Source organism: Streptomyces sp. NPDC048523 (assembly GCF_043199815.1).
GTDB lineage: Bacteria > Actinomycetota > Actinomycetes > Streptomycetales > Streptomycetaceae > Streptomyces.
In genome coordinates this window covers 1924141-1980542 of record NZ_JBICWQ010000001.1, presented here as the reverse complement: position 1 = coordinate 1980542, position 56402 = coordinate 1924141, and the positions used below count along the sequence as shown (strand labels likewise).

Genomic DNA, 56402 nt, shown 5'->3' with positions numbered 1-56402 from the left:
CCGGCTCGGGCGGGCCTACGCTCGGGACCATGGCTCCGCGACTCCTCGTCCACACCCGCACCACCGCCTACCGTCACGACTCCATCCCGGCCGCCGTCGACGCCCTCCGTGCCCTGGGAGGCTTCGAGGTGGACGCGAGTGAGGACCCGGCGGCCCTGGAGCGGCCTCTGGACCGGTACGCCGCCGTCGTCTTCCTCTCCACCAGCGGTGAGATCCTCACCCCGGCGGGGCGTGAGCGGCTGGCCGCTCACGTGGAGTCGGGCGGCGGATTCGTCGGGGTGCACGCGGCCGCCTGCACCGAGTACACCTGGCCCTACTACGGCGAGCTGCTGGGCGCCCGGTTCGACAGGCACCCCGCGTTCCAGCCCGGCAGGGTCCGCGTCGAGGACCGCCCGCTGGCCTGGTGCCGGGAACAGGGCGCCGGCCGGGTCTTCTACACCGCGCTCGGGCATGCCGCCGAGGCGTACGCGGACCCGGACTTCCGGGCCCATCTGCTCGGCGGGATCACCTGGGCGGCACGCCTGGGGCGAACCGGGGCCTGAGCCCGTCCCGTCCCGTCCCCGCAAGTCCCCGTACGGCCCGCGCTCCCGGACCGCACCGCCGTACCCGGCACGGACCGTCCCCGGCCGGTCCGGGGACGCCGGCAGCCCTCGCCGTGCGCACCCGGCCCTGTGAGGCTGTGCCGTGTTCGAGCGGAGCGAACCGCCCCAGGGGGAACCACGGGGGGAACCGCGGCGGTTCGGAAAGGGAGACTTCCATGAGCATGCGCAAGCGGGCCGTCGCGACGGTGACGGCCGCGTTGCTGGGCGCCGGGACACTCGGCCTCGCCGTGGCGCCGGCGGCCGAAGCGGACTCGTACCACGGCATCGACGGCAACGGCGTGGTCAGCGACGACTGGCAGGACGAGGAGAACCTGAGCGTCGACGACCACACCAACAGCAACGCCACGGCCCTGTGGCAGTCCGTCCTGTACGCGGACGGCGCCAAGTGGCAGGACGAGGACGGGGACTGGCACAACTACTCCAGGAACCAGATCGACGGGGCCTTCGGCGCGCGGACCGAGTCGGCCACCCAGTGGTGGCAGGAGCGCTACGGCCTCACGGAGAACGACGGCGTGGTCACCGACCAGAGCTGGGAGTTCGCCCAGCAGTGGCTCCACGGCCCCTTCTCGGGCGGCCAGGTCCGCTACCACGGCGACAAGCGGGACGTCGACTTCAAGCGGGTCAGCGGCAAGTACCGGGTGAAGCTCAAGGGCACCGGCCCCTGGCGGAACGCGTACTACGACCAGGTCGACTGACCCCGGCCGGCGGGGGAGCGGGCGGCCGCACGGTCACCCGCGCCCCGACGGCCACGCCCACAGCACCCCCGCCACCAGCAGCACGATGACGGCGAACGCGACCAGCGCCGCCGTACGCCACCGCCGGTACTCGAGACCGGCCGGAACCGCCACCATCACCTCCGGCACGACCGCGGTCACCAGCGTGCCGTACGGCCAGACCGGGTCGGCCAGTTCCCACAGCGCCAGCAGCCGCGCCTGGTCCGCGCCCGCCACCCGGCACAGCGCCTGCACCGCACCCCGCGGCGGCTGCTTGGCCCCGCTGAGATACCGCTGCCAGGACGACTTGCTGTAAGCGGTGCGCCGGGCCAGCTCGGCGAGGCTCAGATCCGTACGGTCCTTGAGGTGCCGCAGTTGCTCGACGAGATGCCGCGCCTCCCTCGGAAGCGAGTCCGGCAGCGGCCGCCAGCGCGTCATGGTCGTCCCCCAAGTGCTCGCCGCCGCCCCGGCAGGGGCAGCGGCCCCCCTCCCCGCCGCATCGTTCGACGCCCGTTCGCCCCGGCCAGTTCCCCTCGCCCGCGGATGACCGAAGCTGAACGAATCCGGCGGTGGGTGGCCCCTGCAGCCGGTCGACGTTCAGTCGCGCGGCGGGGCCGTGCTGGCCCGCTCCACCAGCCGCGTCGACAGCTCGGTCCGGGTGCTCTCCGGCCGGTCGCCCTCCACCATGCGCACCAGCAGCCGCAGGGCCGTCGCCGCCATCTCCGACAGGGGCTGACGGACCGTGGTGAGGGCCGGCGTGGTCCAGCGGGCCTCGGGGAGGTCGTCGAAACCCACGACGCTGATGTCGTCGGGGACACGCAGGCCGCGTCCGGCCAGGGCCTCGTACACGCCGAGGGCCATGTGGTCGGAGCAGACGAAGACCGCGGTGGGCGGTTCGGGCAGATCGAGGAGTTCCAGCGTGCGGCGGTGGGCCGCGCTCTGGTCGAACCCGGCGTGGCGGACGTACTCGGGACGCTGCCGTATCCCCGCCGCGGCGAGCGCGGAACGGTAGCCCGCCACCCGCGCGCTGCTGCACATCCTGCGCTGGTGACCGGCGACGACCGCGATGCGCTCATGGCCGAGCGCGAGCAGGTGCTCGGTCGCGGTCACCCCGCCCTGCCAGTTCGCCGCGCCCACCGAGACCACGCCCGGCGGCGGCTCCAGATCCGGGTCGATCAGGACGTAGGGGATGCGCTGCTGGTCCAGCCAGCCGTACTGCGACGACGTCAGCTCGGCCAGGTTGAACAGCACCCCCGAGGAGCCGCGGGCGGTGAGCTTGTCCATCCAGCCGCGATCCGGGCGCCCCGCCCGGTTCCGGGGCAGCCCGGCCGAGACCACCACCTCCAGGCCCGCGTCGTGGGCGGCCGCCTCCACCCCGTGCAGCACCGCCCCCGACCAGGAGGTCTCCAGGGAGTGCACGACGAGGTCGACGAGGCCCGACGACTTCGCCGCGTCGAACCTCGGTCTGCGGACGTACCCGAGCCGGTCCAGTGCCTCGGTGACCCGTCGGCGCGTCTCGGGAGCCACGTCCTCGCGGCCGTTGACCACCTTGGAGGCGGTCGGCACCGAGACGCCCGCCTCCCGGGCCACGACCGCCAGCGTGGGTCCGGCCGCCACGCTCGCACTCCCCGTGCGGACCATCGGGAACCACCTCTCCGGCCCGCCCGAGGGCCATGAAAGTTTCGACCAGCGCGGAAATAGTAAGCGCTTCCTACCCTAGGTTCGCCCGATGAAGTCGGGAAGAGGTCCGGCTTGGCGGGTCTTCAGGACCTCCTGACTTTCGAAACGTCGAACGCTCACCCACAGACCTGGCGGGTGTCTCAGTCGCGGACGCAGCGATCGATCATGTACGCCAAGTAGCGGCTGGCCCACGCTCTGCACCGGAATACGGAGCGGAAATGTGGTGCTCTGTTGTTCATGGTGCAGTAGTGCGGTGAGGAGGCTGGGGATGACAGGAGTCCAGTCGGCACCCGTGGTCAGCACGCCGTACGGGCACGTGCGCGGCCGGTACGAGGACGGCGTCGCGGTTTTCCGGGGCATCCCGTACGCGGCCCCGCCCTTCGGTCCCCGCCGCTTCCGGCCGCCGCAGCCGCCCGAACCCTGGGACGGTGTCCGCGACACGGTCGACTTCGGGCCGACGGCGCCGAAACCGCCGTACTCCGACGCCTTCGCGCAGTACCTCTCCGACCCGTCCGTGCCCGGCGACGACTGCCTCAACCTCAACGTGTGGACCCCCGAGCCCGGCCCCGGAGCCCGCCTCCCGGTCCTGGTGTGGCTGCACGGCGGCGCGTTGACCAGGGGATCCTCCGCGGTGCCGGTGTACGACGGGCATTCCTTCGCCCGGAACGGCGTCGTGTTCGTCTCGGTCAACTACCGGCTCGGCGTCGAGGGCTACGGCCTCTTCCCGGACACCCCTGCCAACCCCGGCCTGCGCGACCAGCTCGCCGCGCTCACCTGGGTCCACGCGGCGATCGAGGCCTTCGGCGGCGACCCCGGGCGGGTGACGCTGGCCGGGCAGTCGGCCGGCGCGATCAGTACCGGCGCCCTGCTGGCCGCTCCGCAGGCCCAGGGACTGGTCCGGCGGGCGGTTCTCCAGAGCGGGCCGCCCGAGGTGGGCGACCGCGACAAGGTACGGCGGATGGTGCGCCGGATGGCCACCCGGCTGAAAATCCCCGCGACCGCGGCGGCCTTCGCCGACGTCGACCGTGACCTGCTGCTGCGAACCCAGGCCGAGGTGGGCCGGCTCAGCAGCCCGGTCCTCGGCGGTCCCGCGTTCGGGATCGTGGTCGACGGCGACCTCGTGCCGCGTGATCCGCTGGAGGCGCTCACCGACCCGGGTGCCGGCGTCGCGAAGGACGTCGAGCTGATGCTGGGCTGGACCAGCGACGAGTACCGCCTGTGGCTCGTCCCCGGGGGGCTCCTGGAGCGCGTCGAACGGCTCGGCCCTGTCGCCCTCGCCGGTGCCATGGCCCGCTGCCACTGCGGCTCCGAGGTGGTCCGCGGCTACCGCGCCCTGCACCCCGACGCCGGCACCGCCGAGACCGTCGGCCAGATGGTCACCGACCACCTGCTCCGCATCCCGCTGCACCGCCTCGCCGAGGCCCGCCCGGGCACGTCGTACGTCTACGAGTTCGCCTGGCCCTCCCACCTGCCGTACCTCGGCGCCTGCCACGGCCTGGAACTGGGCTTCGTCTTCGACACCGGCGACACCCCCGAGTCCGCCAAGCTCGCGGGCGAGGGCGCCCCGGCCGAGCTCGCCGACGCCATGCACGGGGCATGGGTGCGCTTCGCCGCCGACGGCGACCCCGGCTGGCAGGCCTGGGACGGCACCCACCCCGTGCAGATCTTCGGCAAGGGCGACCCCTACGTCGTATCCGGCCCTCGGAACGACGATTTCGCGGTATGGACGGCGGACCCGACGACCGAGGAGACGGCGCCCGTGTCGGAACCGGCGGAGGGCTGGCCGGCGCGCACGGCGGAACTGCGGTCGGTCGTACGACGGCTGCGGCGCTCGGGGCTCGCGCGGCGGCACTGAGGGTGACCGAGTCCCGGACCACCACGTGGGTGCCCAGCAGCAGGTGCCGTACGGCGGGGTCCTCCGCCGTACGGCCCAGCGCGGTGCGTACGGCGAGGCGGCCCAGCCGGCGTGGCTCGGGGCCGCCACTCACAGGTTGTCAGCCGGACGCGATGCTTTCGGGGTCGTCCGCCGGGGTGCCGACGCGGAGCCACCGATAGCCGTACGGGGGCAGGTCGACGTGGAACATGCCGTCCTCGCCTGCCTTGAGACCGCTGTGTCCCTCGTCGAGCAGGTCCGTCAGCCGCCCGCCGGATCCGGCCTCGGCCAGTTCCAGCCGTACGGTGTGAGGCCGGTCCGCGAAGTTGTGGACGGCCAGCACGGTGCCGTCGCCGGCGCGGCAGACGTGCGCCAGCACGGCGTCCTCCCCTGTCGTGAGCAAGCGGTAGTCCCCCCAGGCCAGTTCGGGGGCCTCCCGGTAGCGTTCGATGAACAGACGCATGCGGCTCAGCAGGGAAGCAGGATCGCGGCTCTGCTCGTACACGTTGACCTTCTGGGGGCCGAACGCTCCGTCCACCAGCGGGTTGGGGAAGGCGTCCGGCTCGGCGGTGGAGAACCCGGCGCCCTTCTCCGGGGTCCACTGCATCGGGGTGCGTACGGCCTGGCGTCCCTCCGCGGCCAGGTTCTCGCCCATGCCGAGTTCCTCGCCGTAGAAGAGCACAGGGGTGCCCGGGAGGGTGAACAGCAGGCTGTAGGCCAGTTCGACGCGGCGTCGGTCGCCGTCGACCATGGGCGGGAGCCTGCGCCGCAGCCCGCGGTCGTACAACTGCATGTCCTTCTCCGGGCCGAAGGACGCGAACACCTCGGCCCGTTCGGCGTCGCTGAGTTTGTCGAGGGTGAGTTCGTCGTGGTTGCGCACGAACATCGCCCAGTGGGCGTCGCGCGGCGCCGCGGGGCGGTCGCGCAGTGCGGCGGCCAGCGGCCTGGCGTCGTGGCGTGCCATCGACAGGTACATCTGCTGCATCGCGACGAAGTCGAAGCACATGGTGAGCTCGTCGCCGCGGTCCGAGGACGGGTCGCCGAAGAAGCGCGTGGTGCCGTCGTAGGGCAGGTTGACCTCGCCGAGCAGGACCGACTCGCCGTTGCGGCGGCCGAGGAAGGCACGCAGGTCGGCGAGGTACTCGTGCGGGTCGGGCAGTTCCCCCGCGTCGCTCTGTCCGTCGGTCTCCAGCAGGAAGGGCACGGCGTCGACCCGGAAGCCGGACAGGCCGAGCTGGGTCCAGAAGCCCATGATGCGGGCTATCTCGTCACGGACCTCGGGGTGGGCGACGTTGAGGTCGGGCTGCTGCTTATAGAAGCGGTGCAGGTAGTACTGGCCGCTGCCCTCGTCGTACTCCCACAGGCTGTCCTCCGCGTCGGGGAAGACCACGCCCTGGGGACCGTCCTCCGGTGGCTCGTCCTTCCAGACGTACCAGTCGCGGTGGGCGGAGTCCCGGCCGGAGCGGGCGTCCTGGAACCAGGGGTGCTCCTCGGAGGTGTGGTTGACGACGAGATCGGCGATCACGCGGATGCCGCGGTCGCGCGCGGTGCGGACGAACTCGGCGAAGTCGCCGAGGGTGCCCAGGCGCGGGTCCACGCCGTAGAAGTCCGTGATGTCGTAGCCGTCGTCGCGCTCCCGCGTGGGGTAGAAGGGCATCAGCCACACGCAGGTCACGCCAAGGCGCACCAGGTGGTCGATGCGCTGGGTGAGCCCCGCGAAGTCTCCGATGCCGTCGCCGTTGCCGTCCTGGTACGTCTCGACGTCCAGGCAGTACACCACCGCGTTCTTCCACCACAGGTCGGACGTGCGGGTCAGACGCATCGGTACTCCTTCGCCGTGGCGGGAATCGGGCGGGTCACGTCGAGTCGCGGCAGCACCTCGGCGCCGAACGCGTCGATGAACGCGGCCTGTTCCCGGCCCACATGGTGCAGCATCACCGCGTCGAACCCCAGGTCGGCGTACTCCTGGAGCCGGGCGGCGTGCCGGCCGAGGTCGGAGGAGACGTCGACCGTGCGCGCCACCTCCTCGGGGGTGACGTGCTCGCTGACGACATCGAACAGTTCCGCGGAGTCGAGGTCCCAACTGACCGGCGGGGCGTGCACGTTGGTCCGCCACTGGTCGTGCGCGAGGGCGAGTGCCTCGGCCTCGTCGGGCGCCCAGCTCAGGTGCACCTGGAGGTGGAGAGGGCCACGCCCGCCCGCGTCACGGTACGCGCCGATGATCTCGCGCAGGCGTTCGCGCGGGGCGTTGACCGTGATCAGTCCGTCCGCCCACTCGGCGCACCAGGCCGCGGTGGCAGTGCTGCACGCGGCTCCTATCAGCGGCGGTTCCTCGGGCGGCAGCGTCCACAGCCGGGCCCGGTCCACGGTCACCAGCCCGTCGTGGCTGACCTCCTCGCCCCGCAGCAGCGCCCGGATGACGTCGACGCACTCCCGCAGGCGCGCGGAACGGATGTCCTTGCGGGGCCAGCGCGCGCCGGTGATGTGTTCATTGGAGGCCTCTCCGGTGCCGAGCGCTGTCCAGAACCGGCCCGGGTTCATGGACGCGAGCGTGGCGATCGCCTGGGCGACGACGGCGGGATGGTAGCGCTGGCCGGGCGCGTTCACCACACCGAACGGCACCTGATCGGTGGCCTGGAGAGCGGCTCCGAGCCAGGACCAGGCGAAGCCGGACTCCCCCTGACGCACGCTCCACGGCGAGAAGTGGTCCGAGCACATGGCGGCGGTGAAGCCCGCCTGCTCCGCGCGTACCACGGCGTCGAGCAGATCCGCTGGCGGAATCTGCTCGTGCGAGGCATGTAATCCGTAGACAGTCATGGCAAGCGACTACCCCCCGGACGGTCCCTCAGCGGGCGCCGACCGCCGAGTGTCGGCGCCAACGGAACTCCTGCGCCGCGCGATGCGTGTGATGGGGTGGAGGTGGCCCCGGGAGGCGTCCCTGAGAGAACGTCCACGGGTGGCGGCCCTCGACGCCGACGGCTTCGTGTCCGGCCGAGCGCCGCCGCGGGTCCGCGGGCCCCGGGCCCGCAGGTCCGTGGGTCAGGCGCTCGCGTGGCGACGCACGGCCGGCCTCCCTGGAGCGGCGTGGTGGGCTGGCCGGTCGGCGGTCTCGGACCGGTGCTGCCGCAGCCACAGGGTCGTCGCGGACAGCAGGCCGGCGAAGACGACCAAGAGGAGTACGGGCACCCACATCTGCCGACTGCCGAAGTTCTGCAAGCCTCCCCAAGCGGCGGTCGCCGCCCAGAGAAGAGCGCCCAGCGCGTAGAAGGCTCGGATGCGGCGCATCTGCCGTACCGCCCGCAGGAGCTTGGAGTGATCGTTCTTCGGTGCCATGCGGGCCGTGTACCCCCGATCTCTCCTCTCGATCAGCCCAAGAGGACTTGTCGTGCCCCGGAGCCGGCCACACGTCTTCGGCCCCCGGCTGTGCGCCGGGGGCCGAAGGTCGGTCATGCGCGTCAGCGCTCCGTCGTACCGCTGTCCCGGTAGGTGCGACGGGCCGCGTCGGCGGCCTTGTCGGTCTGGGCGTCGTACTTGTTCCCGGTCCGCTCGTCGACCATGCGCTCAGCGCGCGTCACGCCCTTGTCGGCCTGGTCCGGGTGGCCCTTCGCCATTGCCTTGGCCTTGTTCGCCATGTCGCCCAGCTTGCCCATGAGGTACCTCCCGCGATAGCGCGTGCGTCGTACCTGGCGGCGAGTACCCGGTGGGCCCGGGGCAAATCATCCCGAACGGACCGGCGGGCACACCACGCGGACGGACATGCTGCTCGTGGACGAGCAGCGGCCCGAGCAGCCCATCCGCAACGAGGTGTTCCCGGCCGGCCCGGTAGCGGCGAATGCAACAGCCGCCTGACAAAGCCCCCGGGGCGAAAAGGCGCACCGTTCCCGCTAACGCACCGTTCCCGCTAACGCACCGCTCCCGCTAACGCACCGCTCCCGCAATCCCCGAGATCGCCTCAGGACCAACCCGGCAGCATCCCCCGATCAGCCGTGCGCCCGACTCCCTCCACCCCATGACCTCGTCCGACGTGAACGAGGACCGTCCCTCCCAGCGGCGCGCCCCCGCGTTCCAGGACTCCCCGCTGTTGGGGTAGACGACGACCGGCTTGCCGGTGACCCGCGCGGCCGTCTCGATCGCGTGGTCCACGTCCTCCGGCACACAGCAGTTGACGCCGACCGCGATGATCTCGTCCACGTCGGCGGCCAGGGCGAACGCCTCCTCCAGGGGCTGGCCCGCCCGGGTGCGGTCGCCGGCGACGGAGTAGGAGAGCCAGGCCGGGACACCGAGGCCACGGATCGCGCCGAGCAGCGCCCGCGCCTCGTCGCTGTCGGGGATCGTCTCCAGGGCCAGGACGTCGGGCCCGGCCGCCGCGAGCACCTCGAGGCGGGGCCGGTGGAAGGCCTCCAGCTCGGCCACGCTCAGGCCGTAGCGCCCCCGGTACTCCGAGCCGTCCGCGAGCATCGCGCCGTACGGCCCGACCGAGGCCGCCACGTACAGCGGCCGCCGGACCCCCTTCGCCCGGGCCTGCCGCGTCGCCTCGCGCGCCAACTCGACGCTCAGGGCCAGCAGTTCCGCCGCTCGCTCGCGCTCGATCCCGCGCTCGGCGAACCCCTCGAAGGTGGCCTGGTAGCTGGACGTGATCGCCACGTCCGCGCCCGCCTCGTAGTACGCGAGATGCGCCTCGGTGATCGCCTCGGGCCGCTCCGCGAGCAGCCGCGCCGACCACAGTCCGTCGCTCAGGTCGTGCCCGGCGGACTCCAGCTGGTTGGACATGCCGCCGTCGAGCACGACCGGGCCGGCGGCGAGGGCCTCGGCGAAGGGGCGGGCGAGGGCGTCGGGGACTTCCGGGGTGTCGCTGGTCATGCCTCGACGCTAACCGAAGGGCCGCAAGACGGCCGCGGCTGTCCGGTCCGCGAACACCGGGACCAGTATGCGGGACCACGCTCACCCGCAGGCACGACCCGGACACCGGCCTCGTGGCGGCCAAAGCGGCGGAGATCCCCGGCTCCGCCCCCGCCCCCGAGACGGGCCGGGTTCCCGCGTGGAGCGGACGGCGGCGCTCAAGGGCCTCACCCGGACCCAGGACATCACCGGACCGTGGGCGGCTGCCCGGGGACGCCCGGGACGGGAAGCACGGTCGAGGAAGGCAGGGCGGCCGAGCACAGATCGATCGACGGGCACGTACGGCAGGCCGGCCCTCCAGGGGCGGCCCGCTCTTCCCGCCCCGCCCCGGCACCGATCACTGCGCCGCATGGCGTCCGCCCCGCTGCTGCCTGCCCTGCCTTCTCACCGTCGGCGGGATCACCAGGCCGACCAGCAGTCCCACCGCCAGGAGGTACGGCCACCAGCCCAGCCCCTCGGCCACCTCAGCCGTGGCGTGGGGTGCCACGGCCGCTGCCCTCGGCGTCGTGGCGGAGCGGACGCTCGGGGACGCGGTTGCCGAGACGGCGGTCAGTACGACGTCGTTGCCGTCGCCGCCCCGATAGGTGATCCGGTACGTCGTGTCGGCGAGCTCGAGCCGCGTGCCCTCCTTCAGGCCCTTGAAGGCACCCTTGGTCTTCGACGTGCCCTTGTTGTCCAGCACGGTGATCCTGCGCGCCGGGTCGGTCCCGGCTGCCGAGAAGTCGAGCTCACCGGCAAGCCGTACCGGGCCGGTCACCTTCAACGGACCTTCTCGTAGGACCAGTTCACCCTTCGCGCTCTGCGTGTAACCGCCGTTGACCGTGAGGCCGCCCGCCACCACACCCTTGTTGATGACCGCGCCCTTCACCGTGCCCTTGCCGGACAGCGAGGAGACCACGCGAAGACCGGCCGAGCCTGCGTCCAGCCGTGCGGCCGTCGAAGTCAGCCGGATTCCCTTGCTGTGAGCGAGAGTTGCTCCGGACCGCAGGGCGAGCGTGCCCTTCTCGACCGTCGTCGTCCCCGTGTACGTCACCGCGCTTCCGGTCAGTGTCGTCGTCGCCCTGCCCGCCTGGGTGAGGGAGCCGCTGCCGCTGATCCGGGGCAGGGTGAGGGACTTGGCCGCGTTGTCGAGCACGAGCGAGCCGTCGTTCACGACCTTGTAGTGGGCGCCCCCGGTGTAGAGGCCGCCGTCGCCGCCGGACCTGCCGTTCCCGAGCCGGAGCACGGCACCCTTCTCGACGGTCGTGGAACCGTCGTAGTACTGGACGGCCGCGAAGGTGACGTCATTGCCCTTCGTCCCCTTGATGACGATGTCCCCCGCGCCGGGCGCGGACAGGGTGTCGTGGAAGCGGCCGCCGCCGATGGGGGCGCCCAGGGTGACCGGCCCGTTGTAGTCGAAGGTCAGGAGTGAACGGGAGCGCGCGGCCAGCAGGTTGATGTAGACCGTCTGTGCTGTGCCCGGCATGAAGATCCGGTGGGTCGTCCCGTCGCCCCACTGGACGTTCGCGCCCTTGATGTTGGTGCCGCGCTTGTTGACGTTCTTGGTGGCCGGCGTCCAGTTCAGGGCGGGATCGCTGAGCGAGGGATCGGTGTCACCGCCCTGGTTCGACCAGCTGTACTGGCCCGTGAGGATCACCTTGCCGCCCGGCCGGGACTGGACGTTGATGTCGCTGCCGTACTCGCGCTGGTAGAAGTCCATCCGCTGGGTGACGGTCTGCCCCAGCGGGGTGTCCACGGTCCAGGTGCCCTGGTTGAGCACCTTGCGCACGCCAGGCAGCGCGGTCGCGTACTCGGGCCGCCCGGCGTTGGCCTGTGTGCCGTTGTCGATGACCCCCGCGAACGGGCCGGACGTCAGGTCCCAGGTGCCCCAGAGGAAGCGCGGCTGGGTGATCAGACCGGAGCCGCTGACGCTGCCCAGGTTGTAGGCGCTCTTCAGGGACAGCCGCAGGGTGCCGTCGACCCGGATGTTGTCCTGGTTCAGCCGGAACGCCGGTGTGCTGTACGGGAAGTGGCCGATCAGGCCGGTCGTCCCGCCGTTGCCGTACTGGAGGGTCGCCCCGCGCTCGACCGTGACCGCGGGCGGGTCCGGGCGGGTCGTGGTGACGTACGGGTGGTTGCCGCCGAGCGTCCGCACGGACTGACGCTGCCGGGACCCGGGCAGCGTGAAGTCACTGTCCTTGGTGAGGATCAGCGTCCCGTTGCCGCGCACGGTGAGCGTGCCCCGGCCGCGGAAGACCCCGTCGTACGTCGTCGTCCCCGGCGGCACGGTGACGACCGTGTCGCCGGTCAGGGTGACGTCCCGGTCCGCGAGGACGTCGGCGGTGGCGTCCCGGGGACCGGCGGCCAGAGCCGGGGGAGCCCAGGCCAGGAGGGTGACGAGGACGCCCACGGCCGCTGCTGTCTGGTGGATTTGGCTGCGCACATGATCGGAGACGCACGGAGGTCTGACCGATAACAGAAATCTGGAAGGCAGAAAGCGCCTTCTTCTGATCGCGTCCGACCCGTTGACCTCCTGGTTCCCCAGCCGTACCTTTCGGCTGTTCGCAATAACAACAGATGTTCTCAATATCGAACATCACTCTCAGGACACCCCCCATCCGAGAGGCAGTCCGTATGAGCCGCGCCCCCGAAGTCCCCCATCGACGACTGCTGCTGAAGGGTGCCCTGGCCGCGGGCGCCCTGGCCGTGACCCCCACAGCCGCCGAAGCCGCCCCGCGCCCGAAGAAGGCCGCGCCCTTCGTGAACCCCCTCGTCCGCAACCGCGCGGACCCGTACATCCACCGTCACACCGACGGCTACTACTACTTCACCGCCACCGTCCCCGAGTACGACCGCATCATCCTGCGCCGCTCGCGGACCATCAACGGCCTCACGGGTGCCGACGAGTCCGTCATCTGGACCAAGCACCCGACCGGTGTCATGGGCGCCCACATCTGGGCGCCCGAGATCCACCGCGTGGGCGGCAAGTGGTACATCTACTTCGCCTCCGCGCCCGCCGAGAGCGTCTGGGACATCCGCATCTGGGTCCTGGAGAACTCCAACCCCAATCCCTTCCAGGGGACTTGGGTGGAGAAGGGCCAGGTCAAAACCGCCTGGGAGACCTTCTCCCTGGACGCCACCACCTTCTCCCACCGGGGCAGCCGCTACCTCGCCTGGGCCCAGCACGAGCCCGGCCTGGACAACAACACCGGCATCTTTCTGTCGAGGATGGCGAACCCCTGGACCCTGACGGGCCCTCAGATCCGGCTCTCCACCCCGGAGTACGACTGGGAGTGCATCGGCTACAAGGTCAACGAAGGGCCCTCGGTCATCGCCCGCCACGGCCGGCTCTTCCTGTCCTACTCGGCCAGCGCCACCGACTACCACTACTGCATGGGCCTGCTCACCGTGGACGCTGACGCCGACCTCATGAACCCGGCGAGCTGGTCCAAGTCGCCGACCCCCGTCTTCACCAGCAACGACACCACCAGGCAGTACGGCCCCGGCCACAACTGCTTCACCGTCGCCGAGGACGGCCGCAGCGACGTCCTCGTCTACCACGCCCGCCAGTACAAGGAGATCGTCGGCGACCCGCTGAACGACCCCAACCGCCACACCCGCGTCCAGAAGCTCGGCTGGCACGCGGACGGCACCCCGAACTTCGGCACACCGGTGGCGGACACCGCCACGAACACGGAGGTCGCGTCATGAGACGTGCATACGCCGTACTGCTCGCCCTGTGTCTGGCCCTGGCCGGCGCCCTCGCGACCGCCGGACCGGCCCAGGCCGCCCCGCTGACCGTCCCCAACGGCGTCCAGTTCACGGACACCTCGGGCAACGCCCTGCACGCCCACGGCGGCGGGGTCATCAAGGTCGGCTCCTACTACTACTGGTTCGGCGAGGACCGCAACGCCGACAACACCTTCCGGTACGTGGACGCCTACCGCTCCACCGACCTGAAGAACTGGGAGTTCAGGAACCACGTCCTGACCCAGTCCAGCGCCGCCGAGCTGGGGACCGCCTACATCGAGCGGCCCAAGGTCGTCTACAACGCGTCCACCGGCAAGTTCGTGATGTGGATGCACAAGGAGAACGGCACCGACTACAGCGAGGCCCGCGCGGCCGTCGCCGTCTCCTCCACGGTCGACGGGAGCTACACCTACCAGGGCAGCTTCCGCCCGCTGGGCGACAACATGTCCCGCGACATCACGACGTTCGTCGACACCGACGGCACCGGTTACATGGTCTCGGCGGCCAACGAGAACTACGACCTGCACATCTACAAGCTCACCGCCGACTACACCGGCATCGCGAGCCTGGTCGCCAACCCGTGGGTCGGCGGACACCGCGAGGCGCCGGCGCTGTTCAAGCGGGGCAGCGTCTACTTCATGCTCACGTCGGGCGCCACCGGCTGGAATGCCAACCAGCAGCAGTACGCCACCGCCACCTCCCTCGCCGGTCCGTGGACCTCGATGACGAACGTCGGTGACTCCACGGCCTACAACTCGCAGACCGCGTACGTCCTTCCGGTGCAGGGCACGTCGGGCACCTCGTACCTCTACATGGGCGACCGCTGGGGCAACTCCTTCGGCGGGACCGTCAACGACTCGCGGTACGTGTGGCTGCCGTTGACCTTCCCGAGCTCCACCACGATGTCCATGTCCTGGTACCCCGAGGTCACCGTCGACACGGCGGCCGGGACGGTCGGCGGCACCAGCGCCACGTACAACACGCTGATCGCCCGGCACTCCTCCAAGTGCGCCGACGTGACCAGCCAGTCGCTGTGGCAGGGCGCCCAGATCAAGCAGTACGACTGCAACGGCGGAGGCAACCAGAAGTACTGGTTCAAGTCCGTCGGCAGCGGCTACTACCAGCTGGTGGTCAGGAACAGCTCCCTGTGCGTGCAGGAGAACGCGAGCACGATCAGCCAGGAGAACTGCAGCGCGTCCGCCACGAGCCAGCAGTGGTCGCTGACCACCACCGGCTCGTACGTGAACATCAAGTCCCGCGCGAGTGGTAAGTGCCTGGACGTGAACGGCGCGTCCACCGCCAACGGCGCCGCCATCATCACGTACGCCTGCGGAACTGGCACCAACCAGCAGTGGACCAGAGGTAGTTAGACGTCGATTCCCGCTCGCGCCAGAGATTAAAGAGTTGGGCAACGGGCCCTCACTTCTGGCGCGATCGGGAAAAGGCCAGGTCGTTACGAGAGAGCCATGATCACGTCATGCGGGAGCTGAAGGGGCCGGACATTCTCTTTTTCGGTCATCGACTTCCTCCCACAGGAACGAGCAGGACAATGGCGACAACGACTTCAGGGCGCTCACGTGCAGCAACGATCGCGGCTCGCGTCGGCACGGTGACAACCGGCGTGACCCTCGTGCTCGGTATCACCGCCGGTACGGCACTGGCGGGCGATGCGGTGCAGTGGAGCGGCGACTTCAGCTGGGCCTCGACGGCGATGAAGAGACTGGCGAACTGCTCCTCGACCCATTACTACAACGGCACGCAGCAGGCCGCGGGCTCGACGGGCGACGACTCGACCGGGTCCAAGCTCACCGCCTGCAACGGCGCCGCGTCCGACTCCTATTGGGACAGCGCACATCTCCTCGCCGCCGACACCCAGAACATCAACGCCCGACGCGTCGGCTACCGCTCGGACCAGAGCTGCCCGCCCAAGCGCGGCTCCCAGTACATCAAGTGCTACTACGTCAATGCCAAGTCCAAGGGCAACCCGGTCATGACCGTCTCCATCATCGATTCCGGCAACGGCGGCGAGGACGTGGCCGTGGACTGGTACTACCTGTAACCCCGGCCCGCGGGAACGGTGGCCCGGCGCGTCGAGCGTCGGGCCACCGTGCCGACCAGGACGTCAGGACAGGAGGTCGATCGCGTCGATCGAGGTGCCCGCACTGAGGAAGGACGTCGACCCCGAACCGCTCGCCACGTAGATCTTCAGCGTGTTGTAGGCGCTGGTGTCCGTCAGCCAGGCGGACGCCGGCACGTTGTAGGTGAACGTGTAGTTGTTGCCCCGGTACGAGCCCACGGTCAGCGACCGGGTGCTCGGCTGGGTGGGCGGGGAGGGGACGGCGGAGGTCCAGGTGTCGTTGACGACGACCTGCGGGCGGCCGTTGGCGTAGGCCGTCGTCACGCCGATGCGCAGGGTGTGTGCGGCGGCGGCCTGGGCGGCCGTCAGCTTGAAGTAGACGATGATCCCGCTGTTGACGTCCTTCCAGAGATAGCAGGGGAAGGACGAGGTCTCGGTGCCGCTGCCGACGATGACGTTCCCGGTCCAGGACGAGGCGCGGCTGTCGGACGGATGGGCGTACGTCATCAGGTCGGCGTTCTTGAAGCCGCTGGGCGTGCCGTTCCAGTCGTTGATGCGCCAGATCGCGCTCGCGTTGCTCGGATCGTTCGAGGACGGGATCGCGAGGGAGTTGAGGGTGGTCGTGCCGCCCGCGCTGACACTCACCGAGCTGGTGTAGACGGCGAGTTCACCCTTGAAGACGGTCAGCGTGTACGTTCCCGGCAGCACGCCCCCGATGGAGAAGTAGCCGTCCGACGACCGTGCCGAACCCCAGTACTGGGCGGCCGAGTTGGCGAGTCCGACCGTGTAGGGGTACGCCGTGTTCCGGCCGGTGATGCCGACGCCCGCGACCTTGCCCCGGCCGCCGGCGGGGACGTAGCCGGAGATGCCGAGCGAGTCCGCCCACGAGGTGGTGAGGGTCCCCGGGTGCAGCGCGGAGGAGGGGGCGCCGCCGTCGGTGAAGGCGATGACGTAGGGGCCCTGGAGGCCGAAGCGCTGGGCCTCCGTCTGGTTCTCGCCGTAGTAGAGGATCTCGTACAGGCCACCGCCGTCCGCGCTCTGGTGGCGCAGCAGGGAGCGGTAGAACGGGCCGCCGGAGGCCTTCTCGTGGTTGGAGCGCACGATGTACAGGCCGACGCTGCCGGTGGTCCAGCCGACGTAGTTGTAGTCGATGACCCGCGCCTTGGCGTAGTGCTTGGAGCGGGTCTGGCCGTCGGACTTCGCGAAGACGTCCTGGGCCTCGATGGTGGTGGGCGCGTAGGTGTACGAGTCGGGCTCGTCGTTGAGGAACTTGCCCGCGTTGACGCGCAGGATGTAGCGGGTCGCCGAGACCGAGTCGTCGGCCTTGTTGGTCCACAGGTAGACGTTGTTCTCACCGCTGCGGGCCGCGTAGTAGTGCTTCAGCGTTCCGTAGGCGACCGAGATCAGGATCGTCGTGCCGGACTGCTTGATGCTCACGGTGGAGGTGCCGAGGCCGGACTCGATGTGCGAGTTCTTGCCGCCGTAGCCCTGGTACTGCGTGCCCTTGTAGACCAGCGAGGTCAGGTCGCCGTTGGTCTTGCTGACCTTGAAGACGAGGTTCGCGCCGGTGTCGACGACGTAGTTGGAGCCGTCGTCGCTCCAGCCGAAGGTGGCGGCGGACGCGCTCTGGGCGAGCGGCCCGGCGAGCGCGGCGGTCCCTGCGGCGGCCGCGGTACCGAGAACGAAGGTGCGGCGTCCGACCGGTCGATGCACGGGGGATTCGGACATGGGGGTGCCTCCTTCGAGACATGTGGGGGTGGTGCGGGTGCTTTGGAGAGTGACAGTTGAATCGATTTCGCGAAAGGGCTTTCGCCTCCTGGAGGTTGGCGATTTTGTGAAATCGGTTCGAGGTCTAGAAAGCGCTTGCAGATGGCGGTACGGTCCGGCGCCAGGTGTTGTCCCCCTGACGGAGGAACCGCGAATGAGACGTTTCAACCTGGCCCTGCTGGCGGCGGTGGCGCTGGCCTCGGGCCTGACGGCCGTACCGGCGCAGGCGCACACCGGACGTGCACTGGGCCTGGAGAACTGCACCGCGACCGGCTGCCACTTCGACGTCCCGCCGGGCACGTACGACGTGAAGGTCCTCCTGGGCGGCGATGCGGAGTCGCACACCGCGATCAGCGGCGAGACCCGGCGTTCGCTCCTCCCGGAGACGGCGGCCGCGGCCGGTGAGCGGGTCTCGCGCAGCTTCACCGTGAACGTGCGCACCCCGGAGGGCGAGCCGACCGGACCCGACGGCACACCGGGCCTGGACCTCGTGCTGGGCGGCTCGGCCCCCGCACTCGCCGGCATCAAGGTCACCCCCGCCCGGCACGCCCGCCAGATCTTCCTGGTCGGCGACTCCACGGTCTGCGACCAGCCCGGCGACCCCTACTCCGGCTGGGGGCAGCAACTGCCCCAGTACCTGCGCAAGGGCGTGTCCGTGGCCAACTACGCCGACTCCGGCGAGAGTACGGTGACGTACCTGTCCGAGCCGCGCCTGTGGGCCACGGTCCAGCCGCTGATCCGCCACGGCGACCTCGTCCTCATCCAGCTCGCCCACAACGACAAGACGACCGACGAGGCGACGTACCGGGCGAACCTGGAGACTCTGGTCGCGGGTGTGAGGGAGAAAGGCGGGAACCCTGTCCTCGTGACGCCCATCGTGCGACGCTGGTTCAACTCGGACGGCACGCTGAACAACGGGACGGCCCTGCTGGTCAACGGCCTCGGGGTGGACCATCCCGCGGTGATCCGCTCGGTGGCCGCAGCAGAGGACGTCCCGCTGATCGACCTGACGGCGAAGACGAAGACGCTGGTGGAGTCCTTGGGAGTGGAGGGCTCGAAGGCGATCTACCTCTACAACGAGAAAAGGGACAACACCCACACCTCGGTACACGGAGCCACCGTGTACGCGGGCCTGGTCCGCGACGAACTGCTCGCACAGGGACTGGTGCCCAAGGGGGCTGTGAGGGTGGGATAGACGCCTGGGGCGTCCCGACCGGAACCGGGGCGCCCCAGGTCTGTGATGCGAGCCGCGAGCCTGTGAGTGGAAGAAAGAGAACTGATGCAGTTGCCGCCCGAGGACCGCACCCTCAGTCCGCACACCGGCTACACGCGCGCCCATTGGGAGGCCGCGGCCGATGCCCTGCTCGCCTCGGTGGAGCCGTACGCCACCGAGGACCGCGCCCTCTACCACCTCCCCGGTGACCGGCAGAGCTGGTCCGGCCGCCTCTCCGACGGACTGGAGGGCTACGCCCGTACGCTCCTGCTGGCGGCCTTCCGCCAGGACGGGCCCGCACTCGAGCGGTACGCGGACGGGCTCGCCGCCGGAGTCTCGGGAGTCTGGCCCCGGATCGAGGACCGCAGCCAGCCGTTGGTGGAGGCGGCGTCGATCGCGTTCGCGCTGCGGATCACGAAGCCGCTGCTCTGGGACCGACTGGACGAGGCCGTACGGCAGCGGGCCGCGGCCTGGCTCGGCGACGCGCTCACCGCCGAGGCCTGGCCCTGCAACTGGGAGCTGTTCCCGGTCACGGTCGCCGGCTTCCTGGCATCGGTGGGCCACGAGCCGGAGGCCTCCCGCAAGGCGATCGACCGCGGCCTGGAGCGCATCGAGCAGTGGTACGTCGGCGAGGGCTGGTACACGGACGGCGACGGCCGCAAGTTCGACTACTACAACGGCTGGGCCATGCACCTCTACCCGGTGCTGCACGCGTGGCTGGCCCAGGACGACGGGTTGATGGACCTGTACGGCGGCCGCCTCTCCCGCCATCTGGGCGACTACGCCCGCCTGTTCGGCGCAGACGGCGCCCCGATGCACCAGGGCCGCTCCCTGACGTACCGCTTCGCGACCACCGTCCCGCTGTGGCTGGGCGCGCTGACGGGCCACACCCCGCTGTCCCCGGGCGAGACCCGGCGACTGGCCTCCGGGGCCCTCAAGTACTTCCTGGACCGAGGCGCGGTGGACTCCCGCGGCCTGCTCACCCTCGGCTGGCACGGCCCCAACGCCGGGGTTCTGCAAGGCTATTCGGGTCCGGCATCGCCGTACTGGGCGAGCAAGGGCTTCCTCGGCCTGCTCCTCCCGGCGGACCACGAGGTGTGGACGGCGGTGGAGGAACCGGGTCCGGCGGAGCGCTCCGACGCGCTCACCCCGATTGCCGCCCCCAACTGGCTCCTGCAGTCCACGAGTTCCGACGGCGTGGTCCGCCTCCACAACCACGGCAGCGAGGACGTCCGCTACGACCCGTACTACACCCGCCTCGCCTACTCCACGGTGACGGAGCCCTCGGCGACGTACGACAACAGCCTGATCCTGGGCGGCGATCCGAGCCGTACGGAGATCGAGCCGCTGGGGGTGGGGGAGGGGTGGGCGGCCTCGCGGCACCAGGCGGCCGGAGGTACGCAGGTCTCCAGCGTCGTGCTCGCCCAGGGAGCGGTGGAGGTACGCGCCTTCCTCGTGGCCGGGGCCGAGCCCGGGACGCCGGTGCGGGTGACGGGGTGGGCCCCGCGGGACGGTGTCCGCGCCGAACTGCTGCCCGCCGTGGGCCTCGACGAGGAGTTGGGCGCGGTGACGGGGGAGGGCGACACGCTGTTCGTCGCCCTGGCCCGACTCACCGGCGACGCGGACGCGGTGCCGTTGGAGGAGACGGTGACTGTACGGGCCGTAGGGGCCGGTGAGTTGACGGTGGTGTGGAGCGGCGGCCCAGAGGTGCGGGTTCGTCTGAACGGCTCCGGAGTGGAGATCACCGCCGGGGGGGGGCTGAGCCGTCACGGGCGGTATGAGGATCATGAGTGACGGAGCCGAACTGGTCGACCGGGTGACATCACTGACGAGATGATCCAGGCCATGGACACGGCCAAGCGCCAGGGACTGCAGAAGGACTTGCGTGCCCTGGCCGCCGACATCCGTCCGATGCCGAAGGCCGGTATGACGGTGCGGAGCCCGGGTGACGGGCCGGCGTCGAGTGGACACTGCTGTGGATCGAGAACACGGCCAGCCGGCTGATCGAAGGCCGGCCGTAGGTCACGGCGTCCAGCGGGCTGAAGGTCAGGGTGTGTCGCCGGAGTAGTGGAAGCGGGTTCAGCCGCCCTCCGGTGCAATCCTCTCCGCGGCCACGGTGGGCCGGGTCAGGCGCGGCGTAGGCCAGGCCGGTTCCCACGACCAGGCCGCCCACCGCTCCGCGTGCGCGAAGACACCGGCACGGTCGGCGAGCATCGCCAGCACCTGGGCGCGGGCGTCGTCGACGGCCTGGTGCTCGGTGTCGGAGACGATGCCGAGGCGGCGCACGTGCGCGTACTCGTCTTCGTCCTTCCACTCCCAGCCGGTGAGGTCGGGGTGGATGAGCAGGTCCACGGTGAGATCGAAGGTGTCGAACCCGGCCTCGGTACGGCGGGTGGGGTGCTCGAAGTTGACGTACCAGTTCCGCAGTCGCCGCCCGGCGCCGTCGGGGACGAAGAAGGCGTTGATGCTGAACCAGGTCGCCGGAGGCTTCCACAGCAGCAGGTCGGTCTCCTGCCACACCGCGTCCGCGAGTTCCCACCGGCCGGTCGCCATCGCCTCGAACGCCTCCGTGCGCACCGAGCGGTCCCCGTCGTCGCGGGCCTTCGCGTACAGGGCGGGCCAGCGGGCCTCCGCCCCGGGCGCACAGGCGGTCACCAGCGCCTCGTCGATGTCCGCGAGAACCCGCAGCGCCTGCTCGCTCCACACCCGGCCCGAGCGGTGCACGTCGCGCCGTACGACCGTCTCGCCCGTCTCGAAACTTCGCACCACGTCACCTCCACCGGCCACGGTCGGGATGTCCGGCCGGGCTTGCCCACTTCAGCGCGCCCCGGCCGGAGTGGGCAAGCCACCGTCCGGGGCAGCTTGCCCAGGGGTCCCCTCGGGCGTTCCCACTGTGCTGAGGTCAAGCGCGGGGGTGATCATCGCGAAAGCCTGGTCGACCAGCTCGTCCATGGCCTTGGCGCCGTCGCTGTCCACCCAGCGGCGCAGCGCGGTCTGGAACGCGGTGAGGGCGACGCCGACGGCGAGGGCGGGGCGCAGGTCGGCGTCGGGATCCGCTCCGGTGCGTCGGGCGAGGATGTCGGCCATCTCGGCCTGGCACTGCGACTGCCGCTCCAGGAAGCGGGCCAGCAGGGCCGGCGTGTTCAGGATCAGCCTGCTCACGTGCAGCGGTTTGTCCGGATCGGCGTCGCACAGGGAGGTGAACACGGACAGTGCGTGGCGCAGCGCCGGCGCGGGTGGCTCGTCGTCAGGGCGGGCGCGCAGTTCCGCGCACATCTGCGCGCCGGCTCCCGCGAGCATGTGTACGACGACGTCTTCCTTGGACTGGAAGTAGCGGGAGAAGGGTTTCGGAACCTCCGCCCGCACCTCAAGTGCCCGGCCCGTGCACCGAATCCCTCAACGCCCGGACCAGGTAGGCCGCTTGGCTCCAAGAACCGCCGCCCCACGACTCTCTGTGACGTCGGGAAAACGACCAGGCGACCCGAGAGCATCATCGAGCGCGACGGCCTCGGAGGTTACAAGACAAGCTCAGTGTGGTCAGCAGAGCATCGCGGCGATGAGACGGATGGGAGTGGTCGGGTCATGGCGCGTGCGATCCGGACCGGTCCGTTCTCATCACGGCTCCTCCCCTCCCGGGCCCACTCCTCTGGATCACGCGCCGGCACGACCGGGTTTGGGAGAAGACGTTTGTTCGGGCGCGATCGGTGCACACGATGATCTGACACAACCTTTATACGACGAAGCGGAGAGGCACCATGGGCATCATCGCGTGGATCTTCATCGGCCTGCTCGCCGGCGCCATCGCCAAGGCGCTGATGCCGGGCAAGGACCCCGGCGGCATCATCATCACCATGCTCATCGGGATCGTCGGCGGTCTGCTCGGCGGCTGGCTCGGCAAGGTCATTTTCGGCGTCGACTCCATCGACGGGTTCTTCGAACTCTCCACCTGGATCGCCGCGATCGCCGGCTCCGTCATCCTGCTCGCCCTCTACCGCCTCGTCACCGGCAACCGGCATTCGCACCGCCACGCATGACCCGCTGAAGGCATAACGCCTCGGGACACACCTGGACGGCTCCCTTCCCTGTTCGCGGGACGGGAGCCGTCAGCATGTGCGGCCAGGCCTCTCAGTGCCCCCGGCCGCCGGCCCGTCGGCCGGGGTCGATCGCATTGGCCCAGGCCCAAGCCCTGTTTGAGCTCGCGGTAGTCGTGCTCGATGCGCCACCGCATCTTCGCCCAGCGCACCAGATCGGCGATGGGGGTGGTGGCGGGCAGGTTGCGAGGGGTGTCGCGAGCCGCGCCGTGAACGGGGCCTCGGGGGTTGTCGGCGTCGCGCGATGTGTGTCTTGCGGAAGTCATACCCTCAGGTCGCCGCAGAGGGTGCGAACGTTGCCGCCGATCTTGCGGTGCTTGGCCCGCTGCCGTGCCGTCAGGACCTGTCGCCGTCCCCGAGCAGCGTCCGCGTGAGCCGTTCGGCGAAGTCCACCGGGTGCTGGAGGATGCCGAGGTGACCGCCGGGAAACTCGACGAAGTCGGCCTGTTGCGCCTTCGCGAGGAACTCAGCGGTTCGGTAAAGGAGTTGACCACGAGAGTCGGTGCCCGCGGCGACGGTGAGGCGGGTCTGCGAGGGGCCCGCGTCGGGGACGTACGACGTGAAGGGCCGAAGGACATGGGCGAGTTGGAGTGCCATCGGGCTCGACAACTCCTCCTCACGGCTGAGGGGTTGGCCCTCAGGGAGCTCCCCCGCCGCCCGATCCTCCAGAACGGCGGTCATCAGGGCGCCCGCCGCCGCGAGCCCCTTGGCCCGGTAGACGTCACAGACCTCCCCGAACGCGGCCTGCTGCCGTGCTCCGTCCGGCAACACCCCGACGCACGGCGGTTCGTGTGCGACGACGTGCCGCAGCCGCTCCGAGTGCCGGGCGGCCAGATCGAGCGCGGCGATGGCCCCGGCGCTGGTGCCGAGGACGTACGCCGACTCGCTCTCCGGAAGCGTCTCGTCCAGCACGCGCCGCGCCCCGTCGCTCCAGTCCTGGACCCGCTGGTCCTGGACGGGTTCGCCGAGGCGGCCGTGGGCGAGGCCGAGGTGGTCGTAGGTGACGACGGTGAAGTGCCCGGAGAGCGACTCCGTCATCGGGCCGAGGCCCATCGGGTGTCCGGCGCCGCCGGGAAGCAGGAGCAGTAAGGGGCCGTGGCCGGTGATGTCGTAGTGCGGGTCAGTCATCGGTGTTCTCCTCTTGGGGCCAGTTCTCGAGTGTCACGTGCAGGGCGTCGACCGCCCTGTCCCAGGACTTCTGTACGTCGCGGGGCGCGCCGAATCCGCCCGTCGACTCCAGGGCGCAGTAACCATGGAAGGTGGCGCGCAACAGGCGTACCGCGTCGGTGAGATCGGGTTCGGCGAGGCCGTAGGCACGGAGCATGCCGTAGGTGATCTCGGCGGTGCGCCGGAGCGCGGGGGTGCCGGCGATGAGCGACTGGTCGATCCGGATCTGGGTGGCCGCGTACCGTCCCGGCCGCTCCAGCGCGTACGCCCGGTAGGCGCCGGCGAAGGCGGTCAGCGCGTCCTTGCCGGCCCGCCCCGCGACCGCGACGGCGATCCGGTCGATCAACTCACCACCGGCGAGCAGGGCCACCCGGGTGCGCAGGTCCTGAAGGTTCCTGACATGCGCGTACAGGCTCGCGTCCTTCACGCCGAAGCGCTTGGCGAGGGCGGCCAGGGTGACGTTCTCGAAGCCGACCTCGTCGGCGAGGTCGGCGGCGGCCTCGGTGAGGCGGTCGGCGGTGAGGCCTACTCGGGGGCTCATGGCAGCAGATTACCTAGGACCCCTAGGTAATTGCCAAGGGTTTTCCGAAAGCCTGGTGAGGATCGAGCGTCAAGCGCCAAATGCCCTGCCAGGACAGTAGGTTCACGTCATGAGTGATGACGAGGAGTACCTGGACAAGAGCCCGGCCGCCGCGCGGATGGGGAAGGCCGCCGAGTACCTGGTCGCGGCTTCCTCGATTCTCGCCACGGGCGGGGAGCTGAACGTCTCCACCTCGCTCGTGGACGACGAGGGCGTGGACCTCGTCTTCCACCGGCGCGGCGGCACCGTGACCCTGGCCGTGCAGGTGAAGGCCAGGATGTCCACAGGAGTCCAGGTCCGGCAGGGCAGGCTGATGGCCTTCGTCCGCTCGCAGACGTTCCAGCCGCGTTCCGACCTCGACATGCTCTTCGTCGCCGTGGACGTGGAACGGGGGGCGATCATGACCGCATGGCTGGTACCCAGCCTCGAGTTCGCCGAGATGGTGCCCGAGCCGAACAGCAAGGGACGCTTCCGGTTCTCCGCGTCCATGAAGCCGGCTTCCATGGACCGCTGGACCCCGTTCCGGCTGGAGGCGGCCGAACTGCCCCGCCGCATCCTCGCTCGACTCGCCGAGTTGGAGGAAGCACCCGCCCCCAGCCTGTAACGGCTGCCGAGGTCAGCTCCGCGAGGCGAAGGCGACGAACTCCGACCAGGTGACGGGGGAGAGGGCGAGTTGGGGACCGGTGGTGTTCTTGGAGTCGCGGACGTGGACGGTGGTGGGGGCGGCGGCCACTTCGATGCAGTCGCCGGAGTCGTCGCCGCTGTAGCTGCTCTTGAACCAGGCCAGTTCAGTCGTGGTCATCATGCTCCTCGCATCCGCTCCAACAGGCTCCGGGAGTCCTCAGGAGTCAGAGCCTGTGAGCGAAGTTTCGCATAGCGCATGTGGAGCATGCTGATCGCTTGCGGCTTGACGATGAACTGGCTGTTCTCCTGGCCTTCGCAGTAGGCGAACCACTCGTTCTCCGGTGTCTCCAGTAGCCGGATGGGCCCGTTCAGACCGGGGTGATAGCCGCGTGACAGTGGCATCACCTGGAACTCGACGTTGCGCGGCTCGGTGGCTTCCAGCAGGTGCTCGATCTGCTCGCGCTTGGCCTCCTCCCCGCCGGTCGGTCGCCGTAGGACATGCTCCTCGACGATGAAACTGAACGACGTGTTGGGCCGCTCCCCGAGTAGCGACTGGCGTGCCAGCCGAGCCGTGAGCTGGGCCTCGATCTCCGAGTCGGTGAGCACGGGCACCCGCTCGCTGAACAACGTCCGCGCGTACCGCTCCGTCTGCAACAGCCCCGGAACCAACCGGTTCTCGAAGGTGTACAGACTGATCGCCACCTCCTCCAACTCGGCCCATTGCCGGAACCACGAGGCCAGCCCCTTCTCCCGCGTCGCGTGCCTGTACACCCCCTTGAGCACGCCGAACGCGTCCAGGATCTCCTCCGCCCGGTCGACGAACCGGCGTTGGGGGAAACGGCGGCCCTGTTCGATCGACGCGACCGTGGACGGCTGATAGCCCACCAGCGGGGCGTACTCCTCCTGTGTGTGTCCGGCCCTCCTGCGGAAGGCCTTGTGCGCCTCGCCGAACGCCTTCAGGCTGTCGGACGGTTCGGGTTCGTTCGCGCTCTTCTCGACACCGATGGTCTCGATGGTGCTGTCGGTCATACGGGTAACTCCCGGGTGCTCTGGTGCCTACCCCGCCAGATCACCCATGGTCACGGACCGTCACGGCCACTGTCCACTCCGTGACTCGTACAACCCGTAGCGTACGAGTTTCGTGCCTGGCCGACACCCTTCCCGCCCGGGACGGTTGGGGCATGCACGCAGAGACCGATCTCCAACCTCCCGTCGTCATCGGCACGTTCACCCAGCTCTTCGCCTGCACCCCGCCCGGTGCCCGGCGGGCCCGGCGGCTCGTCGCCAACCGGATGGACGTCTGGGGGTACGCCCACGGCGGCGAACCGAACGAGGACGTCACGCTCGTCGTCGCCGAGCTGGCCGCGAACGCCGTACGGCACGGCCGGGTGAGGGGGCGAGGGTTCCGCGTACGGCTGCTGCTGCGCGAGGAGTCGCTGCGGGTGGAGGTGAGCGACGCGAGGGTGGACCGGCTGCCGGTGCCGGAGCGGGAGGCGGACGAGGGAGGGCGGGGACTGCTCCTCGTCGAGGCGCTGGCGGAGAAGTGGGGTGTCGAACTCCGGCCGGGCGGGGCGTACAAGACCGTTTGGGCGGAGGTCCGAGTGGGAGCGTGCGGCGGCTGACTCCTCCTGTCGCGCGGCTTGCCGACAGCCGGTTCCCGTGGACTGGTCGTGCAGGTAGCGGGTCCGTTGTGGAGGGGTGAGGTCGGTGTCGACGGCCGCGCAGATGTCGCGGATCGCGCGGGCCGGGTCGGGCAGGTCGACGCTCCACAGGCCGACGGAGCCGTCCGCGCTGACGGCCAGAGTGCGGCCGTCGGGGCTGAACGCCACCACTTCGGGTGAGCGCGTCGGCAGGGTGAGTCTGTTCTGGCTGGTGGCGAGGTCCCACAACTGGACGCCTCTCGCCACGCTAGCGGCCAGGGTGCGCGCATCGGGGCTGAAGGCCAGCGACGTCACTGCACCGCCGACAGAGAAGCTGTTCCGGAGCCGGCCGGTGCGCGTGTCCCACATCATCACTGATCCGCGACTGCCGCTCACGGTGGCCAGGGTGCGCCCGTCCGGGCTGAACGTGAAGGCCCACAGGAACTGGGTGCTCAGCTTGATGGTGCGCCGGGTGCGTCCCGTCGCGGCGTCGAACAGCCTGACCTGGTCGCCGTCGGCCTCGGTGCCCACTGCCGCGAGTGAGCGGCCGTCCGGGGTGAACGCCATCCTCCGGCTGCCGGGCTGCGCCGCGGTGTGCCGTACGCCGGTGGAGAGGTTCAAGAGGTGTACCGCCCCCTGCCGGCCGACGACGGCGAGCCGTGTCCCGTCGGGACTGAAGACCGCCGTGCCGCCGGCTCCCAGGGCCCGGCTCAGGCGAAGTCGGCCCGTGGCGACATCCCGGACCTCGATCACCCCCTTCCTGACGGACCTGGCAGCCAGGACACGGCCGGTCGGATCGAAGCCCACGGCACCGAGGCGACTGACGGAGAAGGACGGCTGCTTTCGTCTAAAAGCCGGGCCCGTGTCGAGCGTCAGGGAGGCTTCGCGATCGCCTGTCCCGGCGTCCCAGAGTTGTACCTCCCCACGGCCGACCGGCCCTTGGCGGACCGTGGCCACCGCGTGTCCGTCCGGGCTGAAGACCATGTCGTCGACGGAGGTGTCGGCGGAGCCGGGCAGAGTGGTCTGCGAGAGATCGGCGGGCAGGCGGTGGACACGGATCTCGGGGTCCCCGTTGTTGCTGGTGACCAGGGTTCGGCCGTCCGCACCGAGGGCCACTTGCATGGTTCCACGTCCTTGGTGCCCGGCGGTCGCGGTGGCCCGCGCCACCCCGGAGGCGGTGTCCCACAGTCGCACCGTGTCGTCGAGGCGCGGGACGGCGATCGTCCGCCCGTCGGGGGCGAAGGCCAGCTCGCTCATCCCGACGGGAACGTCCTTCAAGGTGTGCTGGACGATCCCGGTGGCCACCTCCCGCAGTTGCACCGCACCGTCGACGCGGATCGCGTACGTCCGTCCGTCAGGGCTGAAAGCCACGGCCCTGCCGTCGACTTGGCCGCCGAGGACGGTGCGGGTACGGCCGGTGGTCACGTCCCACACCCGCACGAGTCCGTCGAGGCCCACTGCTGCGACGGTCCGTCCGTCAGAGCCGAAGGCGACCGCCTCCGGGTAGGGGTGCCCGGTGAATCCGCGCCGCTTGCGGCCGGTGGCCATGTCCCACACCCGTACGGTCGTCGAGGAGGCGGCGGCCACGGTACGACTGTCAGGGCTGAAGGCGATCCCGCGTATCGCACCGCCGGGGATGGTGAGGGTTCCGAGCTGCTTGCCGGTGACCGGATCCCACCTGCGGATGACGCCACCGGTGGCTATGGCGAGGGTGCGTCCGTCGGGGCTGAACGCCGAGACTTCGCCGCTTTCGGCGGGGCCGGTGAACGTGTGTCGGAGCCGGCCTCCTGGCAGATCCCAGATCCGTACTGTGCCGTCCCTGGTCTGGTCGGCGACGGTGCGCCCGTCCGGGCTGAGGGCGAGGGAATCCACCGGTTCGGTGCCGCCGACCAGGCGCTTGCGCAGCGGTAGTGCCGCGGCGGCGTACAGGGCAGCGGTGGCCTCGCGAGTCGGGCTGGTCCGGTAGGCGTGGACGGCAAGCAGGGCCGCGAGGTCGGGGTCGGAGTCCAGCAACGCACCGGATTGGGCGGCAAGTTGCCGGGACTGGGCCAGCTGCTGGGCCGATACTGCACTCTGCCACTGCCCCACTGCGAGGCCGGCGGCCACGAGGGCGAGGCACAGGGCCGCGGTGACGGCGGTGAGCACCAGCCGGGACCGGCGACGGCCTTTCTGCTCGTGGTCGCGGCCGGCGTCGAGGTAGGCGCGCTCCAGGTCGGTCAGGTCCTCGCGCGGTGCGCCGCCGAAGTGTTCCTGGGCGGCGGCCAGCCGGCTTCCCCGGTACAACGCGCCCACCTCACGGCCGAGTTCCTGCCAGGCGTGGGCCGCTTCGGTCAGGTTCCGGTGCGCCCGTAGGCGTTCGCGGTCCTCCTCGATCCACCCGCGCAGCCGGGGCCAGGCCGTGAGCAGTGCCTCGTGGGCGATCTCGACCGTGTCGCCGTCCAGGGTGAGCAGCCGCGCTCCGGCGAGGGCCTCCACCACCCGGCCGGTGTCGCCGAGTTCCGCGCGCTCGACGGGACGACGCGTGTCGGGCGTGCCGTCACCGGGGGCGACCATGCGCAACAGCACCCGGCGGGCCGCGGTCGCCTGGTCCTCGGTGAACCGGCCGTAGACCTCCTCGGCGGTCTTGGCGATCGCGCCGTCCAGGCATCCCGCCGCCTCGTACCCCGCCATGGTCAGGGTCTTGCCGCGGCGGCGGCGCCAGGTCTCCAGCAGCGCGTGGGACAGCAGGGGCAGGCCGCCCGGCGCGTCGGCGATCTCTTCGACGAGCCGGGCGGTGAGGGCGCGTTCCACGGTCAGTCCTGCGGCCGTGGCCGGCTTGACCACGGCGTCGCGCAGTTCCGTCCGGCTCATCGCTCCGGTCAGGAGGTTGGCGTCGCGCAGCGCGTCGGCCAGCTCACGGTGCTCGGCGCAGCGGCCGTAGAAGTCGCCGCGCACCGCCAGCAGCACCCGCAGACGGCTCTCGGGCCGGCGGGCCGTCAGCAGCAGATCGATGAAGCGGGCGCGCTCGGCCGTGTCGTGGCAGAGGGTGAAGACCTCCTCGAACTGGTCGACGATCACGAACGTGTCCGCCCCGGCGTCGCCGTCGCGGGGAATCGCGGGTGTGAGGAGCGGTGCGTGGCTGCGGGCGGGGTGTTCGCCCGGTGTCAGAATCCGGATCGCGGCCGGGCGCGGGCCCGGCTCCTGAGCGCGCCGGAGGACGGGTATCAGGCCGGCCCGCAGCAGGGAGGACTTGCCGCTTCCGGAAGGGCCGAAGACCGCGGCGAACCGTCGGCGGCCCAGCAAATCGACGAGGTCCGCCGTGAGCTGTTCCCGGCCGAAGAACAGGTCGCTGTCCCCGGTCTCGAACCGTGCGAGACCCCGGTACGGCGCGAGTGCTCCGGCGTCGCCGCGAGAACCGTGACCGGCGCACTCCTCCACCGCCGCCTTCCAGCGGGCCTCCCATTCCGCCGGGTCCGCACCGCAGGCCCCTGCATAGGCCAGCACCACCGGAAGCGTCGGCAACTGCTCGCCGGCCGCGGCCTGCGACAGCGTGGTCACCGAATAGCCCGCCCGCTGCGCGAGCGACCGGTAGGTGATCCCGTCCGCCCCCAGCCTCAGCTTGCGCAACTCGAACGCGAACCGCTGCACCGGACCCGCCGCCGGATCCAACGGCACCTCACGACGCCCCGCCACACCTTCACCCCGTTCAATGTTCGGCCGCCAGAACGGTACTGCCGAACAATGCACCGGCCGGTGAACTCGGTGATCAGAGCACCCCGACCGGGGCCTGCCTGCCTGATCGAAGAGGACTCCGCGCACGCATGAATCCCCAACCCCTCGTCCCCGCTCCGGCGAAGCTGGCATGGCTGGACGCGTTGCGCGGTATCGCCGCACTCGTCGTCGTCCTCGACCACTCCTCGTACACCTTCATGGCGGACTTCCGGCGGGAGTTGATGCCGCAGTTCAGCACCAGCCGCTACGGCATCATGGTGTTCTTCCTCGTGAGCGGCTACATCATCCCCGCGTCACTGGAACGCCGGGGCTGCGTCCGGACGTTCTGGATCGGGCGGATCTTCCGTGTCTACCCGCTGTGGGCTGTGGTCGTCACCGTGCTCCTCGCCGCCAACCTGCTGGGGGTTGCGGAGCTGCGTGACTTCGGCCGGCAGAGCACCGTCATCGTGGTGATCGCCCACGCCACGATGCTGCAGGAGTTACTGGGAACGCCCAATGTCCTGCTGGTCCTGTGGACGCTCTCCTACGAGATGTCCTTCTACTTGCTGGTCGTCGCCCTGTTCACGGTGCGGCTCCACCGGCAGTCCGCGGCGATCGCGGTCACCCTGGCAGTGCTCTCCGCGGCGAGCGTGACGGCTGGTGTGGTGCTGCCCGCCTCCGCCTTGTCAGGCCAGGTCGGCACGGCCCCTCTGATCGTGTGCGCTTCGATCACCATGGTGCTCGCCATCTGCTGCGCGAGCGCCAGGTCGCCCGTGTTCCGGGGGTTAGGGGGTGTGCTGGGCGGCGTCCTGGCGCTCGTCCTGGTCCCCTTCAACGGCACGGTCCCGCTGTGGGAAGGTCTGGTGATCCTCGCCGTGATGTTCCTCGGCACCGCCGTCCACCGTGCCGAGAACGGTCAGAGCACGTGGGGACGTACGGCCGGCGCCGCTGTCCTGGTGGTCGTCTGTGCCGTGGGGAGCGCGTATTGGTCCGGCACCGACGACCACTTCGCGCGGCGCGGCTGGATCGTCGCGTTTCTGCTGGCTGTGCTCACCTTCGGCGTCGGACTGGCGTCGCGCGGTCGACGCGTACCGCCGATGCTGACCGGACTGGGAACGATCAGCTACTCGGTCTATCTGGTGCATCCGGTCCTGCTGGCGGTGATCGACGGCACGATCGGCTGACGACGGCAGGACAGTCTCGTACTCGAAGTGGCCTTCTTCGCCGGGCTGTTGCCCCTGTGCCTGCTGACCCACCGTGGCATCGAAGCACCGGGCCAGGCTTGGGGCCGAAGGTTGGCGGACCGTGTGCGGGGTGGACGGCGGCAGCCGACTTCCGTCGGCCGAAAGTCGTTTCCGTGCCGGCGTCGGCGACCCTAAGGTTGCCAGGTCGTCCGGGACCGGGGGAGGGGCATGGCGCACGAGGCTCAGCGGGACGGCACGGCCGACAAGTCCCCGCCATCGCGGGCTTCTTCTCCTCCGCTGTGGCGGCAACGCGACTTCGCCGTCTTCTGGGCCGCCCAGACCCTCTCCGTCCTCGGTGACTCCTTCGCCCTGATCGCGCTGCCGCTGCTCGTGCTGGAGGCCACCGGCTCCCTCGCCCGGATGGGACAGCTGACGGCGGTCGGCGGGGCCGCCTCGGTTGTCGCCGCCGTGTTCGCGGGCGTGGTGGTGGACCGGGTCGACCGGCGGCGGCTGCTCATCGGCTGCGACCTCGTGCGCATGGTGCTGTACGGCGTGATTCCGCTGGTGTGGCTGTCCGGGCCGCGGGTCTGGCTGCTGTACGCGGTGCTGCCGGTGTGCGAGGCGGTCGGCATGCTGTTCGCCGTCGGGTACGTCACCGTCGTACGGAGTCTCGTCGGGACCGGGCAACTGACCGAGGCCAACGGGCGGTTGAACGCGACGGCCGCCGCGGCCGGAGTGCTGGGACCGGTGTGCGCGGGAGTGGTGGCGGCCTGGACCGGCCCCGCCACCGCGGTCGGCGTGGACGCGGCGAGTTTCGGGGTGTCGGCGCTGTGCACGCTCTTCGTGCGGTTCCGCCCACGCCCCGCCGAGACTCCCGAACGCACCGGCCTGTGGCGGGACCTGCGGACCGGAGTGGCCTTCCTGCGTGGCCATCGCGTCCTGCGTACGCTCACCGCGCTGCTGTTCGTGTTCAGCTTCCTCACCTTCGGCCTGAACGACCTGATCATCTACCACCTCAAGTACGACCTGGGCCACGGCGACGACACGGTCGGCACCGTCATGGCCGTCGGCGCGCTCGGAACGATCACCGGCGCCCTGCTGGTGGCCCGGGTCCGCCGCCGGCTCGGCTTCGGCGTGACCTGGACGGTCGCGGTCGCGGTGTGCGGGCTCGCCTTCGCCGGCATGGGCTGGGCGCGGGACGTGCCCGTCGTCGCGGCCCTGAGCGCCGCCTTCCTGGCCTGTGTCGCCGTGGCGGGCACCTGCTCCATGTCCCTGCGCCAGGAGATCACCCCGGAACCCCTCCTGGGCAGGGTCACCGCCGCCTTCTGGACCCTGCACTACTCAGCGGCCCCGATCGGCGCGGCCGTCCTGACCTGGGCGGCGGAACGTCAGGGGACCGCGCCGGTGGGCCTGATGGCGGGCACCGCGTGCGTACTCGTGGCGGGCGCGGCGCTCCTCACACCGGTCCGACGTGCCTGAGACCGCGGCACCACCGGCGTCACCCATTGACCCCCGCGTAATGCCGAAGACTCCACCCCCACAGCACCCGCGACCCCAGATACGCCACCACGCCCAGCAGCGGTGACACCGCCGCCAGCCAGTACGGGGCGCCGGTGTCGTGGCCGTGGCCGGTCAGGACCGCCGCCGGGAAGTAGGCGACGAAGGCCAGGGGGAGGCCGTAGGTGAGGAGACCGCCGACCGCCTTCGGGAGGACGTTCAGGGGGTAGCTGCCGAAGGTGCCGAGGAGCTCCTCCAGCCAGCGGCTCCAGTAGTCCGCAGCCGGGAAGCGCAGTGCCGCGCAGGTGATCGCCGTGAAGAGGGCCGCCTCCAGGAACATGCCGCCGATGACCGCCGCGATCAGGTAGGAGACCCGGCCCGGCGTCCAATCGAGCTGGCTGCGGCTGAGCGCACCGACCATCAGGCCCACCGCGACCGTCAGGTCGCCGATCGCGTTGGTGGGGAAGAAGGCCAGCTGGAGCTGGCGGTACACCGGCATCGGGCGGGTCAGGTAGATGTCGATCCTGCCCTCCTGGATCTGCCGGCCCGCGCCGTGCACCCGGCCCAGCAGCAGGACGAACAGCCCGTGCGCGAGCATCCTCGTCGCCGGGATCAGCAGGACCTCCGAGCTGTCCCAGCCGCCCATCCCGGTGAACCGGGTCAGCAGCACGGTGGCGAACACGATCACCGACACCTGCCAGATCGCGCCGATCGCGATCATCAGCAGGAACTCCGTGCGGTACTCCAGCTGCGCACGGAAGTTGAGACGCGTGACGCGCCAGGCGATCCGCATGCCGTTCACAGGCCTCAGCCTCCTTGGGACATGACGCGGCGGGCGGCCCGCCGCCACAGGAAACGGGTGAACAGGGTGAGCGCCACGACCCAGAAGGCCTGGATCACCAGCTGCTCGAAGGCGTCCGACAGGGGGATGCGGCCGATGTAGATCGACAGCGGCACGCTCAACGTGGCCTGGAACGGCAGGAATCCGCTCAGCGTGATGAACCAGTCCGGGAAGAACCACAGCGGCGCGTACACCCCGGACAGCAGATTCTGCGCGAAGATCAGGATCAGCATCGCCGCGTTGTTGCGGACCGTCCAGAAGCACAACTGGTCCAGCAACAGCATCACGTGGTACAGGACGCACTGGCCCAGGAGCAGGCTCAGCGCGAACACCCCTGCCACCGCGGCCGACCCGGGCGGATCCACCACCCCGGCCGCCAGGCAGACGAGGTAGCCGCCGAGCGCCCACGCGAAGCCGTACAACTGCTCGCCGAGGGCGCGCAGGGCGTGGTAGCGCTGGGGCGGCAGCGGGCGCAGATACCAGTAGACGATCGTGCCGAAGTGCATGTGCTGGAGCACGGTGTCCCGGCCCGCGTACTGGTCCAACTCCCTGAGCCGGGAGGCGAGTACGGCCAGCACGGCGTACGTGACGGCCTGCCCCTCGGTGAGGCCCGCGGTGGTGCCGGTGTGCGAGTAGAGGCCCTGCCACAGGGAGGCCACCAGGACCACCTGGACGGCCAGCCGGACCAGGACGGCCGTCATCCGGGGCGGCGCGTGCAGCTCGCCGAGCGGGGTGACCCGGGCGGCGCGCCAGGCGTGCAGGACGGCCATGTCAGACCGCCTCGGTCGCGGGTTCCGCGTGGACGTAGGCCGCCCGCATCACGTCTTCGAGGTCGGCCTCGTCGATGGCGACGCCCGTCACCTCGTAGCGCTCGATGACCGCCTTCAGCGCCTGGTGCACGGTGGGGGAGTCCGGCCCGTCGGGGCTCTCGGGGCCGAACACGACCTGCGGGCCGTCCTTGCTCAGCACCGCGATCCCGGGCAGCGGCACGACGTCCGTGTGCGCGTCGGCGAGGGTCGCGCGGACCTGCCAGGTGGAGCCGAACCTGCGGCGGATCTCGTCGAGCGAGCCGTCGAGGACGAGCCTGCCGTGGTTGATGAGGACGACCCGCTCGGCGAGCCGCTCCACCTCGGTCATGTCGTGGGTGGTCAGCAGGACCGTACGGCCACGCTCCTCGACCTGGTGGCGCAGGAACTCCCGCACCTGCTCCTTGACCACCACGTCCATGCCGATGGTCGGCTCGTCGAGGAAGACGACCGGTGGATCGTGCAGCAGCGCGGCCGCGAGGTCGCAGCGCACGCGTTGGCCCAGGGAGAGATGGCGGACGCGGGTGTCCCAGAACGTGGAGAGTTCCAGGATGTTGTCGAACTCCGCGAGACGCGCCGCGTGTTCGGCCTTGGGAACCTCGTAGATGTCCCGGAGGATCGAGAAGGACTCGCGCACAGGCAGGTCCCACCACAGCTGGGTGCGCTGCCCGAACACCGCGCCGATGTTACGGGCGTTGCGTTCGCGATCCTCGTACGGCACCACGCCCGCCACCCGGGCCTCGCCGGAGGTGGGCGTGAGGATGCCGGTGAGCATCTTGATGGTGGTGGACTTGCCGGCGCCGTTCGGGCCGAGCAGGGCGAGGAGTTCGCCGGGCGCCACGTCGAAGGTGATGTCCGAGACGGCGTGCTTGGCGACCCGCTCCGGGTTGACCAGGGAGCGAAGGGTGCCGGCGAGGCCGGGGCGGCGGACGGTGGTGTGGAAGGTGCGGGACAGGCCGCGAACCTCGATGCTTCCGGGCACGCTGTGAACTCCCTTGTTGGGAACAAGAGTTGCGGCCGGTCGGCTTGGAGGGCCGACCGGCCGCGGGTACACCATGACCGTCGCAGAATCCCGATCGCACTGGCAATGGATTAATCCACCGGTGAATTGGACTAATCGATCACCGGCAGGTCACTGGCAGGTTCACCGGGAGATCACCGGGAGAGCACCGAGAAGACGAACGAGAACTCCGTCGGCTCGGCCCGCAGGTGGTACTGCGGGAGCGGGCCCGGACCGCAGGACGCGGTCCCGATGCCGTGATGGCCGTGGTCGAGGTTCACCCACACCGTGTCACCGGCCCTCAGGTCCGTCAGATGCGCCGCCGCGTCCAGCTGCTCGGTCGTCCAGCGCCGGGCCGTGAAGGAGAACTCCGGGTCGCCCTCGATCCGCAGCCCGCCGAGCTCCACCCAGCGGACGTCGGCGCGGGCGCCGTTCTCCTGCGGGCGCAGATACGGCGTCTGCAGCGCGTCCACCGTCGAGTCCCAGCGGCCGACCACCGAGGCCTTCCGGGTGTCCGGGTAGGCCTCGCCGGGACCGCCGCCGAACCACTTCACCTGGTCGGCCTCGGGGAGTCCGAGCCGGACGCCGAGCCGGGGCAGCGGCACCGTCCACTCGCCGTCCGGGGCCACGGACACGGTCAGCCGCAGCCGGTCGCCGTCGGACGTCCAGCGGTAGACCACACCCAGGCCCACCTCACGGGCCGCGGGCGCCACCCGGGTGCGGACCGTCAGCGCGTCCTCGCCCAGCTCCACCGAGTCGAGCCGGTGCTGCATCCGGTGCAGGCCCAGGGTCCGCCACAGCGTGCTGTAGCGGATGCCGGTGGCCCACTCCGTGCCCTCGTCGTTGTCGGTCGTCGCCCGCCACACGTCCAGCCGCGGGCTCTCGACGGCAACCCCGCCGATCGCCTTGAGCGCGCCGGTGCGGCCGTCGAAGGACGCCGGGCCCAGGGTGATCAGCTTCTCGCCGCGCACCGGTCGATCGCCGGCCGCGACGGAGGGCCGTACGGGCGCGGTCGCCGGGAACTGGCCCCACGCGACGACGTGGGCCTTCGGCGCCCAGACCGTGTCGGACGCGAGCAGCGCCCGCACCGTCCACTGCGCCTCGGCACCTTCGTGGGTGGGCGGCTCCGGCAGCTTGAGGTCAGCCGACTCGCCGGGTGCGAGCTCCGGCACCGACAGCGTGCCGGCCTCGACCGTCTCGCCGTCCACCTGGTACGACCACTCGAAGGCGAGCTCGGACAGGTCGGCGAAGTCGTACTTGTTGGTGACCCGTACGGTGCCGTCGGCGCCGTCGATGCGGACCGGCTCGATGACCTTCTTGTACTCGATCAGGCCGGGGGAGGGCGTGCGGTCCGGGAAGATCAGGCCGTCGCAGACGAAGTTGCCGTCGTGCAGCTCCTCGCCGAAGTCGCCGCCGTAGGCGTAACCGAGCTCGGCGTGCTTGACGCCGTGGTCGATCCACTCCCAGATGAAGCCGCCCTGGAGACGGTCGTACGTCTCGAAGAGCTCCTGGTAGTCGGCGAGGCCGCCGGGGCCGTTGCCCATGGCGTGGGCGTACTCGCACTGGATGAACGGCAGCTCGCGGCGCTTGTGGGTGCCGCCGTCGAGCTCCTTGCCGATCTGCTCGACCTCGGCGTGGTTCGCGTACATGCGCGAGTACACGTCGGTGTCCCGGCAGTTCCAGTCGCCCTCGTAGTGCACCAGGCGCGAGGAGTCCCGGCCGTGGATCCACTCGGCCATCGCGGTCAGGCCGCGGCCGGTGCCGGCCTCGTTGCCCAGCGACCAGAAGACGATCGAGGGGTGGTTCTTGTCCCGCTCGACCATGCGGGCCGCGCGGTCAAGGAGGGCCGGGGTCCAGCGGTCGTCGTCGACGGGGTTGTCCCGCCACTCCTGCTCGGTGAAACCGTGGGTCTCCAGGTCGCACTCGTCGATGACCCACAGGCCGTACTCGTCGCACAGGTCCAGGAAGGCCGGGTGCGGCGGGTAGTGCGAGGTGCGCACGGCGTTGATGTTGTGCCGCTTCATCAGCAGCACGTCCTCGCGCATGGTCTCCAGATCGAGGGTGCGGCCCTTCTCGGGGTGCCACTCGTGCCGGTTGACGCCCTTGAACAGGACCGCCTTGCCGTTGACCTTGATCAGACCGTCCTCGAGGACGACCGTACGGAAGCCGATGCGCAGCGGGACCCGCTCGCCCTCGGTGACCAGCTCGCCGTCGTAGAGCCGGGGGCTCTCGGCGCTCCACGGTGCCACCAGGGTGGTGGCGGACTCACCGGTGGCGACATCGATGTCCAGGGCGGGCACGAGCACCCGCCCGTCGACGTCGGAGTCGACACGCAGCGTGCCCTCGCCCGTGAGGTGGTCGTAGGAGGCGTGCACGAAGAAGTCCAGGACGGCGCCCGCCGGGCGGTGCAGCAGGGTCACCTCACGGAAGATGCCCGGCAGCCACCACTGGTCCTGGTCCTCCAGATAGGACCCGGCCGACCACTGGTGCACCCGGACCGCGAGGACGTTGCCTTTCGGCTTCAGCAGATGGCCCACGGCGAACTCGTGCGCGAGGCGGGAGCCCTTGAACTCGCCGATGTCCGTGCCGTTGAGCCAGACGCGGGCGCAGGACTCGACACCGTCGAACCGGATGACCGCGCCGCCGTCCGAGGGCCAGTCCTCGGGGAGATCGAAGACGCGCAGGTGGTCGCCGGTCGGGTTCTCGGTGGGGACGTGCGGCGGGTCCACCGGGAAGGGGTAGAGATGGTTGGTGTAGATGGGCAGCCCGAAGGCCCCGTCCCCCTGGAGGACCCAGTGCCCGGGGACCGTGACCTCGGTCCAGCCGTCGGCGTCGTATCCCTCCTCGGCGAAGGAGTCGTCCTCGGCGTCGGCGGTCGCCGAGAGCCTGAAGCGCCAGGCGCCGTCGAGGGAGAGGGCCTTCGCGTCGGAGGAGGCGTACCAGGCGCGGGGCGGGAGGGCCCCGCTGCCGGGTGAGACGTCCTCGACGTAGTCGAAAGCGCTGCTGGTGGTGCGGAAGGACATCGGTCTCCAGGTCCTGAGAGAAGGTGTCAGCCCTTGATGCCGGTCTGCGCGATTCCCTGGACCAGCCAGCGCTGGAGGAAGAGGAACACGAACAGCAGGGGCAGGATGGAAATGGCGGTGGCCATGAAGATCAGGTGGAAATTGACGGTCTGGTTGGTCATGAAGGAGGACAGTGCGACCTGGACGGTCCAGGAGCTCGGGTCCTGGCCGATGACCAACGGCCACAGGAAGGCGTTCCAGCCGCTGATGAACGTGATCGTGGCCATCGCCGCGAAGAAGTTCAGCGAGTTGGGTACGACAATGCGCCAGTATGCGCCCCAGTAACCGAGCCCGTCCACGCGTGCCGCCTCCTCCAGCTCCTTCGGGAACCCGAGGAAGTACTGCCGGAACAGGAAGCAGGTGAAACCGCTGAACAGGCCCGGGATGATCAGACCGCGGTAGGTGTCGATCCAGCCGAGGGACGAGACCAGCACGAAGCTGGGCACGAAGGTGACGGCGGTGGGGACCATCAGGGTCGCGAGGACGGCGTAGAAGACCTTGTTGGCGTGCTTGTAGGGGATGCGTGCGAGGCCGTAGCCGGCCAGGGAGCAGATCAGCAGCGTGCCGACGGTCATGGAGACGGCGATCACCGTCGAGTTCCACATGGACCTGGCGAAGTCGACCGTCGGGTCGTCGAACAGCTCGCTGATGTTGCCCCACTGGAAGGAGGGGAGCAGCTTCCAGTTCTCGCCCGTGATCTCCGGGTCCGTGGAGAGGGAGTTGCGGAGGATCAGGTAGAAGGGGAGCAGGAAGAGCAGGGCGGCGACGCTGACGGCGATGTACAGGCCCGTGTTGCCGAGGACGGCGCCGCGCTTCTTGCGGCTCTCCTTGCCCACCTGAGGTGCGGTGGTGGTCACTTGGAGTCCTCCCCCCTTCCGAAGCCCATGAACTTGCCCTGGAGGAGCGTGACGGCGCAGATCAGCACCGTGAGGATGACGGCGCCCGCGCTACCGGCGCCGTAGTCCTGGTTGTCGCCCAGGGCTGTCTTGTACAGGACCATGAGCGGGGTCTGACCCCAGGTCGCCTTGATCGAGATGATGTTGAAGAACTCGTCGAACGCCTGGTAGGCGGCGACGAGCAGGAGCAGGATCACCGCGGTGGACGTGGCACGCAGCTGGGGCAGCGTGATGTACCGGAAGGTCTGCCAGCCGGGCTTGGCGCCGTCGATCGCGGCCGCCTCGTACAGCTCCGCCGGGATGTTCTGCAGCGCGGCCAGGAACAGGATCATGTAGAAGCCGGCCTGCAGCCACATCCGTACGGTCACGATGACCAGCCAGTACCAGGGCGGGTTCGGGTCGGACAGATAGGCGATGTTCTCGACGCCGAACCAGCCGAGCACCGTGTTCATCAGGCCGAAGCGGACCCCGGTGAAGATGGACATCTTCCAGATCAGCGCGGCGGCGACGTAGCTGACCGCGGTGGGCAGGAAGAACACCGACCGGAAGAACGCCCGCATGAAGCGCAGCCGGTGCACCAGCAGGGCCAGGCCCAGGGACAGGGCCCAGGTGAGGGGCACGATGAGCGCCGCGAACACCGTGAACGTCACCAGGGAACCGGTGAAGTTGGCGTTCGTCAGCATGCTCTTGTAGTTGTCGAAGCCGATGAACTTGCTCGGCGTCACGGTGAAGCGTGCGTCGAAGAAGCTGAGCCAGATGCTCCAGACGATCGGCACGAAGACGAAGATCGCCAGGCCGACGAGGAACGGCCCGGTGAAGAGCCAGAAGTTGAAGGTCGGGTTGCCCCGTAGGGCCCGCCGCGGCCGGGCCGGTGAGGCCTTGGCCGGGGCGGGCTGGGCGACCCCGCGCGTGGTGGTGGTCGACATGTCGTGGTTTCTCCGTCGGCCTAACCGAAGAGCTTCTTGAGCTCGGCGTTGACCTTCTTCTCCGCGGTGGCGAGCGTGGCGTTCGGGTCGCCGTTCTTACGGACGCTGTTGGTGAACGCGTCGGTCAGGGCGGTGATCATGGACTGGGTCCAGCCGATGTTGTCGAAGTGCCCGAACTCGTTGAAGAGCTTGACCCCCTCGGCCGGCAGGCCCGACTTGAGCTTGGTGGCGGACTGCGCGATGGAGGTGCGCGGCGGGATGTGGAAGCCGTACGAGGTGGCCCAGTCCTCCTGGTACTGCTTCTGGTCGATCCACAGCCACTTGACGTATTCCTTGGCCGCGTCGACGTTCTTGCCCTTGGCGTTGACGAACATCGACCAGCCGCCGTTGTAGACCGACTGCTTGCCGTTGTCCCCGACCTTGGGGAAGGGGAAGACGCCGAGGTCGTCGCCGAGCGCCTTCTGCATGGCGGGCATCGCCCACATGCCACAGAACTGGATGGCGCACAGGCCCTGGTTGATCGCGGACGGGTCCCAGTAGTCGGCCGGGGCGTCCAGGAGCAGGTTGCCGCTGGTGAACAGCTGGCGCAGCTGCTTCATGCCGGCGACCACGGCGTCCGTGTGGAAGGCGGGCTTGTTGTCGGCGGTGAGGGTGTCGGCACCGGCCGACCACAGCAGCGGGTTGATGGCCGGGGTGAGGTCGTTGCCGAGGAAGACGCCCTTGACCTTGTTGGTGGTGAGCTTCTCCGCCGCCTCGAGCAGCTCGTCGAGGGTGGTCGGCACGTCGACCTTGGCCTTCTCCAGCATCGACTTGCGGTAGAAGAAGAACTGCGGGTCGTCGATCATGCGGATGCCGTATATCTTCCCGTCCACCGTGTGCGACTTGATGTCGGCCGGGTTGAAGTCGTCCTTGACCGGGTCGATGATGTCGGTCAGGTCGGCGACCTGACCGCTCTTGACCATCTGGATCTGCGGGTGGAACTCGAAGACGTCGGGCGCCTGCTTGGTGAGCAGCGACGAGAAGAGCTTGGCCTCGAAGGTGTTGCCGGTGATCCAGTTGGTGGTCACGTTGGCCTTCTTGTACGCGGCCGCGTAACGCTTGATCGCCTGCTCCGTGCCCGCCTCGCCGTAGGCGTGGAACATCTGGGTGAGCTGAGTGCCCGAACCCCCGCTTCCGCCCCGGCCGTTGTTCCCGCCGCACGCGGCCAGACCCCCGGCGGCGGCCAGACCCATCGCGGCCTGCAGAACGCTTCGACGGTTCCAGTTGGTGTTGCTCATTGCCGACATGCTGACGTCCTTGTCTCGAATACGGCTGCGGCTCTGTGCCATGGCTCTGCGGCTCAGTGCCAGGTGGCTCAAATGGACCTGCGGTGCGGGACGTTAACCTTCGGCTAAGCCTTCGGCAAGGGGTTGGACGAAGTCTGCACGAAGCGTTGTGCGGCGTTCGGGATACCGGACGCCCCGGGGTTGCGGGCCGCCGCACCAGCGGCCCGCAACCCCCTTGCGGAGGTGATCTGTTACTGCTTGAACCAGGCCTGGTTGGTCCCGCCGTTGCAGGTCCACAGGCCGACCTTGCTGCCCTCGGCCGTCGCCTGTCCGCCGACGTCCAGGCAGGTGCCGGACGCCTCGCTGACGACTTGGCCGTTGGAGTTCAGCAGCCATTGCTGGCTGCCGTCACGGGTCGCTTCCGGGCTCGTCGTGAGCCCCGAACTCCCCGCGGTCAGATAGCCGTTCACGCCCTTCAGACGGCCCTTCGCGTCGTACGACCACACCTGCTCGGACCCGCCCGTGCAGCTGCTGATCGCCGCACCCGAGGCGTTCGCGGTCAGGCACTTGCCGGACTGCTTGCCCGCCAGCGCGCCCGTGACCGCCGACGTGCCGTGGCCCTTCTGGTCGAGGACGTACGTCGTGATGGACCGGGCCGGCAGGGTCGCCGAGGCCGTGCCGCCCTTGACCGACGGCTTCGCGACGTTCGCCCAGCTCTCGGTCGCCGAGGTCCGCACGGCCTTGCTCGCGCGCACCGGCGCCTTGCTGTTGAAGTGCAGCTTCACCGCGGTGTCGGTGGTGTTGTGGTTGTTGACCACTGCCACCCACTTGCCGTGGTCGTCGTACGTCGACACCTCGACGCCGTCCGGTGTGCCGGTCACGTTGTGGGCGACCGCGCCCGGCCGGACGAACTTGCTGTACTGGCCGAGCGCGTAGTAGCGCTTGGTGAAGTACAGGGTCTGGTTGCCGTTGGCGGCGTAGTTCGGGTCGTAGTAGATCAGACCGTCGTTCCAGCCCTCGCTGTTCTTCGCGAGGGGGTCGGAGCCGATCTGCTCCGACAGGGCGACCCACCACTGGAACGCCGAGTCGTGCGCGGTCGCGAAGTCCTTGTAGATGATCCGGGAGAGGTTCAGACCACCGTCGATCGTGGGGTCGTACTCCTGGGCCCAGCCCGTGCCCCCGTTGCCGAAGCAGCAGATCTCCGTGGACCAGGACTGCTTGCCGACCGACTTGGACGTCTCGTAGATCTTCGCCCGCTGGTCGTCGCCCGGGTTGTTGTACGTGTGGTGGGCGAGCTTGTCGACGTACTGGGCGGTGCCCGGCTGCGAGATCCACTGCGGGACCTCGGTGTTGAAGCTCACCGTGGAGCTGGACTCGTCCGCGATGATGCCGGTCTTCTGCTTCCGGGCCTGCTGCTCGGCACCCAACGCCCGCACGATGTCGTCGCGTTGGTCGACCGGCACCAGCATGCCCTCCTGGCCGCAGTCGCCGAAGCTGTTGGTGGGCTCGTTGAAGGGACTGATGTAGTCGAACTTCACGCCCTGCTTGGCGAAGTGGGCGGTGACGTCGGCGACGTAGTCCGCGTAGTCCTGCGTGTTCTCCGTCTTCAGATAGCCGCCGCAGCTCTTGGCGTTGGTCTTCCACTGCGCGGGCGCGCTGTTGACGAAGGCGATCAGGTCCTTCACGCCGTACTTGGCGGCCGCGTACAGGAACGTACGGCCCGCCTTGTCCTTGCTCCAGTCGTACGAGCCGTCGGCCTTCAGGAAGTCCTCGGGGGCGCGCGGCGCGTACGTCACGCCGGTGCCGCCACCGCCGATGTTGTAGCGGTAACTGCTCAGTGCCAGGCCGTCCTTGGAGAACAGCAGCCTGGACACCCGGGCCCGGACCTTCGGGTCGAAGTTCTTCAGGTCGTTGACCCACCAGGCGCCCGAGGCGCCGATGTTGTCGATGGTCTGGGCTGCGTGCGGGGACACTTCGGCCACCGTGGGGGTGGCGGCCGACGCGGGCGGGGCGGATATCAGGGGTCCCGCGACAGCGAACGCGGCTGCGGCTGTCAGCAGGGCCGATCTCTTGTGGTGGGGGTGAGGCACGTGCATCCCTTCCGTCGTCATGAAGGTGGTGCGGTGTACGGCTCCTAGCGGAGGTCGTGCGCCTTGCTTCTCGCAGGGGTGGTGCGCTTTGTCGCCGACCTCTGCCCGACCGACTGGAGCGCGCCTTCGAGCGCGAACGTCGCCGCGCCCAGGCATGCCGGGTCCGTCGGGATCGGGGAGAGGACGATCTCGGTGGCGGCCATCGGCCGGGGCAGCGCGTGCCGGGCGACGGCCTCGCGCACCTCCTCGACCAGGGGCTCGCCGAGGGCGGACGCGACCCAGCTGCTGAGCACGACCACCTCGGGGTTGAACAGGTTGACCAGGTGCGCGATGGAGGCGCCCAGATAGCGGGCGGTGTGCCGGACGACCTTGACCGCCTCCGGGTCCCCGGTGAGCATCCCGCGGGCCAGCGCGGCGATCGTCGCCGTCTGGTCGCCCGGGTGCAGCAGCTCGCTGTCGGGGCTCAGCTCCCGCAGGTTCAGCATGATCCCGGGGGCGCCCACGTACGTCTCCACACAGCCGTGGTTGCCGCAGCGGCACAGGCGTCCGTCCAGGACGATCGTGTTGTGGCCCCACTCGCCCGCACTGTTGGACACACCGCGATGCAGGGCGCCGCCCAGCACGAGCCCGGCGCCCACGCCGGTCCCGAGGGTCACCACCACGGCGTTCCCGCTGCCGCGCGCGGCCCCGAACCACAGCTCGGCCACGGCGACGGCACGCAGCGGATTGTCCAGGTAGAGCGGGTAGGCGATGTACTCGGAGAGCAGGTCGAGCAGCGGCACGTCGTGCCAGTCCCAGTTGGGGGCGTACTCCGAGATGCCGGTGGCGCGGTCCACCTGCCCCGGCACGCTCACGCCCACGCCGAGCACCCGGGCACCCTCGATCCCGGCCTGCGCGACCACCGAGCCGACGGCGGCGGCGACATGGCCGACCACCTGCTCGGGGAGGCTCTCGCCGGGGCGGACGTCCTCCTCGGCGCGGGCCAGGACGTTCAGCGCGAGGTCGAACAGCTCGACGTGGACGTACGTCTCGGCGATGTCCACGCCGATCAGCGCGCCCCCCGACGCGTTGACGGCCACGAGCCCCCGGGGGCGCCCGCCGGCCGACTCCTCGAACCCGACCTCCGTGATCATGCGGAGGTCGAGCAGCTCGCCCACGAGCGTGGCGACGGTGGCCAGGCTCAGCCCGGTGGCCGCCGCCAGCTCCTGCCGGGACGTGGGCGACTCGGCGATGATCTGGCGCAACACCTCGTAGCGGTTCGCGGTGCGGATGTCGCGTGATGTGCGCTTCACCGGGCCTGCCCCCATCCCTTCGCTCATGCCGGGACGACAGTGGCACCGGCGCGGCGCAAGGCTATGGGCTGCCGGGGACTTTGTACAAGGGGTTAGGAAAGGGGCTTTATAAAGTCCGGTCGACGGTCAGTCGGCGAGTACGGCCCGGACGAACCCGTTGGCGAATTTTCCCTCGGGATCCAGCTCGTGCGCCAGCTTCCGGAAGTCGCCGAGCCTCGGGTAGCGCTCGCGCAGCACGTCCGCGGGCGTGGTGAAGACCTTCCCCCAGTGCGGCCGGGCGTCGAAGGCGTCCAGTGCCTCCTCCAGCCGGCGCACCACCGGAAGGACGGCCGCGGTGTCCTCGATCCAGGTGAAGTGCAGGGCCACGGTGTCCCGGCCGCAGGAAGGGCTCAGCCACTGCTCGTCGGCGGCCACGGTCCGCACCTCGCAGATCTGGAGCACCCCGGCGACCGCGTCCCGGCTGCCGTCCACCGCGTGCAGCGCCTCGACGGCCCGCTCGCGCGGCAGCAGGTACTCCGACTGGAGCTCCGTTCCGCTGCTCGGCGTGAACTCGGCCCGGAAGTGCGGCAGTCGGTCGTGCCAGGGGCCCGGCACCCCGAACTGCTCGGTGCAGTTGAGCGCGGGCATCCCCGGCACCGGGTGCATCTTCTCGGTGGCGGGCGCGGCCCACGGGAAGTCCGCAAGGGGCTGGTCCGTCCGCCGTTTGACCCAGACTTGCCGGAAGCCCGGCGCGCGCCAGTCGGTGAAGAGGCTGACGCTGTAGCCCGTCGACATGACCGTCTCGAAGGCCGCCGAGTCCAGCCCGGTGAGCGGGAGTTCGGTGAAGACGTATTGCTCCACGTCGAAGGACGGCACGAGGTCCAGGGTGAGTGCGGTGACGACACCGAGGGCGCCGAGTGAGGTGACCGTGCCGCCGAAGCGGGGGTCGTCCCGGCCGATGGTCAGCACGGAGCCGTCCGCCGTGACCAGCTCCACCTCGCGCACGGCCGAGGCGAGCGGACCGTTGCCGACGCCCGAGCCGTGGGTGCCGGTCGCCACCGAGCCGGCCACGGAAATGTGTGGCAGCGAAGCCATGTTGGGCAGCGCGAGGTCGTGGGCGTCCACCGCGCGGGCCAGTTCGGCGTACCGGACGCCGCCCGGGACCCGTACCGTACGGGCCGTGGTGTCCACGTCGATCATGGGCGGCAGGCCGGCGATCGACAGCAGGACGCCTTCCGGACCCGGCTCGGCGATCTCGTTGAAGGAGTGCCCGCTGCCCAGCACCCGCACCCGCGCGCTGTCCGCGACCAGGGCGGTGACCTCGTCGAGCGAGTGGGGCCGGTGCAGTTCCTTGGCGGAGTAGGTGATGTTCCCCGCCCAGTTGGTGATCGTCTCCGACATGTCCGTCGTTCCTCCCGGGAGTGCGTATGCGTTGACCCTCTCATTTGTCGGGGCCTACCGTAGAGAGCGTTTTCTACGAGGGTTTCCGCAACCTTCCGTAAGTCTGGAGGATCACCACCTTGCCCGAACGACCCCAGGCGCTGTTCGCCATGACCGCCGAGAACGTGCCGCTCGTCTTCCCGCCCGAGGTGCTGACGCGGCTGCGGGAGTGGGTGGACATCGATCCCGGGCTGGTGGCCGAGGACCTCACCGACCCGGCGCTGGCGGACGTCCTGGCCCGCACGGAGATCCTCGTGACCGGCTGGGGCTGCCCGCGCCTGGACGCGGCCGTCCTCGACGCGGCCCCGAAACTCCGGGCCGTCCTGCACTCGGCCGGCTCGGTCAAGGGGTTCGCGACCCCGGAGGTCTGGCGGCGCGGGATCACCGTCTCCTCGGCGGCCGAGGCCAACGCGGTGCCCGTCGCCGAGTACACGCTCGCCGCGATCCTGCTCGCCGGCAAGGACGTCTTCGTGCGCCGGGAGCGCGTGCGTACCGAGGGGGCGTCTGCCGGGTGGGGGATCGTGCCGGGCATCGGCAACCACGGGCGGCGGGTCGGCGTGATCGGGGCGTCCAGGATCGGGCGGAAGGTGATCGAGCTGCTGCGGCCGTTCGACCTCTCGGTGAGCCTGACCGACCCGTACGTCGACGAGAGCGCGGCGGCGGAGCTGGGCGTCCCGCTGCTGCCGCTGGACGACCTCCTGCGCACCTGCGAGATCGTCAGCGTCCACGCCCCGGAGACCGCTGAGACCCGGCACCTGATCGGCCGCCGCGAACTGGCCCTCATGCCGGACGCCGGGGTGCTGATCAACACCGCGCGGGGATCCCTGGTCGACACGGACGCCCTCGTGGACGAGCTCCGCACCGGCCGCCTGAGCGCGATCCTGGACGTCACCGACCCCGAACCCCTGCCCGCCGACTCCCCCCTCCACAACCTGCCGAACGCCTTCGTCACCCCGCACCTGGCCGGATCCCAGGGCAACGAACTGGCACGCCTGGGCCTGGCCGTGGTGGCGGAGGCGGAGCGGGTGGTGTCGGGGGGAGCGGTGGCGCACCCGGTGCTGCTCGAGGCGCTGGAGCACGGCGCTTGACGGCTCGGTGGGTTGTCCGGGTGTGAGCCTGGGGTGCTACGGCGTTGTCGGCTGTGTGGGTAGGGCGACGACGAGTGGGTGTGTGTGGACCCGGGCCGGTACGGCATTGGCGGCTGCGCGCGCAGGGCAGCGACGAGTGGGTGTCGTGGGCAGGGCATGGCGTACCCGGTGGTGTTCGAGGCGCTGGAGTGCAGGGCCAGACCCCTCGGTAGCCTGCCTCGGCATGAGCCCTGAACCCGTCCCCGCCACCCTCCCGCAGACCGAGCTGACCCGGCACCGACGTCTGCGTGAGCAGGGCAGCCTGGATCGGGCGGATCTGGATGCCGTCCTCGACGCCGGGTTCGTCTGTCATCTGGGTGTGGTGGTCGAGGGGCGGCCGCTGGTCGTGCCCACGGTGTACGGGCGGGACGAGCGGCAGCTCTACCTGCACGGCTCGGTGGCCAGCCGCAGTCTCGCCGGCGGTACGCCGGTCTGTGTCACGGTCACGCACGTCGACGGGCTGGTCCTCGCGCGGTCCGTCTTCGAGCACGGCGTCAACTACCGCAGCGCCATGATCCACGGTGAGGCCCGCAAGGTGACCGACCCTGACGAGAAGCTGGCGGGCCTGCGCCGGCTGACCGAACACGCGACCCCCGGACAGTGGTCGTACGCCCGGCAGCCGAGCCGGAAGGAACTCGCGGCCACCACCCTCCTCGCGCTCGGCCTCGACGAGGCCTCCGTCAAGATCCGCACCGGCGCGCCCGACGACGGCGACGGACCCGACGCCGAACTGGGGCTGTGGGCCGGTGTGCTTCCGCTCACCTCGGTGTGGGGCGCGCCCGTTCCCGACCCGTCTCTGCCTCCAGAAACGCCCATACCGTCCCACATCGCGCGCCGTGAGGGGACCCGGCACGGGTGATGCCGGTGCGAGGGCATACCGTGAGGAGTCGGTCGTACGTCTGAGCCGGGAGGAGACACGGGATGGGCAGCCGTACCGCGCTGGTCGAGGATCTGATGGAGAGGTTCCCGCAGGTTCCACGGGAAGCCGTCTTCAAGGAGGACCTGCTGCGAGGTGGCGTGGCCTTCGACCCGTCCGCCCTCAGCGACAACGAGTCGGGTGAGGTGAAGCCGAAGTCGTACTTCATCTTCTCCTTCGACCACGGGACCCTGCCGGAGCTGGGCGAGGCCGCGCTCCGCCGGCCGCCGGAGGAGATCATCCTCACCGGCGGGCCGTACGACCTCAGGCGGACGGTGGCGTCGGTGCGGGTCAACCCCGCCTCGCCCTACCGCGTGGCGGCGGACGACTCCGGCATGCTCGGGCTCTACCTCGACGGCAAGCGGATCGCCGACGTGGGCGTGCCGCCGATGCCGGAGTACTACCGGCACAAGCTCTCCAGCGGGAAGTCCGTCATGGAGGTCGCCCCGACCATCCAGTGGGGCTACCTGATCTATCTGACCGTCTTCCGGGTGTGCCAGTACTTCGGCGCCAAGGAGGAGTGCCAGTACTGCGACATCAACCACAACTGGCGCCAGCACAAGGCGGCCGGGCGGCCGTACACGGGCGTCAAGGACGTGGACGAGGTCCTGGAGGCGCTCGAGATCATCAACCGGTACGACACCGACAAGATCTCCACCGCCTACACGCTCACCGGCGGCGCGATCACCTCGAAGCTCCAGGGCCGGGACGAGGCCGACTTCTACGGCATGTACGCCAAGGCCATCGAGGAGCACTTCCCGGGCCGCTGGATCGGCAAGGTCGTCGCGCAGGCACTGCCCAAGGACGACGTGCAGCGCTTCAAGGACTACGGCGTGCAGATCTACCACCCCAACTACGAGGTGTGGGACGAGTACCTCTTCAAGATGTACTGCCCGGGCAAGGAGCGGTACGTCGGCCGCGACGTGTGGCACAAGCGCATCCTGGACTCGGCGGAGGTGTTCGGGGCACGCAACGTCATCCCCAACTTCGTCGCGGGCGTCGAGATGGCGGAGCCCTTCGGCTTCAAGACGGTCGACGAGGCCATCGCCTCCACCACCGAGGGCCTGCGGTTCTTCATGTCGCACGGCATCACGCCCCGCTTCACCACCTGGTGCCCCGAGCCGACGACCCCGCTCGGCAAGGCCAACCCGCATGGTGCGCCGCTGGAGTACCACATCCGGCTGCTCCAGGCGTATCGCCAGACCATGGACGACTTCGGTCTCTCCTCGCCCCCCGGGTACGGCCCGCCCGGACCCGGCCGTGCCGTCTTCTCGGTGAGCTCCTTCATGGACAGCCTTCCGGCGGCCCCGGAACCGGCCGAGGTCTGATCAGCGCGACGACGGCGCCGGCCCGCTTCTGGGCCGGCGCCGCTTGGTGACCACGATGGCCGGGTTTCTCCGTTACGGCTGATTCCTGTGTGGCGGGATTGATACGTTTCCGCTTCCGGTCCGTACACAAGGACGCGACTCCGCGCAGCACAATGCCGTGGGGGAGTGGACCGAACCCTCGGTAACCGATTTGAATAGCGTGCTTGTCAGTTGTGTGGGAGGCGTGAAAGGCTCCTGTCCTGCCGCGAGGTTCCCCCCAACTCCTTTGCCAGTATGGCGAGTTGACTTCGCTTTCGATGCAGGAGACCCATGCCCGACCTGCCGACCCCCCAGGACGCCGCCGAGGCCGCGCTGTTCTCCGAGTGCTGGGATGCCGTGCTGTCGTACGCCGATCTGTGCACGGCCGGCTCCACCGCCGCCACCGAACTGGCCACGGAGGCGTTCTCCCTCGGCATGCGCGAGGCCCGCGAGGCGGAGGCCGCCGTGCGTGGCGCCGGCCGCCGTCCGGCCCGGCTGCCCCGCATACCCCTGCTGCTCACCGCAGTTCGCACCGTCGCCGCGGACTGGGAGACCCAGGGCCTCGGCCACCGCCTCGACCCCGACCTGCGGCTGTGGCTCAACTCCGACAAGGCCGCCCGCTACACCGGCCCGCCGCTGCAGCGCCCCATCGCCCTGCGCGGACTGCGCGATCTGCAGGCGGCGGACGCCGAACTGCTGTGGCTGGCCGAGGTGGAGGCGCTGCCGCTGCCCACGGTGGCCCGCCGGCTCGGCCTCGACCCGGCCACCGTGGGCGAGGAACTCGCCCAGGTGCGCGGCCTGTTCCGGGACCGCAGCCACCGCAACCACCTCGACATGCCGATGGACGCGCAGTGCCGCAGTTACGCCCGGCTGCTGGATGCCGTCACCCGCTCCACCTCCGGGGAGACCCCGCCCGACCTCTCCCGCCATCTCGCGCGATGCCGACAGTGCGCTGAGGCCGCCGCCTGTCTTCGCCTGCACGGCGGCGGCCTGCCCGCGGCCCTCGCGGGCGGGGTGATCGGCTGGGGCGGACTCGCCTATCTGGAGCGCCGCCGCCGGGCCGCCGAGGTACGCCTGGGCGCCGGACGCCCCCTGGCGCTGGAGAGCGGGCCCCCGAACCCCGGCGCGCACAAGGCGAAGGCCGTGCGCAACGGGCTGCTCGTCGCCGCTGTCCTCGTCTCCCTGCTCGCCCTCGCGGTGTCGATGATGCCGGGCGACGACATGAAGAACGGCGCCGCGGGGCCCGGCACCTCGGCCGAGGGCCAGCCGGTGGCCAACCCCACCTGGTCCGTCCCCACCGCCACCTCGCGGGCGCCCGGCTCGGCGGGGACCTCCAGGACGCCCACGGGAAACCCGTCGGAGTCCACGAGTGTGAAGAACTCCGACCCCGAACCCCAGGGCACCTCCTCCGCCGGTGCCGAGGAACCCGAGCCCAGCGAGAGCGTCACGCCGGCCTGCCGGGTCGCGTACTCCCTCGTCAACCAGTGGCCCGACGGCTTCCAGGCCGCCGTCACCGTCACCACCACCCAGGCTCTCGGCGACTGGCGGGTCACCTGGTCCTTCAAGGACGGCCAGAAGGTGACGCAGATGTGGGACGCGGACTTCACCCAGAGCGGCGCGAAGGTCACCGCGAGCGCCGCCGACTACAACAAGTCGGTCCCCGCGGCCGGTTCGCTCTCCTTCGGCTTCCTCGCCTCCTGGCAGAGCAGGAACGCCCCGGCGTACGACTTCTCCCTCAACGGGCGGGAGTGCGCCAAGTCCTGACGGCGCATCACAACTCAGGTCGGCCTCACATCACGGCGTGCTTCCCTGCTTCGCCGCCCACAAGCCCCTGACGTGCCCGATGTGCCGCGTCATGACCTCGTGGACCGCCCGCTCGTCGCGGGCGATCAGCGCGTCGAGGAGTTCGAGGTGCTCCTCGGCGGAGGCCAGCAGGCGGCCGGACTTCACCAGCGGGGTGAGGCCGTACAGACGCGACCGCTTGCGGAGGTCGCCGACCACCTCGACCAGGTGGGCGTTGCCCGCGAGGGCGAGCAGGCCGAGGTGGAAGCGGGTGTCGGCCTCGACGTACGCGATGAGGTCACCGGACACCGCCGCCTGGACGATCTCCCGGGCGGCGGGACGCAGCGCCTCCAGGGAGACCGGGTCGGCGGTCGAGGCCAGCTCCACGACGATCGGGATCTCGACGAGCGCGCGGATGTGGGTGTACTCGTCGAGCTGCTTCTCGGAGACCGCGGTGACCCGGAACCCCTTGTTGGGGACGGTGTCGATGAGGCCCTCCTTGGCGAGGTCGAGCATGGCCTCGCGCACGGGCGTGGCCGACACACCGAAGCGGGCGGCGAGCGCGGGCGCCGAGTACACCTGCCCCGGGAGCAGTTCGCCCGCGATCAGCGCGGCCCGCAGGGCGTCGGCGACCCGCTCCCGGTAGCTGCTCTTCTTGCCGCCGAGGACGGGCAGGGCGGGGGCAGCGGCGGCGGGGGTACTGGATCGCTGGGCGGCCATGAGAGGCATCTCCTACTGGTGCAAGTGCAAGTTCAAGTGCAGTGCAATGTCACGCGGCACCGGCATTATCCTCGACGTTCCGGGAGACGCTCAGGCCTCACAGGACGAATCCCGCCGGGAACGGGTCGGTCGGATCGAGCAGGTACTGGGCCGTGCCGGTGATCCAGGCGCGCCCGGTGAAACTGGGCAGGACAGCCGGACGGCCCGCCACCTCCGTCGTACCGAGGAGCCGGCCCGTGAACCGCGTCCCGATGAAGGACTCGTTCACGAACTCGGTGTGCAGCGGGAGTTCACCGCGCGCGTGCAACTGGGCCATGCGCGCACTGGTACCGGTGCCGCAGGGGGAGCGGTCGAACCAGCCCGGATGGATGGCCATCGCGTGCCGGGAGTGCCGGGCGGTGGCACCGGGCGCGATCAGATGGACGTGATGACAGCCGCGGATGGACGGATCCTCCGGGTGGACGGGCTCCTCCTCGGCGTTGATCGCCGCCATGAGGGACAGCCCCGCCTTCAGGATGTCGTCCTTGCGGTCCCGGTCGAAGGGCAGCCCGAACTCCGTCAGCGGCAGGATGGCGTAGAAGTTGCCGCCGTACGCCAGGTCATAGGTCACCGTCCGGCCGTCGGCGAGTGCGATCTTGCGGTCGAGGGCGACTGCGAACGACGGCACGTTCCGCAGCGTGACGTTCTTCGCCCTGCCGTCCTCCACCGCGACCTCGGCGACGACCGGACCCGCCGGGGTGTCGAGCCGGATCGTGGTGACCGGCTCGACGACCTCGACCATCCCGGTCTCCACCAGTACGGTCGCCACCCCGATCGTGCCGTGTCCGCACATCGGCAGATAGCCCGAGACCTCGATGTAGACGACACCCCAGTCGCAGTCCGGGCGGGTCGGCGGCTGGAGGATCGCGCCGCTCATCGCCGAGTGCCCGCGCGGCTCGTTCATCAGCAGCTGCTTGATGTCGTCGCGGTGCTCACGGAAGTACAGCCGCCGCTCGTTCATGGTCGCGCCGGGGATCGTGCCGATCCCGCCGGTGATCACGCGGGTGGGCATGCCCTCGGTGTGCGAGTCGACGGCGTGCAGGACGAGTGTGCTGCGCATGGTCCGCTCTCCTTGACGAGTTACGCGAGTCCCGCGGCGACGGCCTTCTCCGTGGCGGCCCGCACGACGGCCTCCTGCTCGGGCAGCAGGGGGACGCGCGGAGGCCGCACGGGCCCGCCGTGCCGGCCGACGATGTCCATCGACATCTTGATGGCCTGCACGAACTCGACCTTGGAGTCCCAGCGCAACAGCGGGTGGAGTTGCTCATACAGCTTCTTCGCGGTGGCCAGGTCGCCGCTCACTGCGGTCCGGTACAGCTCGACCGAGGACCTGGGCAGCGCGTTCGGGTAACCGGCCACCCAGCCCTTCGCCCCGGCCAGGGCCAGCTCCAGCAGGACGTCGTCGGCGCCGATCAACAGGTCGAGTTCCGGGGCGAGTTCGGCCAGCTGGTAGGCGCGTCGGACATCACCGGAGAACTCCTTGACCGCGCGGATGAACCCCTCCGCGTGCAGCTTGGCGAGCAGCTCCGGCACCAGGTCGACCTTGGTGTCGATGGGGTTGTTGTACGCCACGACCGGCAGGCCCGCCTTCGCGACCTCGGCGTAGTGCGCGAGCACCGACCGCTCGTCGGCGCGGTAGGCGTTGGGCGGCAGCAGCATCACGGACGCACAGCCGGCGTCCCGGGCCTGCTCGGCCCAGCGGCGGGACTCCGCCGAGCCGTACGCGGCCACCCCCGGCATCACCCGCTCACCGCCGATCGCGGCCACGGCCGTCTCCACGACCTTTGCCCGCTCCTCGGGCGTGAGCACCTGGTACTCGCCGAGCGAGCCGTTCGGTACGACGCCGTCGCAGCCGTTCCCGACCAGCCAGGCGCAGTGCTCGGCGTACTTGTCGTAGTTCACCGACAGGTCGTCGTTCAACGGGAGGGCGGTGGCGACGAGGACTCCGCGCCACGGACGAAGGCTGGTGGTCATGTGGATCGCCTCTCTACAGGGGTATGGGGTCTGACAGCTCAATAGGGTGTGACATTTCACTGTTCCTCGGTCTCTCCGGCCCGCGCCAGCACGCCCAGCGGTACCGGCCGTGCGAACGGTCTGTGCCCCGCCGTCTCCGCGCACCCGGCCACTCCGGCCACCCCGGGCCCGCACACCCGGCCCTGGCACCAGCCCATCCCGGCCCGCGTGAGCAGCTTCACGGTCCGCAGATCACCGGCCCCCAGTTCGCGCACCGCCCCCCGCACCGCGCCGGCGGACACCTCCTCGCACCGGCACACCACCGTCTCGTCGGTGACCTGCTCGGCCCAGTGCGCGGGCGGGGCGTACACGGAGTCGACGGCGGCGAAGAAGGCCCGCAACTTCTCCCGGGTACGCGCGGCGGCCGCCCACTCACCCGGATCCGGCGCCCGCCCGGCCAGCCGTGCCGCGATCGACCGCCCGGCGATATGCCCCTCGGCGAGCGACAGGGCGGAGCCGCCGATGCCGGTGGTCTCGCCCGCCGCCCACACGCCCGGCACGTCGGTGCGCTGCTCGTCGTCGGCGCACACGTCCGTCCCGTCGATCCGGCAGCCCAGCGCGTCCGCGAGGTCGGTGTGCGGCAGCATGCCGTGGCCCACGGCGAGGGTGTCGCAGACGAGCCGCCGCCGGGTGTCCGGGCGCACCCGTCCGTCCCGGTCGAGGGCGGCGATCGTGACCGCCTCCAGCCGCTCGGTGCCGTGCGCCGCCACGACCGTGTGGTGCAGGAGCGTCCGCACCCGGTGACGGAGCAACCGGCCCGCGTATCCGGCCCCTTCGGCCAGCTTGTCCGGCCGGCCCGCCAGCGCCCGGGACCGCCGTACGAACGACATCGGGTCGGCCGAGTCCACCAGCGCGGCGACCGTCGCGCCCGCCGCGGCGAGCCCGGTGGCGACGGGCAGCAGCAGCGGTCCGGTCCCGGCGACGACCGCGGTACGGCCGGGCAGCACGAGCCCGCCCTTGAGCATGGCCTGCGCCCCGCCCGCGGAGACGACACCGGGCAGGGTCCAGCCGGGAAAGGGCAGCACCTTCTCGTAGCCGCCGGTGGCGAGGAGGACCGCGTCGGCGCGCACCTCGGCCGGTTCCTCCTGCGCGGGCCCGGTGAGAGCGTGCACGGTGAAACCGGCCGTACCCCGGCGCTCGACGAACCAGACATGATGGTCCGTCAAGTGCCTTACGGACCCGGCCTGTGTGTGGGCGCGCAGTCCGTCCCGCAGGCTCTCCCAGGTGCGCCACTGATGATGCAGCGCCTGGGGGCGACGGGCTCCGAGCCCCGGCGCGGGCTGCCGGTAGAACTGCCCGCCCGCCTCCGCCGCCGAGTCGATCAGCGTGACGTGGATGCCACGGGCGGCCGCCGCGAGGGTGGCGGCGAGCCCTGCCGGTCCCGCGCCGATCACCGCCAGACGCGGTTCACTCATGGTGGCCCGTCCCCTCCTGCGTGCGGATCGCGTCGCCCGGCCGCAGGGGTGCCAGGCAAGCCCGTTGGTTCGGGCTGTCGTTGACGGTCACCAGGCAGTCGAAGCAGACGCCGATGCCGCAGAAGATTCCGCGCGGGCGGCCCTCGCCCCGGGTGGTGCGCCAGGAGGTGACCCCCGCGGTCCACAGGGCGGCGGCGACGGTCTGGCCGGGCAGGGCCTCGATCTCCCGTCCGTCGAGCGTGACGGTGAAGGCGGGACCGGGCTCGGCGCCCACCATCTCCAGCGGATTCACGAGGCCTCCTCGCAGCCGGACGACGCATCGGACGAAGAGCCGGAGGCGGGGAAACGGTCGGGCCGGAAGCGTGCGAGATCCAGTTCGGGAGCGTGTCCGGCCAGCACCTGGGCGATCAACTGCCCGGTC

At 70.3% G+C, this 56402-nt stretch carries 47 protein-coding genes and 2 pseudogenes (1 of these 49 running past the window's edge); 17 read left to right on the top strand and 32 right to left on the bottom strand.

Annotation, left to right across the window (positions count from 1 at the left end; genetic code table 11):
• Positions 1-29 precede the first annotated feature (29 nt).
• Together ACGFWE_RS08890 and ACGFWE_RS08885 are read left to right on the top strand one after the other, a co-directional pair.
• Positions 30-542 carry a ThuA domain-containing protein gene (locus tag ACGFWE_RS08890; protein ID WP_393598833.1) on the top strand — a complete coding sequence of 171 codons (513 nt, stop codon included), beginning with the start codon at positions 30-32 and terminating at the stop codon, positions 540-542.
• Positions 543-757: 215 nt separating this feature from the next.
• Positions 758-1297 carry a peptidoglycan-binding protein gene (locus ACGFWE_RS08885; protein WP_352381806.1) on the top strand — a complete coding sequence of 180 codons (540 nt, stop codon included), beginning with the start codon at positions 758-760 and terminating at the stop codon, positions 1295-1297.
• A 33-nt stretch (positions 1298-1330) separates the two neighbouring features.
• Here ACGFWE_RS08885 and ACGFWE_RS08880 read toward each other — a convergent pair whose 3' ends face one another.
• Together ACGFWE_RS08880 and ACGFWE_RS08875 are read right to left on the bottom strand one after the other, a co-directional pair.
• Positions 1331-1753: a helix-turn-helix domain-containing protein gene (locus tag ACGFWE_RS08880; protein ID WP_352381804.1), complete on the bottom strand. Its 423-nt coding sequence runs from the start codon at positions 1751-1753 to the stop codon at positions 1331-1333.
• 159 nt (positions 1754-1912) lie between these two features.
• Complete coding sequence (locus tag ACGFWE_RS08875) at positions 1913-2956, bottom strand: substrate-binding domain-containing protein (RefSeq protein WP_352381802.1); 1044 nt, start codon at positions 2954-2956, stop codon at positions 1913-1915.
• Between the two features lie 307 nt (positions 2957-3263).
• Here ACGFWE_RS08875 and ACGFWE_RS08870 point away from each other — a divergent pair, with 307 nt between their 5' ends.
• Positions 3264-4850: a carboxylesterase/lipase family protein gene (locus tag ACGFWE_RS08870; RefSeq protein WP_393598831.1), complete on the top strand. Its 1587-nt coding sequence runs from the start codon at positions 3264-3266 to the stop codon at positions 4848-4850.
• A 139-nt stretch (positions 4851-4989) separates the two neighbouring features.
• Here the strand turns inward: ACGFWE_RS08870 and ACGFWE_RS08865 are convergent, their stop codons facing one another.
• From ACGFWE_RS08865 to ACGFWE_RS08840, 6 genes are all read right to left on the bottom strand, one after another.
• Positions 4990-6690: an alpha-amylase family protein gene (locus ACGFWE_RS08865; RefSeq protein ID WP_352381798.1), complete on the bottom strand. Its 1701-nt coding sequence runs from the start codon at positions 6688-6690 to the stop codon at positions 4990-4992.
• The gene (locus ACGFWE_RS08860; protein ID WP_393598829.1) at positions 6681-7685 is read right to left on the bottom strand and encodes a TIGR03885 family FMN-dependent LLM class oxidoreductase; all 1005 of its coding nucleotides are present in this window, start codon (positions 7683-7685) and stop codon (positions 6681-6683) included. The genes ACGFWE_RS08865 and ACGFWE_RS08860 overlap by 10 nt, the downstream gene beginning before the upstream one ends.
• Before the next feature lie 222 nt (positions 7686-7907).
• On the bottom strand, positions 7908-8201 hold the full coding sequence (locus tag ACGFWE_RS08855) for a hypothetical protein (protein ID WP_393598828.1): 294 nt from the start codon (positions 8199-8201) through the stop codon (positions 7908-7910).
• A 122-nt stretch (positions 8202-8323) separates the two neighbouring features.
• Positions 8324-8518, bottom strand: a complete 195-nt coding sequence (locus ACGFWE_RS08850) for an antitoxin (RefSeq protein ID WP_352381792.1) — start codon at positions 8516-8518, stop codon at positions 8324-8326.
• 268 nt (positions 8519-8786) lie between these two features.
• On the bottom strand, positions 8787-9728 hold the full coding sequence (gene mmuM, locus ACGFWE_RS08845) for a homocysteine S-methyltransferase (RefSeq protein WP_393598826.1): 942 nt from the start codon (positions 9726-9728) through the stop codon (positions 8787-8789).
• Positions 9729-10104: 376 nt separating this feature from the next.
• Positions 10105-12189: an autotransporter gene (locus ACGFWE_RS08840; RefSeq protein WP_393598824.1), complete on the bottom strand. Its 2085-nt coding sequence runs from the start codon at positions 12187-12189 to the stop codon at positions 10105-10107.
• A 191-nt stretch (positions 12190-12380) separates the two neighbouring features.
• Between ACGFWE_RS08840 and ACGFWE_RS08835 the strand changes: the two genes are divergently transcribed.
• The 3 genes from ACGFWE_RS08835 to ACGFWE_RS08825 all read left to right on the top strand — a co-directional run bounded on the left by ACGFWE_RS08835 (position 12381) and on the right by ACGFWE_RS08825 (position 15555).
• A complete protein-coding gene (locus ACGFWE_RS08835) occupies positions 12381-13457 on the top strand; it encodes a family 43 glycosylhydrolase (RefSeq protein WP_393598822.1) in 1077 nt (358 codons plus the stop codon).
• On the top strand, positions 13454-14866 hold the full coding sequence (locus tag ACGFWE_RS08830) for an RICIN domain-containing protein (protein WP_352381785.1): 1413 nt from the start codon (positions 13454-13456) through the stop codon (positions 14864-14866). The genes ACGFWE_RS08835 and ACGFWE_RS08830 overlap by 4 nt, the downstream gene beginning before the upstream one ends.
• Positions 14867-15105: 239 nt before the next feature.
• Positions 15106-15555 carry a hypothetical protein gene (locus tag ACGFWE_RS08825; RefSeq protein WP_393598820.1) on the top strand — a complete coding sequence of 150 codons (450 nt, stop codon included), beginning with the start codon at positions 15106-15108 and terminating at the stop codon, positions 15553-15555.
• Between the two features lie 63 nt (positions 15556-15618).
• On the opposite strand, the gene ACGFWE_RS08820 is transcribed toward ACGFWE_RS08825, so the two are convergent.
• Positions 15619-17301 (bottom strand): rhamnogalacturonan lyase B N-terminal domain-containing protein, encoded by a 1683-nt coding sequence (locus ACGFWE_RS08820; protein ID WP_393598818.1) that lies wholly within the window; start codon positions 17299-17301, stop codon positions 15619-15621.
• A 193-nt stretch (positions 17302-17494) separates the two neighbouring features.
• Between ACGFWE_RS08820 and ACGFWE_RS08815 the strand changes: the two genes are divergently transcribed.
• Positions 17495-18535, top strand: coding sequence for a rhamnogalacturonan acetylesterase (locus tag ACGFWE_RS08815; RefSeq protein WP_352381779.1), 1041 nt, complete (start codon positions 17495-17497; stop codon positions 18533-18535).
• Positions 18536-18619: 84 nt separating this feature from the next.
• Positions 18620-20347 (top strand): DUF2264 domain-containing protein, encoded by a 1728-nt coding sequence (locus ACGFWE_RS08810; RefSeq protein ID WP_393598816.1) that lies wholly within the window; start codon positions 18620-18622, stop codon positions 20345-20347.
• Between the two features lie 285 nt (positions 20348-20632).
• Here ACGFWE_RS08810 and ACGFWE_RS08805 read toward each other — a convergent pair whose 3' ends face one another.
• Positions 20633-21322, bottom strand: coding sequence for a DUF402 domain-containing protein (locus ACGFWE_RS08805; RefSeq protein WP_393598814.1), 690 nt, complete (start codon positions 21320-21322; stop codon positions 20633-20635).
• A 48-nt stretch (positions 21323-21370) separates the two neighbouring features.
• The gene (locus ACGFWE_RS08800) at positions 21371-21853 is read right to left on the bottom strand and encodes a TetR family transcriptional regulator (RefSeq protein WP_393598812.1); all 483 of its coding nucleotides are present in this window, start codon (positions 21851-21853) and stop codon (positions 21371-21373) included.
• A gap of 455 nt (positions 21854-22308) precedes the next feature.
• Here ACGFWE_RS08800 and ACGFWE_RS08795 point away from each other — a divergent pair, with 455 nt between their 5' ends.
• Positions 22309-22587 (top strand): GlsB/YeaQ/YmgE family stress response membrane protein, encoded by a 279-nt coding sequence (locus ACGFWE_RS08795; protein WP_352381772.1) that lies wholly within the window; start codon positions 22309-22311, stop codon positions 22585-22587.
• 393 nt (positions 22588-22980) lie between these two features.
• Here ACGFWE_RS08795 and ACGFWE_RS08790 read toward each other — a convergent pair whose 3' ends face one another.
• A complete protein-coding gene (locus ACGFWE_RS08790) occupies positions 22981-23772 on the bottom strand; it encodes an alpha/beta fold hydrolase (protein WP_393598810.1) in 792 nt (263 codons plus the stop codon).
• Positions 23765-24352, bottom strand: coding sequence for a TetR/AcrR family transcriptional regulator (locus ACGFWE_RS08785; protein ID WP_393598808.1), 588 nt, complete (start codon positions 24350-24352; stop codon positions 23765-23767). Before ACGFWE_RS08785 ends, ACGFWE_RS08790 begins: the two co-directional genes overlap by 8 nt.
• A gap of 109 nt (positions 24353-24461) precedes the next feature.
• On the opposite strand from ACGFWE_RS08785, the gene ACGFWE_RS08780 reads away from it, so the two are divergent.
• The gene (locus tag ACGFWE_RS08780) at positions 24462-24995 is read left to right on the top strand and encodes a hypothetical protein (RefSeq protein WP_352381766.1); all 534 of its coding nucleotides are present in this window, start codon (positions 24462-24464) and stop codon (positions 24993-24995) included.
• Positions 24996-25007: 12 nt separating this feature from the next.
• Here the strand turns inward: ACGFWE_RS08780 and ACGFWE_RS08775 are convergent, their stop codons facing one another.
• Together ACGFWE_RS08775 and ACGFWE_RS08770 are read right to left on the bottom strand one after the other, a co-directional pair.
• Positions 25008-25196, bottom strand: coding sequence for a DUF397 domain-containing protein (locus ACGFWE_RS08775; protein WP_393598806.1), 189 nt, complete (start codon positions 25194-25196; stop codon positions 25008-25010).
• A complete protein-coding gene (locus ACGFWE_RS08770) occupies positions 25193-26044 on the bottom strand; it encodes a Scr1 family TA system antitoxin-like transcriptional regulator (protein WP_393598804.1) in 852 nt (283 codons plus the stop codon). The genes ACGFWE_RS08775 and ACGFWE_RS08770 overlap by 4 nt, the downstream gene beginning before the upstream one ends.
• 152 nt (positions 26045-26196) lie before the next feature.
• Here ACGFWE_RS08770 and ACGFWE_RS08765 point away from each other — a divergent pair, with 152 nt between their 5' ends.
• Positions 26197-26637 (top strand): ATP-binding protein, encoded by a 441-nt coding sequence (locus tag ACGFWE_RS08765; RefSeq protein WP_393598980.1) that lies wholly within the window; start codon positions 26197-26199, stop codon positions 26635-26637.
• Between the two features lie 12 nt (positions 26638-26649).
• On the opposite strand, the pseudogene ACGFWE_RS08760 reads toward ACGFWE_RS08765, so the two are convergent.
• Positions 26650-30327 (bottom strand): annotated as a pseudogene (locus tag ACGFWE_RS08760) (helix-turn-helix domain-containing protein); the annotation flags it as partial.
• Positions 30328-30455: 128 nt separating this feature from the next.
• On the opposite strand from ACGFWE_RS08760, the pseudogene ACGFWE_RS08755 reads away from it, so the two are divergent.
• Both ACGFWE_RS08755 and ACGFWE_RS08750 read left to right on the top strand, forming a co-directional pair.
• Positions 30456-31724, top strand: a pseudogene (locus ACGFWE_RS08755) (acyltransferase family protein).
• A gap of 33 nt (positions 31725-31757) precedes the next feature.
• Positions 31758-33008: an MFS transporter gene (locus tag ACGFWE_RS08750; RefSeq protein WP_393598802.1), complete on the top strand. Its 1251-nt coding sequence runs from the start codon at positions 31758-31760 to the stop codon at positions 33006-33008.
• A gap of 19 nt (positions 33009-33027) precedes the next feature.
• On the opposite strand, the gene ACGFWE_RS08745 is transcribed toward ACGFWE_RS08750, so the two are convergent.
• The 10 genes from ACGFWE_RS08745 to ACGFWE_RS08700 all read right to left on the bottom strand — a co-directional run bounded on the left by ACGFWE_RS08745 (position 33028) and on the right by ACGFWE_RS08700 (position 46584).
• Positions 33028-33828 carry an ABC-2 family transporter protein gene (locus tag ACGFWE_RS08745; protein ID WP_352381763.1) on the bottom strand — a complete coding sequence of 267 codons (801 nt, stop codon included), beginning with the start codon at positions 33826-33828 and terminating at the stop codon, positions 33028-33030.
• 5 nt (positions 33829-33833) lie between these two features.
• Positions 33834-34637 (bottom strand): ABC transporter permease, encoded by an 804-nt coding sequence (locus tag ACGFWE_RS08740; RefSeq protein WP_393598800.1) that lies wholly within the window; start codon positions 34635-34637, stop codon positions 33834-33836.
• A gap of 1 nt (position 34638) precedes the next feature.
• Positions 34639-35655 (bottom strand): ATP-binding cassette domain-containing protein, encoded by a 1017-nt coding sequence (locus ACGFWE_RS08735; RefSeq protein WP_352381759.1) that lies wholly within the window; start codon positions 35653-35655, stop codon positions 34639-34641.
• A 173-nt stretch (positions 35656-35828) separates the two neighbouring features.
• The gene (locus ACGFWE_RS08730; RefSeq protein ID WP_393598798.1) at positions 35829-38696 is read right to left on the bottom strand and encodes a glycoside hydrolase family 2 TIM barrel-domain containing protein; all 2868 of its coding nucleotides are present in this window, start codon (positions 38694-38696) and stop codon (positions 35829-35831) included.
• 26 nt (positions 38697-38722) lie between these two features.
• On the bottom strand, positions 38723-39592 hold the full coding sequence (locus ACGFWE_RS08725) for a carbohydrate ABC transporter permease (protein ID WP_037721972.1): 870 nt from the start codon (positions 39590-39592) through the stop codon (positions 38723-38725).
• On the bottom strand, positions 39589-40557 hold the full coding sequence (locus ACGFWE_RS08720; RefSeq protein WP_393598796.1) for a carbohydrate ABC transporter permease: 969 nt from the start codon (positions 40555-40557) through the stop codon (positions 39589-39591). Before ACGFWE_RS08720 ends, ACGFWE_RS08725 begins: the two co-directional genes overlap by 4 nt.
• 20 nt (positions 40558-40577) lie before the next feature.
• Positions 40578-41843, bottom strand: a complete 1266-nt coding sequence (locus tag ACGFWE_RS08715; protein ID WP_393598794.1) for an ABC transporter substrate-binding protein — start codon at positions 41841-41843, stop codon at positions 40578-40580.
• A 230-nt stretch (positions 41844-42073) separates the two neighbouring features.
• Positions 42074-43918 carry a glycoside hydrolase gene (locus tag ACGFWE_RS08710; RefSeq protein WP_393598792.1) on the bottom strand — a complete coding sequence of 615 codons (1845 nt, stop codon included), beginning with the start codon at positions 43916-43918 and terminating at the stop codon, positions 42074-42076.
• A 38-nt stretch (positions 43919-43956) separates the two neighbouring features.
• A complete protein-coding gene (locus ACGFWE_RS08705; protein WP_393598790.1) occupies positions 43957-45204 on the bottom strand; it encodes an ROK family transcriptional regulator in 1248 nt (415 codons plus the stop codon).
• Positions 45205-45330: 126 nt separating this feature from the next.
• On the bottom strand, positions 45331-46584 hold the full coding sequence (locus ACGFWE_RS08700; RefSeq protein ID WP_393598788.1) for an FAD-binding protein: 1254 nt from the start codon (positions 46582-46584) through the stop codon (positions 45331-45333).
• 119 nt (positions 46585-46703) lie between these two features.
• Here ACGFWE_RS08700 and ACGFWE_RS08695 point away from each other — a divergent pair, with 119 nt between their 5' ends.
• The 4 genes from ACGFWE_RS08695 to ACGFWE_RS08680 all read left to right on the top strand — a co-directional run bounded on the left by ACGFWE_RS08695 (position 46704) and on the right by ACGFWE_RS08680 (position 51776).
• The gene (locus tag ACGFWE_RS08695) at positions 46704-47711 is read left to right on the top strand and encodes a hydroxyacid dehydrogenase (RefSeq protein ID WP_352381746.1); all 1008 of its coding nucleotides are present in this window, start codon (positions 46704-46706) and stop codon (positions 47709-47711) included.
• 223 nt (positions 47712-47934) lie between these two features.
• A complete protein-coding gene (locus ACGFWE_RS08690; RefSeq protein WP_352381744.1) occupies positions 47935-48609 on the top strand; it encodes a pyridoxamine 5'-phosphate oxidase family protein in 675 nt (224 codons plus the stop codon).
• Positions 48610-48671: 62 nt separating this feature from the next.
• Positions 48672-49994: a radical SAM protein gene (locus ACGFWE_RS08685; RefSeq protein WP_393598786.1), complete on the top strand. Its 1323-nt coding sequence runs from the start codon at positions 48672-48674 to the stop codon at positions 49992-49994.
• Positions 49995-50303: 309 nt separating this feature from the next.
• The gene (locus tag ACGFWE_RS08680; RefSeq protein WP_393598784.1) at positions 50304-51776 is read left to right on the top strand and encodes a cellulose binding domain-containing protein; all 1473 of its coding nucleotides are present in this window, start codon (positions 50304-50306) and stop codon (positions 51774-51776) included.
• 30 nt (positions 51777-51806) lie between these two features.
• On the opposite strand, the gene ACGFWE_RS08675 is transcribed toward ACGFWE_RS08680, so the two are convergent.
• The 6 genes from ACGFWE_RS08675 to ACGFWE_RS08650 form a co-directional block, all read right to left on the bottom strand.
• Entirely contained in the window at positions 51807-52514 is a 708-nt protein-coding gene (locus ACGFWE_RS08675; protein ID WP_352381739.1) for a GntR family transcriptional regulator, read from the bottom strand.
• Between the two features lie 97 nt (positions 52515-52611).
• Positions 52612-53613: a proline racemase family protein gene (locus ACGFWE_RS08670; RefSeq protein WP_393598782.1), complete on the bottom strand. Its 1002-nt coding sequence runs from the start codon at positions 53611-53613 to the stop codon at positions 52612-52614.
• 20 nt (positions 53614-53633) lie between these two features.
• Entirely contained in the window at positions 53634-54527 is an 894-nt protein-coding gene (locus ACGFWE_RS08665; RefSeq protein WP_352381735.1) for a dihydrodipicolinate synthase family protein, read from the bottom strand.
• Positions 54528-54583: 56 nt separating this feature from the next.
• Positions 54584-55981: an FAD-dependent oxidoreductase gene (locus ACGFWE_RS08660; RefSeq protein ID WP_393598779.1), complete on the bottom strand. Its 1398-nt coding sequence runs from the start codon at positions 55979-55981 to the stop codon at positions 54584-54586.
• A complete protein-coding gene (locus ACGFWE_RS08655) occupies positions 55974-56273 on the bottom strand; it encodes a (2Fe-2S)-binding protein (protein WP_352381731.1) in 300 nt (99 codons plus the stop codon). The genes ACGFWE_RS08660 and ACGFWE_RS08655 overlap by 8 nt, the downstream gene beginning before the upstream one ends.
• A protein-coding gene (locus ACGFWE_RS08650) for an NAD(P)/FAD-dependent oxidoreductase (protein WP_393598778.1) crosses the window boundary here: on the bottom strand, positions 56270-56402 show its 3' end. 1055 nt of this gene lie beyond the right edge of the window; the window shows 133 of its 1188 coding nt (coding positions 1056-1188); the start codon falls outside the window, past its right edge; its stop codon occupies positions 56270-56272. Before ACGFWE_RS08650 ends, ACGFWE_RS08655 begins: the two co-directional genes overlap by 4 nt.

Bases quoted from the DNA above. Each gene is read 5' to 3' on its own strand.
- ACGFWE_RS08765 (WP_393598980.1), top strand. From the start codon at position 26,197: ATGCACGCAGAGACCGATCTCCAACCTCCCGTCGTCATCGGCACGTTC.
- ACGFWE_RS08690 (WP_352381744.1), top strand. From the start codon at position 47,935: ATGAGCCCTGAACCCGTCCCCGCCACCCTCCCGCAGACCGAGCTGACC.
- ACGFWE_RS08770 (WP_393598804.1), bottom strand. From the start codon at position 26,044: ATGACCGACAGCACCATCGAGACCATCGGTGTCGAGAAGAGCGCGAAC.
- ACGFWE_RS08815 (WP_352381779.1), top strand. From the start codon at position 17,495: ATGAGACGTTTCAACCTGGCCCTGCTGGCGGCGGTGGCGCTGGCCTCG.
- ACGFWE_RS08660 (WP_393598779.1), bottom strand. From the start codon at position 55,981: ATGAGTGAACCGCGTCTGGCGGTGATCGGCGCGGGACCGGCAGGGCTC.
- ACGFWE_RS08795 (WP_352381772.1), top strand. From the start codon at position 22,309: ATGGGCATCATCGCGTGGATCTTCATCGGCCTGCTCGCCGGCGCCATC.
- ACGFWE_RS08820 (WP_393598818.1), bottom strand. From the start codon at position 17,301: ATGTCCGAATCCCCCGTGCATCGACCGGTCGGACGCCGCACCTTCGTT.
- ACGFWE_RS08810 (WP_393598816.1), top strand. From the start codon at position 18,620: ATGCAGTTGCCGCCCGAGGACCGCACCCTCAGTCCGCACACCGGCTAC.
- ACGFWE_RS08710 (WP_393598792.1), bottom strand. From the start codon at position 43,918: ATGCACGTGCCTCACCCCCACCACAAGAGATCGGCCCTGCTGACAGCC.
- ACGFWE_RS08835 (WP_393598822.1), top strand. From the start codon at position 12,381: ATGAGCCGCGCCCCCGAAGTCCCCCATCGACGACTGCTGCTGAAGGGT.
- ACGFWE_RS08720 (WP_393598796.1), bottom strand. From the start codon at position 40,557: ATGTCGACCACCACCACGCGCGGGGTCGCCCAGCCCGCCCCGGCCAAG.
- mmuM (WP_393598826.1), bottom strand. From the start codon at position 9,728: ATGACCAGCGACACCCCGGAAGTCCCCGACGCCCTCGCCCGCCCCTTC.
- ACGFWE_RS08860 (WP_393598829.1), bottom strand. From the start codon at position 7,685: ATGACTGTCTACGGATTACATGCCTCGCACGAGCAGATTCCGCCAGCG.
- ACGFWE_RS08740 (WP_393598800.1), bottom strand. From the start codon at position 34,637: ATGGCCGTCCTGCACGCCTGGCGCGCCGCCCGGGTCACCCCGCTCGGC.
- ACGFWE_RS08780 (WP_352381766.1), top strand. From the start codon at position 24,462: ATGAGTGATGACGAGGAGTACCTGGACAAGAGCCCGGCCGCCGCGCGG.
- ACGFWE_RS08890 (WP_393598833.1), top strand. From the start codon at position 30: ATGGCTCCGCGACTCCTCGTCCACACCCGCACCACCGCCTACCGTCAC.
- ACGFWE_RS08790 (WP_393598810.1), bottom strand. From the start codon at position 23,772: ATGACTGACCCGCACTACGACATCACCGGCCACGGCCCCTTACTGCTC.
- ACGFWE_RS08685 (WP_393598786.1), top strand. From the start codon at position 48,672: ATGGGCAGCCGTACCGCGCTGGTCGAGGATCTGATGGAGAGGTTCCCG.
- ACGFWE_RS08700 (WP_393598788.1), bottom strand. From the start codon at position 46,584: ATGTCGGAGACGATCACCAACTGGGCGGGGAACATCACCTACTCCGCC.
- ACGFWE_RS08715 (WP_393598794.1), bottom strand. From the start codon at position 41,843: ATGTCGGCAATGAGCAACACCAACTGGAACCGTCGAAGCGTTCTGCAG.
- ACGFWE_RS08885 (WP_352381806.1), top strand. From the start codon at position 758: ATGAGCATGCGCAAGCGGGCCGTCGCGACGGTGACGGCCGCGTTGCTG.
- ACGFWE_RS08785 (WP_393598808.1), bottom strand. From the start codon at position 24,352: ATGAGCCCCCGAGTAGGCCTCACCGCCGACCGCCTCACCGAGGCCGCC.
- ACGFWE_RS08665 (WP_352381735.1), bottom strand. From the start codon at position 54,527: ATGACCACCAGCCTTCGTCCGTGGCGCGGAGTCCTCGTCGCCACCGCC.
- ACGFWE_RS08800 (WP_393598812.1), bottom strand. From the start codon at position 21,853: ATGCTCGCGGGAGCCGGCGCGCAGATGTGCGCGGAACTGCGCGCCCGC.
- ACGFWE_RS08865 (WP_352381798.1), bottom strand. From the start codon at position 6,690: ATGCGTCTGACCCGCACGTCCGACCTGTGGTGGAAGAACGCGGTGGTG.
- ACGFWE_RS08875 (WP_352381802.1), bottom strand. From the start codon at position 2,956: ATGGTCCGCACGGGGAGTGCGAGCGTGGCGGCCGGACCCACGCTGGCG.
- ACGFWE_RS08880 (WP_352381804.1), bottom strand. From the start codon at position 1,753: ATGACGCGCTGGCGGCCGCTGCCGGACTCGCTTCCGAGGGAGGCGCGG.
- ACGFWE_RS08680 (WP_393598784.1), top strand. From the start codon at position 50,304: ATGCCCGACCTGCCGACCCCCCAGGACGCCGCCGAGGCCGCGCTGTTC.
- ACGFWE_RS08870 (WP_393598831.1), top strand. From the start codon at position 3,264: ATGACAGGAGTCCAGTCGGCACCCGTGGTCAGCACGCCGTACGGGCAC.
- ACGFWE_RS08670 (WP_393598782.1), bottom strand. From the start codon at position 53,613: ATGCGCAGCACACTCGTCCTGCACGCCGTCGACTCGCACACCGAGGGC.
- ACGFWE_RS08750 (WP_393598802.1), top strand. From the start codon at position 31,758: ATGGCGCACGAGGCTCAGCGGGACGGCACGGCCGACAAGTCCCCGCCA.
- ACGFWE_RS08850 (WP_352381792.1), bottom strand. From the start codon at position 8,518: ATGGGCAAGCTGGGCGACATGGCGAACAAGGCCAAGGCAATGGCGAAG.
- ACGFWE_RS08675 (WP_352381739.1), bottom strand. From the start codon at position 52,514: ATGGCCGCCCAGCGATCCAGTACCCCCGCCGCCGCTGCCCCCGCCCTG.
- ACGFWE_RS08855 (WP_393598828.1), bottom strand. From the start codon at position 8,201: ATGGCACCGAAGAACGATCACTCCAAGCTCCTGCGGGCGGTACGGCAG.
- ACGFWE_RS08730 (WP_393598798.1), bottom strand. From the start codon at position 38,696: ATGTCCTTCCGCACCACCAGCAGCGCTTTCGACTACGTCGAGGACGTC.
- ACGFWE_RS08830 (WP_352381785.1), top strand. From the start codon at position 13,454: ATGAGACGTGCATACGCCGTACTGCTCGCCCTGTGTCTGGCCCTGGCC.
- ACGFWE_RS08775 (WP_393598806.1), bottom strand. From the start codon at position 25,196: ATGATGACCACGACTGAACTGGCCTGGTTCAAGAGCAGCTACAGCGGC.